This is a genomic window from Stenotrophomonas sp. YJH_SMC_94-11 (assembly GCF_059370435.1).
Map to the genome: position 1 here is coordinate 112,959 of NZ_JCAFTR010000004.1, position 57,320 is coordinate 170,278.

General features: G+C 66.4%; 45 protein-coding genes and 4 pseudogenes (2 of these 49 cut by a window edge). 32 read left to right on the top strand and 17 right to left on the bottom strand.

Annotated elements, in window-relative coordinates; translation table 11 throughout:
• Both AC5P74_RS09385 and AC5P74_RS09390 read right to left on the bottom strand, forming a co-directional pair.
• Window positions 1-547: the 5' portion of a DNA/RNA non-specific endonuclease gene (locus tag AC5P74_RS09385; RefSeq protein WP_053496552.1), read on the bottom strand. It extends 194 nt beyond the left edge of the window; the window shows 547 of its 741 coding nt (coding positions 1-547); it begins with the start codon at window positions 545-547; the stop codon falls past the left edge of the window.
• Window positions 548-858: 311 nt separating this feature from the next.
• Complete coding sequence (locus tag AC5P74_RS09390) at window positions 859-1,929, bottom strand: hypothetical protein (RefSeq protein WP_241744526.1); 1,071 nt, start codon at window positions 1,927-1,929, stop codon at window positions 859-861.
• 102 nt (window positions 1,930-2,031) lie between these two features.
• Between AC5P74_RS09390 and AC5P74_RS09395 the strand changes: the two genes are divergently transcribed.
• Window positions 2,032-3,606, top strand: a complete 1,575-nt coding sequence (locus AC5P74_RS09395; protein ID WP_346607257.1) for a S15 peptidase family protein — start codon at window positions 2,032-2,034, stop codon at window positions 3,604-3,606.
• A 4-nt stretch (window positions 3,607-3,610) separates the two neighbouring features.
• Here AC5P74_RS09395 and AC5P74_RS09400 read toward each other — a convergent pair whose 3' ends face one another.
• A complete protein-coding gene (locus tag AC5P74_RS09400; RefSeq protein WP_070489131.1) occupies window positions 3,611-4,540 on the bottom strand; it encodes a DUF6708 domain-containing protein in 930 nt (309 codons plus the stop codon).
• Between the two features lie 60 nt (window positions 4,541-4,600).
• Window positions 4,601-4,897, bottom strand: a pseudogene (locus tag AC5P74_RS09405) (PfkB family carbohydrate kinase); the annotation flags it as partial.
• Between the two features lie 185 nt (window positions 4,898-5,082).
• On the opposite strand from AC5P74_RS09405, the gene AC5P74_RS09410 reads away from it, so the two are divergent.
• Window positions 5,083-6,297, top strand: coding sequence for a chymotrypsin family serine protease (locus AC5P74_RS09410; RefSeq protein ID WP_495204885.1), 1,215 nt, complete (start codon window positions 5,083-5,085; stop codon window positions 6,295-6,297).
• A gap of 65 nt (window positions 6,298-6,362) precedes the next feature.
• Here AC5P74_RS09410 and AC5P74_RS09415 read toward each other — a convergent pair.
• Together AC5P74_RS09415 and AC5P74_RS09420 are read right to left on the bottom strand one after the other, a co-directional pair.
• Window positions 6,363-6,697: pseudogene (locus AC5P74_RS09415) on the bottom strand (LysR substrate-binding domain-containing protein); the annotation flags it as partial.
• Window positions 6,636-6,962 (bottom strand): annotated as a pseudogene (locus AC5P74_RS09420) (arsenic transporter); the annotation flags it as partial. The pseudogenes AC5P74_RS09420 and AC5P74_RS09415, both read right to left, overlap by 62 nt.
• 66 nt (window positions 6,963-7,028) lie before the next feature.
• Between AC5P74_RS09420 and AC5P74_RS09425 the strand changes: the two are divergent.
• Window positions 7,029-7,241: a hypothetical protein gene (locus AC5P74_RS09425; RefSeq protein ID WP_088497589.1), complete on the top strand. Its 213-nt coding sequence runs from the start codon at window positions 7,029-7,031 to the stop codon at window positions 7,239-7,241.
• Window positions 7,242-7,347: 106 nt separating this feature from the next.
• Entirely contained in the window at window positions 7,348-7,908 is a 561-nt protein-coding gene (locus tag AC5P74_RS09430; RefSeq protein ID WP_495204886.1) for a hypothetical protein, read from the top strand.
• On the opposite strand, the gene AC5P74_RS09435 is transcribed toward AC5P74_RS09430, so the two are convergent.
• Genes AC5P74_RS09435 through msuE form a run of 3 tightly spaced genes read right to left on the bottom strand, consistent with a single transcriptional unit; the run spans window position 7,865 to window position 10,565 of the window.
• Window positions 7,865-8,899 carry a methionine synthase gene (locus AC5P74_RS09435; protein WP_495204887.1) on the bottom strand — a complete coding sequence of 345 codons (1,035 nt, stop codon included), beginning with the start codon at window positions 8,897-8,899 and terminating at the stop codon, window positions 7,865-7,867. The genes AC5P74_RS09430 and AC5P74_RS09435 overlap by 44 nt on opposite strands.
• A 39-nt stretch (window positions 8,900-8,938) precedes the next feature.
• Window positions 8,939-9,916: a DUF1852 domain-containing protein gene (locus AC5P74_RS09440; RefSeq protein WP_138951290.1), complete on the bottom strand. Its 978-nt coding sequence runs from the start codon at window positions 9,914-9,916 to the stop codon at window positions 8,939-8,941.
• Window positions 9,917-9,971: 55 nt separating this feature from the next.
• Complete coding sequence (gene msuE / locus AC5P74_RS09445; RefSeq protein ID WP_346607252.1) at window positions 9,972-10,565, bottom strand: FMN reductase; 594 nt, start codon at window positions 10,563-10,565, stop codon at window positions 9,972-9,974.
• A 75-nt stretch (window positions 10,566-10,640) separates the two neighbouring features.
• Between msuE and AC5P74_RS09450 the strand changes: the two genes are divergently transcribed.
• Both AC5P74_RS09450 and AC5P74_RS09455 read left to right on the top strand, forming a co-directional pair.
• Window positions 10,641-11,555, top strand: a complete 915-nt coding sequence (locus AC5P74_RS09450; RefSeq protein WP_171957003.1) for a LysR family transcriptional regulator — start codon at window positions 10,641-10,643, stop codon at window positions 11,553-11,555.
• The gene (locus AC5P74_RS09455) at window positions 11,555-12,427 is read left to right on the top strand and encodes a methylenetetrahydrofolate reductase (RefSeq protein ID WP_346607251.1); all 873 of its coding nucleotides are present in this window, start codon (window positions 11,555-11,557) and stop codon (window positions 12,425-12,427) included. Before AC5P74_RS09450 ends, AC5P74_RS09455 begins: the two co-directional genes overlap by 1 nt.
• Window positions 12,428-12,433: 6 nt before the next feature.
• Here the strand turns inward: AC5P74_RS09455 and AC5P74_RS09460 are convergent, their stop codons facing one another.
• A complete protein-coding gene (locus AC5P74_RS09460; protein ID WP_346607250.1) occupies window positions 12,434-13,585 on the bottom strand; it encodes a serine hydrolase domain-containing protein in 1,152 nt (383 codons plus the stop codon).
• Window positions 13,586-13,808: 223 nt separating this feature from the next.
• Here AC5P74_RS09460 and AC5P74_RS09465 point away from each other — a divergent pair, with 223 nt between their 5' ends.
• The 4 genes and pseudogenes from AC5P74_RS09465 to AC5P74_RS09480 form a co-directional block, all read left to right on the top strand.
• Window positions 13,809-14,336, top strand: a complete 528-nt coding sequence (locus AC5P74_RS09465; protein WP_139727130.1) for a DUF6622 family protein — start codon at window positions 13,809-13,811, stop codon at window positions 14,334-14,336.
• 108 nt (window positions 14,337-14,444) lie between these two features.
• Window positions 14,445-14,822 carry a hypothetical protein gene (locus AC5P74_RS09470; protein WP_070489150.1) on the top strand — a complete coding sequence of 126 codons (378 nt, stop codon included), beginning with the start codon at window positions 14,445-14,447 and terminating at the stop codon, window positions 14,820-14,822.
• 113 nt (window positions 14,823-14,935) lie between these two features.
• The gene (locus AC5P74_RS09475; protein ID WP_053496566.1) at window positions 14,936-15,406 is read left to right on the top strand and encodes a hypothetical protein; all 471 of its coding nucleotides are present in this window, start codon (window positions 14,936-14,938) and stop codon (window positions 15,404-15,406) included.
• Between the two features lie 44 nt (window positions 15,407-15,450).
• Window positions 15,451-15,657 (top strand): annotated as a pseudogene (locus AC5P74_RS09480) (hypothetical protein); the annotation flags it as partial.
• 309 nt (window positions 15,658-15,966) lie between these two features.
• On the opposite strand, the gene AC5P74_RS09485 reads toward AC5P74_RS09480, so the two are convergent.
• Window positions 15,967-16,869: a LysR family transcriptional regulator gene (locus AC5P74_RS09485; protein WP_070489156.1), complete on the bottom strand. Its 903-nt coding sequence runs from the start codon at window positions 16,867-16,869 to the stop codon at window positions 15,967-15,969.
• Between the two features lie 109 nt (window positions 16,870-16,978).
• Between AC5P74_RS09485 and AC5P74_RS09490 the strand changes: the two genes are divergently transcribed.
• The 5 genes from AC5P74_RS09490 (at window position 16,979) to AC5P74_RS09510 (ending at window position 22,408) form a co-directional block, all read left to right on the top strand.
• Window positions 16,979-18,100: a 4-oxalomesaconate tautomerase gene (locus AC5P74_RS09490; protein ID WP_053496568.1), complete on the top strand. Its 1,122-nt coding sequence runs from the start codon at window positions 16,979-16,981 to the stop codon at window positions 18,098-18,100.
• 75 nt (window positions 18,101-18,175) lie between these two features.
• Entirely contained in the window at window positions 18,176-19,234 is a 1,059-nt protein-coding gene (locus tag AC5P74_RS09495) for an ABC transporter substrate-binding protein (RefSeq protein WP_070489222.1), read from the top strand.
• Between the two features lie 14 nt (window positions 19,235-19,248).
• A complete protein-coding gene (locus AC5P74_RS09500) occupies window positions 19,249-20,082 on the top strand; it encodes an ABC transporter ATP-binding protein (RefSeq protein WP_053496569.1) in 834 nt (277 codons plus the stop codon).
• The gene (locus AC5P74_RS09505) at window positions 20,066-20,842 is read left to right on the top strand and encodes an ABC transporter permease (protein ID WP_005409726.1); all 777 of its coding nucleotides are present in this window, start codon (window positions 20,066-20,068) and stop codon (window positions 20,840-20,842) included. Before AC5P74_RS09500 ends, AC5P74_RS09505 begins: the two co-directional genes overlap by 17 nt.
• A 132-nt stretch (window positions 20,843-20,974) precedes the next feature.
• A complete protein-coding gene (locus tag AC5P74_RS09510) occupies window positions 20,975-22,408 on the top strand; it encodes an OprO/OprP family phosphate-selective porin (protein WP_346607295.1) in 1,434 nt (477 codons plus the stop codon).
• Window positions 22,409-22,432: 24 nt separating this feature from the next.
• Here the strand turns inward: AC5P74_RS09510 and AC5P74_RS09515 are convergent, their stop codons facing one another.
• Entirely contained in the window at window positions 22,433-23,680 is a 1,248-nt protein-coding gene (locus AC5P74_RS09515) for an arsenic transporter (RefSeq protein ID WP_346607249.1), read from the bottom strand.
• Window positions 23,681-23,975: 295 nt separating this feature from the next.
• Between AC5P74_RS09515 and AC5P74_RS09520 the strand changes: the two genes are divergently transcribed.
• Entirely contained in the window at window positions 23,976-25,157 is a 1,182-nt protein-coding gene (locus AC5P74_RS09520) for a serine hydrolase domain-containing protein (RefSeq protein ID WP_329842246.1), read from the top strand.
• Between the two features lie 106 nt (window positions 25,158-25,263).
• The gene (locus AC5P74_RS09525; RefSeq protein ID WP_005416609.1) at window positions 25,264-25,476 is read left to right on the top strand and encodes a hypothetical protein; all 213 of its coding nucleotides are present in this window, start codon (window positions 25,264-25,266) and stop codon (window positions 25,474-25,476) included.
• A 96-nt stretch (window positions 25,477-25,572) separates the two neighbouring features.
• Here AC5P74_RS09525 and AC5P74_RS09530 read toward each other — a convergent pair whose 3' ends face one another.
• The gene (locus AC5P74_RS09530) at window positions 25,573-26,133 is read right to left on the bottom strand and encodes a fasciclin domain-containing protein (RefSeq protein WP_053496573.1); all 561 of its coding nucleotides are present in this window, start codon (window positions 26,131-26,133) and stop codon (window positions 25,573-25,575) included.
• A 422-nt stretch (window positions 26,134-26,555) separates the two neighbouring features.
• Between AC5P74_RS09530 and AC5P74_RS09535 the strand changes: the two genes are divergently transcribed.
• From AC5P74_RS09535 to AC5P74_RS09570, 8 genes are all read left to right on the top strand, one after another.
• Complete coding sequence (locus AC5P74_RS09535; RefSeq protein ID WP_346607248.1) at window positions 26,556-29,684, top strand: TonB-dependent receptor; 3,129 nt, start codon at window positions 26,556-26,558, stop codon at window positions 29,682-29,684.
• Between the two features lie 130 nt (window positions 29,685-29,814).
• A complete protein-coding gene (locus AC5P74_RS09540) occupies window positions 29,815-30,573 on the top strand; it encodes a SapC family protein (protein WP_346607247.1) in 759 nt (252 codons plus the stop codon).
• Window positions 30,574-30,576: 3 nt separating this feature from the next.
• Entirely contained in the window at window positions 30,577-31,599 is a 1,023-nt protein-coding gene (locus tag AC5P74_RS09545) for a cupin-like domain-containing protein (protein WP_346607246.1), read from the top strand.
• An 11-nt stretch (window positions 31,600-31,610) separates the two neighbouring features.
• On the top strand, window positions 31,611-33,143 hold the full coding sequence (locus tag AC5P74_RS09550) for a tryptophan halogenase family protein (RefSeq protein ID WP_171956991.1): 1,533 nt from the start codon (window positions 31,611-31,613) through the stop codon (window positions 33,141-33,143).
• Window positions 33,144-33,308: 165 nt separating this feature from the next.
• The gene (xylB, locus tag AC5P74_RS09555; RefSeq protein ID WP_346607245.1) at window positions 33,309-34,802 is read left to right on the top strand and encodes a xylulokinase; all 1,494 of its coding nucleotides are present in this window, start codon (window positions 33,309-33,311) and stop codon (window positions 34,800-34,802) included.
• A gap of 43 nt (window positions 34,803-34,845) precedes the next feature.
• Window positions 34,846-36,180 carry a xylose isomerase gene (gene xylA, locus AC5P74_RS09560; protein WP_053496576.1) on the top strand — a complete coding sequence of 445 codons (1,335 nt, stop codon included), beginning with the start codon at window positions 34,846-34,848 and terminating at the stop codon, window positions 36,178-36,180.
• A gap of 31 nt (window positions 36,181-36,211) precedes the next feature.
• Window positions 36,212-37,621: a sugar porter family MFS transporter gene (locus tag AC5P74_RS09565; protein WP_005416600.1), complete on the top strand. Its 1,410-nt coding sequence runs from the start codon at window positions 36,212-36,214 to the stop codon at window positions 37,619-37,621.
• On the top strand, window positions 37,618-40,176 hold the full coding sequence (locus AC5P74_RS09570; RefSeq protein WP_346607244.1) for a glycoside hydrolase family 3 protein: 2,559 nt from the start codon (window positions 37,618-37,620) through the stop codon (window positions 40,174-40,176). The genes AC5P74_RS09565 and AC5P74_RS09570 overlap by 4 nt, the downstream gene beginning before the upstream one ends.
• A gap of 8 nt (window positions 40,177-40,184) precedes the next feature.
• Here the strand turns inward: AC5P74_RS09570 and AC5P74_RS09575 are convergent, their stop codons facing one another.
• Window positions 40,185-41,243: a LacI family DNA-binding transcriptional regulator gene (locus tag AC5P74_RS09575; RefSeq protein WP_032954175.1), complete on the bottom strand. Its 1,059-nt coding sequence runs from the start codon at window positions 41,241-41,243 to the stop codon at window positions 40,185-40,187.
• Window positions 41,244-41,335: 92 nt separating this feature from the next.
• Between AC5P74_RS09575 and AC5P74_RS09580 the strand changes: the two genes are divergently transcribed.
• From AC5P74_RS09580 to AC5P74_RS09610, 7 genes are read left to right on the top strand one after another with little or no spacing between them, the layout of a single operon-like run.
• Window positions 41,336-43,510, top strand: coding sequence for an alpha-glucuronidase family glycosyl hydrolase (locus AC5P74_RS09580; protein WP_346607243.1), 2,175 nt, complete (start codon window positions 41,336-41,338; stop codon window positions 43,508-43,510).
• Window positions 43,507-45,495, top strand: coding sequence for a sialate O-acetylesterase (locus AC5P74_RS09585; RefSeq protein WP_428986907.1), 1,989 nt, complete (start codon window positions 43,507-43,509; stop codon window positions 45,493-45,495). The genes AC5P74_RS09580 and AC5P74_RS09585 overlap by 4 nt, the downstream gene beginning before the upstream one ends.
• 53 nt (window positions 45,496-45,548) lie before the next feature.
• Window positions 45,549-47,243 carry a glycoside hydrolase family 43 protein gene (locus AC5P74_RS09590; protein ID WP_346607242.1) on the top strand — a complete coding sequence of 565 codons (1,695 nt, stop codon included), beginning with the start codon at window positions 45,549-45,551 and terminating at the stop codon, window positions 47,241-47,243.
• Window positions 47,240-49,933, top strand: coding sequence for a glycoside hydrolase family 3 protein (locus tag AC5P74_RS09595; protein ID WP_346607241.1), 2,694 nt, complete (start codon window positions 47,240-47,242; stop codon window positions 49,931-49,933). Before AC5P74_RS09590 ends, AC5P74_RS09595 begins: the two co-directional genes overlap by 4 nt.
• A gap of 59 nt (window positions 49,934-49,992) precedes the next feature.
• Window positions 49,993-51,477 (top strand): MFS transporter, encoded by a 1,485-nt coding sequence (locus AC5P74_RS09600; RefSeq protein ID WP_065186401.1) that lies wholly within the window; start codon window positions 49,993-49,995, stop codon window positions 51,475-51,477.
• Window positions 51,478-51,493: 16 nt separating this feature from the next.
• A complete protein-coding gene (locus AC5P74_RS09605) occupies window positions 51,494-52,531 on the top strand; it encodes a glycoside hydrolase family 43 protein (protein ID WP_346607240.1) in 1,038 nt (345 codons plus the stop codon).
• Window positions 52,521-53,366 (top strand): aldose epimerase family protein, encoded by an 846-nt coding sequence (locus AC5P74_RS09610; RefSeq protein WP_346607239.1) that lies wholly within the window; start codon window positions 52,521-52,523, stop codon window positions 53,364-53,366. Before AC5P74_RS09605 ends, AC5P74_RS09610 begins: the two co-directional genes overlap by 11 nt.
• A gap of 89 nt (window positions 53,367-53,455) precedes the next feature.
• Here AC5P74_RS09610 and AC5P74_RS09615 read toward each other — a convergent pair whose 3' ends face one another.
• The 3 genes from AC5P74_RS09615 to AC5P74_RS09625 all read right to left on the bottom strand — a co-directional run.
• The gene (locus tag AC5P74_RS09615) at window positions 53,456-54,709 is read right to left on the bottom strand and encodes a carbohydrate porin (protein ID WP_346607238.1); all 1,254 of its coding nucleotides are present in this window, start codon (window positions 54,707-54,709) and stop codon (window positions 53,456-53,458) included.
• Window positions 54,710-54,723: 14 nt separating this feature from the next.
• The gene (locus AC5P74_RS09620) at window positions 54,724-56,430 is read right to left on the bottom strand and encodes a PTS fructose transporter subunit IIC (protein ID WP_346607237.1); all 1,707 of its coding nucleotides are present in this window, start codon (window positions 56,428-56,430) and stop codon (window positions 54,724-54,726) included.
• Window positions 56,431-56,516: 86 nt separating this feature from the next.
• Window positions 56,517-57,320 carry the 3' portion of a 1-phosphofructokinase family hexose kinase gene (locus AC5P74_RS09625; RefSeq protein WP_206620273.1) on the bottom strand. Its footprint extends 153 nt past the window's final position, so only the last 804 of its 957 coding nucleotides appear in the window; its start codon lies beyond the right edge, outside the window — the gene reads right to left on this strand; it ends in the stop codon at window positions 56,517-56,519.

Below are 57,320 nucleotides of genomic sequence, written 5' to 3' on the forward strand. Positions count from 1 at the left end.
CGGTGTTCGGGTCACGGGTGATGATCGTCTTCCAGAAGAACTCCGGGGTCGGGATGCCATGGCTGGCCAGGAAGTAATCGTTGGCGGCGTCGCCGTAGACCACACCACCGTAGACGTCCACCGGTGCGATGTCGCGGTAGCACTCGGCCACGTTTTCGGCCTTCACCCAGATGCCCTGGTTGAAGCTGGACACCTGCGGCACGATGTTGGTCATGTAGTTGGCGCGACGGATGTAGGTCGCGTCGTAGTCCATGTGGTTGGACGTGACCAGATGGCCACGGTCATAGCCGGATCTGATGCTGGCGTAGGACGCGGTGCTGGTCTGGCCCAGGCAGCCGGCCGGCAGGTCCGGGTCCTTGTAGAAGCTGGACGGCCGTGCGGCCGAACCGGTATCGGCGGTAAGCGTGTACTCGTAGCGGGTGGCGCTGTGGATGCTGCAGTCGTAGGTCAGCACGAAGCCGCCCTTGTTGAGGGTGACCACCTGGGCCTGTGCAGCACCGGCAAAAGCACTGAGTACGATGGCAAAGACAAAGCTTGCAAGGCGCATTTCGATTCTCCAGCAGAAGATTCAGGGCGCAGCCGCCCGTCACGACCTGGCCGGGGCGAGGACATGCGGAGGTGCTGCGGAGACGGATGCTGCGGATTGCGGTGGAGCCTGGCCGCGTTGTTGGGCCATCAGCCCTGCGGTGTCATAAGCGTCACAAGCTGGCGCCTTGTGGTCAATGACGAAAGGGCGAAGCTGTGATCATGCGCAAGCACTGGTGATATGTCAGATCACGCGGCGCGTGGATGACACGCGCGCGTGCTAGGCGCCTGGCAGGCCTGCCAGCTGCGCGCCTGGGCCTGCGGCGGCGGGCGCTACAGGAATGCTTCCTGTTCTTCGTCCGGCGCCAGGCATGCGGCCTTGCTTTGCTCGGTCGAGCTCGCAATGGCCGCCTCGTCGAAACCGCTGCGGCTCAACCACAAACGATTCCAGCGGACCAGTGCGTCGCTGTCGCGTGCCAGGCAGGCATAGCGGACGATCGATTCCAGGTTGTCGATGGTCGGGTACTGCTGGGCGATTTCGTCCAGTCCCTGGCGCATCAGCGGCCAATCGGGCTTCGCCGCGCGGAAGTGATCGGGCGAATACGCGGTGGCCGACCAGTACAGCCGTGCGTAGCGCATGGCCCGCTTCTTCTTTGGTGCGCTGGCCATCGAGTGCCGCGCGAAGGCTTCCATCTTCTGCGCGCTGCCGCCCCAGGCCGGCGTGAAGTACTCCATGGCAATGAGGTGCAGTGGTTCGTAGTCGGGGAAGGCCTTCGCTGCGCGATCAACGAGCGCCAGCATTTCGTCGTCATCCGCGCTTTCGCGCAGCGCGATCAGCACGTTCATCTCGTGCCAGAACGGGTCGCCGCCGGCAACATCCTCATGCGATTGCAGGTAGGCCCGCGAAACCGCGTTGTACTCATGGAACTGTGCCCAGTCGTCGGCGTTGACGGTGTTGGCGTAACCGTTGCCGCGGTAGCTCCAGGCCAGGTTGAGTGGAATCCGTGCGGTGATCAGGTGGGCCGCCGCAGACTTCGGCGCGTGCTGAACCCAGCGCGCCGCCCATGCAGACCAGTCGTTCCAGGCTTGAACCTCCTGCCGCGACGTGCCGATTGCACGCGACATGCAGATGTAGAAACGGCCGAGCCGGGATTGGCCGGCGGCGTTGAGCTCGCCCTTGCGGAAACGCGCGGCCATCGCATCAAGTGCCGCAAAGTCGTCGTTGGCCATCAGCCGCGCAATCTCCGCGCAATCGTTGGCCGGTTCGGGGGCATCTTCCGCCAACACTAAAGGGGCGAACAGACAGGCGACGCTGGAGAGCGTGCCTGCGACGAGCATCCTGTGCATCGGGGGCGTCCTTGCTTTGATGGGAGACTGCGGAGGGCCCGCAGTGCCTTGAAGCATAGCAAGGCGCGCTTTGCGGCATGTTGCGTCGCAAGGTGCCAGCCACCATTCGCACTGGTACGGTCCGATCCGTTGCACCACCACCGACGGGGAGAGACAACGATGCGCAAGGTTCTGCTGCTGTTGATCCTGCTGACCGGGCTGGCGCCCACGGCCCTGGCGGCCACGGTCAAGACCACCCATCGCACCATCCCCAGCTGGGATGGCACGCCCCTCGGGGCCTTCGTCATCGAACCCCAGGATGCCGGCAGTGGCCGCTATCCGCTGCTGGTGATGCCCAGCAGCTGGGCAGTGCCCAGCGTGGAGTACGTGGGCGCGGCACAGTCGCTGGCGCAGCGCGGCTATGTGGTCATCAGCTACAGCTCGCGCGGCTTCTGGGAGTCGGGCGGCAGCATCGACATCGCCGGGCCGGCCACGGTCGAGGACGTCAGTGCACTGATTGACTGGGCGCTGGACAACACCCGTGCCGACCCCTCACGAATCGGTGTATCGGGCATCTCCTATGGGGCCGGCACCAGCCTGCTGGCGGCGGCACGCGACCCGCGCATCAAGGCCGTTGCCGCGTTGAGCGGCTGGGCCGACCTGCAGGCGTCGCTCTACAGCCATGACACGCCCAGCGCGCAGGGTATTGCCCTGCTGGTGGCAGCCGGCCTGGCCACTGGCCGCCCCGGGGCGGAGCTGGCCACCATCAACGGCAATGTGCTGGTCGGCAACTACCAGGGGGCGGTGGACTCGCTGCTGCCGGTGGCGGCACAGCGCAGCCCGGCCAGCAGCCTTGATGAGATCAATGCCAACCAACCCGCGGTATTCCTCGCCAACGCCTTCAACGACAGCCTGTTTCCGCCGGGCCAGCTGGTCGACTTCTTCACCCGCCTGAAGGGACCCAAGCAGTTGCAGCTGCGCCATGGCGACCACGCCCTCAACGAAGCCTTCGGTGCGCTCGGCATTCCCAATGAGGTCTATGCCACGGTGGGCGACTGGTTCGACCACTACCTCAAGGGCGTGGCCAATGGCATCGATCGCCAGCCGGCGGTGCAGTTGAAGTCGCAGAAGGGCAGCTGGAGCCGTTATCCGGACTGGCAGGCCACCTCTACCGGCGCCGTAAGCTACGGGCTGACCGCGCCGACCGGGCTTCTGCTGCCCACCGGAGGGCTGGCCGAGAGCGGTGGCGGCACCGGTTGGAACTACCGGATCGGCAGCGGCCTGCTTACTGCCGCCAACTCCGGCGTGGTGATGGCGTCCGGCGCGCTGCAGATGTTCAACCTGCCGCCCGGTGCCTATGTACCATTCGTTGGCCGCAACGCCGCAGGCGTCTGGCAGGGCCCGATCTACTGGAGTGCACGCCGCCTGGATGGCGCACCGGAAGTGCGGTTGACGGTGACGCCCACTCGCGCCAACACCACGCTGTATGCCTACCTGTATGCCGAGGATATGCTGGGCAACGGCCAGCTGATCAGCCACAAGCCGTACACCCTGCGCGGTGCCACGCCCGGCCAGCCGAGAACCATCGATCTTCGCCTGGAAGCCAGCAGCTGGAACCTCCCGACCGGCAGCCGGCTGACCCTGGTGGTCGATACCGTGGACCTGCGCTATGCGGGCATCAGCCAGCTGGGCGGTGCGGTGACCTTCAGCTCGCCAGCCAACGCGCCTTCGGTGCTGAAGGTGCCTTTGCATTGATGGGTCAGCGCAGGTCCGGTGGATTCATCGAAGCGTCGCGGACACAGGGATCACCGGCGTCCGGTGTCAGGCACGCCTCGATGTCCGGTGGAAACCGCGGAATCCTGCTGGTCTGCATCACCACCCAGCGCATGATCGTGTGCAGGTAGTTGAGTGGCAGCATCGTGAGCCACATGAAACCCGGGAGCTGCGCGTCTTCGGCGAAGATGCGCTCCTTGCCGGACGCGAAGCTCTCGCGCTTGCCGTCCAGCGGCATGCAGTAGTGCACCGCGTCCACGACGGCTGCCGGTCCTTCTTCCATGTAGCGCCGCAGGAACTCCCAGTGGGCATGCGCGTTCTCGATGCGGGAGGTCGCGATGCAGAACGCGAACGTCTCCCGTACTGTCACGCCATCCGCGTCCAGGATCAGTCCGCGGACATCCCAGTTGTACCATCCGAAGGTTCCGGTTCCGCGGCCAAGCGTGAAATACACCCGGTCCCAGGGCGCGCTGAGGGTGGTGCCATCCAGCCGGAACACGTGTATCTGCCGATGCTTGCGATCAAGCGCGATCGGATAGTAGGTCCAACGGAACAGCTCGAGGCAAGCTACCCATATGCTCGCTGCAGTGAAGACGGCCAGCATCGCCATGCCTATGAATATCGCCTCCCACAGGCCGTTTTGGTTCGGTAGCCTGTTCACGACCAGCAACCAGAGCAGCATCAGCATGCCGCCCAGCCCGAAGGCAATGCCGATCGCGCCCAGCAGGGCTGCAAAGCCACGTGCGGCGAACCAGCGATCCACCGAAACCAGGCAGTTCGAATTCATCTTCACCACGCACAGCTGCGCCAGCGGCGCGACATCCAGTCGCTTCTTCCGCAGCAGGCGGTGCTCACGATCAAACGCATTCAGCGGGCGGTTGTTGGGAAATTTGCGCGTGTATCCGGTGTAATCCATGGGCGATCCCTGCGCGATTCCAGCGCCCGTTGGATTCTAGCGGGATTATCCTGGGGGAGATCAGCGACGAACGTCGAACTGGTCGCTCTCCATCAGCGCCCGGACTTCAGCTTCGCGGGCAGGGCTGAAGTCGCCGGGAATGGCGTGCTTCAACGCGCCCGCAGCCAGTCCGAAGCGCACGGTGCTTTCTGCGTCCAGCCCGGACAGCAATCGGTGCACGATGCCGGCGGCAAAGGCATCGCCACCGCCGATGCGATCAACGATGCCGGGCAGCGGCCTCGGAGGAGCCTGCGCGCGGGTTCCATCGCGTCCCAGCAGCAGCGCACCGAGCACGTGATGGTCGGCGCTGATTACCTGGCTGTTTCTGAAGAACTACCAGCGCTAAGCTTGATCTGGCGCGACGCACACCTGCGTTGAAGCGCGCAATGCATCACGAAACGGTGAATGGCCCTCCTGCCCCGCCGAGCGCAAAGAGGTTTCCTGCTACCTTCGGCCGTGGAGCCGGCACTGGCTCCTGAACTCATTCCATGGAGGAAACCTAGATGTCGCTAGCATCAGTTCTGCTTGTTCTCGCGTCAGCTCAGAGTCTCGCGGTCATGCCGGCAGGCCAGGCATTTTCGGAGAAGGAATCGGATATCGCTGCCAAGGCCTACATGAGTGCGAACGGCGTGTCACTCGACACCGCCAAGCGCAGGCTGGAAGTTGAATCCGAGCTACCTTCGGTCATCGCCGAACTGAAACGGCGATACAGTGATCGGCTCGCATTTGTTTCGATCGAAAACATGCCCGATCAACACCTCGTTGTTGGACTGAAGGGAAACATGATGGAGGCGGTCCGGCACTTCAGAGTGAGTGACTCATCCATCAGGGTCGAGTTCGAGGAGGGGTATCCGTACACGGAGAAGGAGTTCTCCGAAACCATGCATAGAGTCGTTCCACTTGTGGTCGAACTCATACCTGATGCAGTGAGTGTGGACGGCCGCCCCGAGCTGGGCATGATTGACGTTTCGGTTCGTGGAGCCGATGCAAAATCGTATGAAGCGGCCAAGCGCAAGATTGAAGAGGCTGCGAAGCTGAAGGTCAACATCATCCTTGGGAGGGATCCCTTCCGCAATTCGGCGTACACCGCCGGTGGGGCGATCCTGACTGCCAATGGCAGGATGTGCACAAGCGGCCTTGCGGTTCGGCACAAGCTGACCAAGGTAAAAGGGCTCCTTACGGCAGCGCACTGCGATGATCAGTTGCTTTACAGCAATTACGATCATGAGGTTGGTGGCCCGCAGGTCATGATGCCACTGACATTCCAGGACGCGCTCTTCGACGGTAGTCACGATGTTCAATGGCACTCGCTTCCTGCTGGAAATACACCGCTCCAGGAAGTGTTCGCAGAATTGAAGGGTGAGTACCAGACGAAGGCATTGATACTGATCCATGCGGACCTTCCACTGCATCGCCTCCTTTGCTTCCGAGGGGCTCGCACCGGCTTCAGTTGCGGAACCGTCACATCGGTGCAGCACGCCCCGTTGGGCGTATGTGGCGCTGCAGTCTGTGCACCCACTTGGGGAAGAGTGGAAGGCTCCGAACTTGCATGCGCGTCCGGTGACAGCGGCGCCGCCGTCTTCAACAAGAGCGGCTCAGGCTACGGGATCGTAAAATCCGCTGAGAATCCCAGTGATTCAATCGAGAAGGGAAGCTGCAAGGCGTTGACCGTCATGCCCTTCGGCAAGGTTGCCGATCTGAATCTCGACCCGGTATGAGGCACCGGGACCGAGGAAGCCTTCAGTAGGCGCCGCAGGGAATTGCTGCGGGCAGGAGAGGTGGCGCGCTCTGCCGTGGGCGAGAGCAGGGCACCACGGCGGCGGACTATGCCGATCGTGCGCGACACTACCGGGTTGCCGATCGCGCGTGTCACCAGGGTGGGGTGATCCCCGTCCGGCGTGGCCATCTTCGGCAGCGCTGACACGCCGATGCCGGCCTCGACCATGCCCAATGAGTCGACAGGTGGGCCACTTCGTAGTGCCAGCTGAGCTTGAGGCTCTCACGCGCCAACGCACCATTCAGCAGCGTGCGGTTGCCGCTTGCGCGGTGCACGGTGATCAACTGGCGCTTGGCCAGATCCGCCCATTCCACCTTGCGCTTGCGTGCCAGGGAATGATTGTGCCGGGTCGAACAGGCCTTCGCGCCGGGCCAGCCGGGCCAGCCCGGCCAGCATCATCATGCCGATCAGGAACAGATAGACATCGCGGCCCTCGGCCACCGCGTGCAAGGTCGTGCCGAACGGCACCGTTCCCAGCAGTGGAAGCAGAAGAGCAGCCCCCAGTGCCCACACGTACTCCGGAATGCGGAATGGCCGGAACAGCAGGCCGAGGGTCGCCACGGTCACGGCCGCCCAGATGAGGAAAGAGGAACAGGAAGCGAGCATCGGGCGGGGTGTCGCACCTCCCCGCATAAGGTGGGAGCCATTCAGGGCGTTGCGGTGGACTCAACGATGTTCGACTACCAGGGCTGGACCTTCAACGCCAATGGCCGAACCCGGGTGGCCCGGGTGGAACTGGATGGCGACGGCGACGGCACCATCAACCGTTACCGGTTGACCCTCGGGCCCGCCCAGTCCGGGCTGTGCATCAAGGTGGCCTCGCAGGAGGAAGCCGCCAAGAGGCTCGAAACCGAGGTGGAGAAACTGCTCGGCCCAGAGTGGTAAAGAGGGGAGTGGTAAAGAGGGCTTCACTGCGGCAGAAGCGTTGTGAGGTTGCCAGCGCCACTCCGCAATCTCAGTCCATGCGACGGCCGACCGTATTCTTACGGCCATGCATTCGCCCTCCAGCGCTCCCGATTTCATGATAGCCCGCCAGCCCTCGGGCTGGGTGCAGAGCGGCGAGCGCTGGGACCTGTGGTGGAACGGGCGTTCGGTGGCCAGTATCGTGCCGCATGCCGCGCTCGGGTTCCGTCTGTACCTGGACGCACGCAAGATGTCACAGGCCAAGGTCGTGTCCGCCACCAGCGCCCGTCAGGCCAAGCGCTACGCCGAGCGCTGGTGTGCTGCACGGCTCTGCCCGCAGTTGCCTCTGCGCGATGCGGTGGCGCGGTTGGTGGATGCCGCCGGTACTCCACCGCCTCCGGCGCTCACGCGGGAGCAGCGGCAGCAGGCCCGGCGCCTGGCCGAAGCCGGGGCAGGGGAGATGGGGCGGATCAAGGAAGCGCTGGCGCCACGGCCGCGCATGACGGCCGCCAGGCCCGAGGTGCAGGGGCGAGGTGGAGCCTGGTCTGTACCCGGCCAGGTTCCATCCTCCCCGCGCCGAAACGGGAACACATCCCCAGCCAGGGCTACGCCAAAAGCTCCTCACGTACGATCCTCGCCCCCGCGCTGAGTGCGCGCAGCTTGCCCCTGGCCACATCGCGCGCCAGCGGCGCCATGCCGCAGTTGGTGCTCGGGTAGAGCTTGTCGGCGTCCACGAACTGCAGCGCCCTGCGCAGCGTGTTGGCCACATCCTCCGCCGATTCCACCGTGTTGGAGGCCACGTCGATGGCACCGACCATCACCTTCTTGCCACGCACCAGCTCGATCAGGTCCATCGGCACGTGCGAGTTCTGGCATTCCAGCGAGATGATGTCGAGGTTGGAGGCCTTCAGCTTCGGGAACGACTCCTCGTACTGGCGCCATTCCGATCCCAGGGTCTGCTTCCAGTCGGTGTTGGCCTTGATGCCGTAGCCGTAGCAGATGTGTACCGCCGTCTCGCACTTCAGCCCTTCGATCGCGCGCTCCAGTGCGGCTACGCCCCAATCATTCACTTCGTCGAAGAACACATTGAAGGCCGGCTCATCGAACTGGATGATGTCAACGCCGGCGGCCTCCAGCTCCTTCGCTTCCTCGTTGAGGATCTTCGCGAACTCCCAGGCCAGCTTTTCGCGGCTCTTGTAGTGCGCGTCGTACAGCGTGTCGATCATCGTCATCGGGCCGGGCAGCGCCCACTTGATCGGCTGCGTGGTCTGGCGGCGCAGGAACTTCGCATCCTCGACGAATACCGGCCTGGGGCGGCTCACGGCGCCAACCACGGTCGGCACGCTGGCATCGTAGCGGTTGCGGATGCGCACGGTTTCGCGCTTCTCGAAGTCGACGCCGCTGAGATGCTCGATGAAGGTGGTGACGAAGTGCTGGCGGGTCTGCTCGCCGTCACTGACGATATCAATGCCGGCATGCTGCTGTTCCTGCAGGGACAGGCGCAGGGCGTCCTGCTTGCCCTCGATCAGGCCTTCGTCCTGCAGCTTCCAGGGTGACCAGAGCTTCTCGGGCTCTGCCAGCCAGGAGGGTTTGGGCAGGCTGCCTGCGGTGGAGGTGGGGAGCAGCGTCTTCGTCGGCATCGTGTGGTGTGTCCTGGGGGCGAATGGGAAATCGATGGATCAGCGGGCGGCCCACTGCTCAAGCACGGCGCGGTACGGCTTGATGAAGTGTTCTTCGGTGAACCGGCCCTGCTTGACCGCCAGCTGGCTGCGCTCTTCGCGGTCGTAGACGATGCGGGTGGAGGAGTAGTCCTGGTGCTTCAGGCTGGGCTGGTAGACCTTGCCGGCCACGGAATTGGCGTTGTAGATCTCCGGGCGGTAGATCTTCTGGAAGGCCTCCATCGTGCTGATGGTGCCGATCAGCTCCAGGTTCGAGTAATCGCCCAGCAGGTCGCCCTGGAAGTAGAACGCCAGCGGTGCGACGCTGCCCGGCGGCATGAAATAGCGTACCCGCAGGCCCATCTTGTCGAAGTACTGGTCAGTGGGGGAGAACTCACCCTGGCGGTATTCCACGCCCAGGATCGGGTGATGGTTCTCGGTGCGGTGGTAGGTCTTGCTGCTGGAAACACTGATGCAGATCACCGGCCCCTTGCTGAAGTTGGCGCGGTAGGCGTCCGAGCGCAGGAAGTGCTGGAACAGCTTGCCGTGCAGGTCGCCAAAGCCCTCCGGAAGGCCGAAGGTGGCCTTGCCCTCGTTGCTGGCCGGCAGCACGACGCTGAAGTCGTAGTCGCGCACGTAGGACGAGAAGTTGTTGCCAACGATGCCCTCGCTACGCACGCCGGTCTGCGTGTCGACGATGGTCGGCCGCAGCACTTCGATCAACGGGAACGGATCGCTGCCGTCGGCGCCGTCGATGTGCATCTCCACCGAGATGATGTCCAGCTCGACCGCGTAGCGATCGGCGCTTGGGTTGTCCCAATGCGCCAGATCATTGAAGCGGTTGTTGATCATGCGGATGGTGTTGCGCAGGTTTTCCTGCCGGGACGCACCGCGCGCCAGGTTGGCGAAGTTGGTGGTGATGCGCGTGCCTTCGGCCGGCTGGTAATCCTCGTTGAAGGGGATGCGCGTGATGCTGAAGGTGAAAGCGTCGTTCGTCATGGGCGGCGTTCCGTTTGCGGGGTGACATCCAGATGCAGGTCGGCGGCATCTGGCTTCAAAAGGCTTCGATGGCCTCGGCGGCGGCGACTCGCGCGCCGCGATGGGACAGCGCCAGCAGCGGCATTGCGCGCTGCACCGCCAGTCGTGCGCGCTGGATCAGCGCTTCGTTGTGCACGTGCCCCTCGGTGAAATCGCGGTCGGTGGCATACACGCCCAGGGGCAGGGTGCGGGCCTGGAAGAAGCTGAACAGCGGCCGCAGCTGGTGATCGATCACCAGTGCATGGCGGTCACTGCCGCCGGTCGCGGCCAGCAGGATGGGGGTATCGACCAGCGCGTCCTGGTCGATGAAGTCGAAGAAGTGCTTGAACAGCCCTGTGTAGGAGCCGCGATAGACCGGCGTGCTCACCACGAGGACATCGGCCCGTTCGACGGCCACCAGCTGGCGCTCGACAACCTCCGGGAGCTGCGACCGCCACAGCGCACCGGCCAGCTGCGGCGCCAGTTCGCCGAGTTCGATCAGCTGCTGATCGCTGCGCATGTTCTCGCCGATCAGGCCCAGCAGGTGCTCGGCGAGGGTGGCGGCCCGGGAGGGGCGCTGCAGTCCACCGGAAACGGCGACGATACGGAGGGGGCGTTGGGATGAAGGCATGACCCGATCCTAGTCATGCCTTTCCATGACGTAAAATGGTATTACTTCACCTATCCATGAGTGAGATTCATCTTAATGTTGGAGCGGATCCACCTCAGCATCGTGCAGCAGGTCGAGCAGCAGGGCTCGCTCACCGCTGCTGCCGGCGTGCTCAACCTGACCCAGTCGGCGCTCAGCCACAGCATGAAGAAGCTGGAGCAGCAGCTGGGTACCGATGTCTGGCTGCGCGAAGGCCGCAGCCTGCGGCTGACCCAGGCCGGGCAATATCTGCTGGCAGTCGCCAACCGGGTGCTGCCGCAGCTGGACCTGGCCGAGGAGCGCCTGCGCCAGTTTGCCCAGGGCGAGCGCGGCGCGCTGCGCATCGGCATGGAATGCCACCCCTGTTACCAGTGGCTGCTGAAGATCGTCTCGCCGTACCTGGCCGCGTGGCCGGACGTGGATGTGGACGTCAAGCAGAAGTTCCAGTTCGGCGGCATCGGCGCGCTGTTCGGCTACGAGATCGACCTGCTGGTCACGCCCGATCCACTGCTGAAGCCGGGCCTGAAGTTCATCCCTGTGTTCGACTACGAGCAGGTGCTGGTGGTGGCCAGCAACCACGCCCTGGCCAAGGTGGACCACGTAAAGCCGCGCCAGCTCAGCCAGGAAGTGCTGATCAGCTACCCGGTGCCGTTCGAGCGCCTGGACATCTACAACCAGTTCCTGCTGCCGGCCGGCATCACCCCGCGGCGCCACAAGGCCATTGAAACCACCGACATCATGATGCAGATGGTGGCCAGCGGCCGCGGCGTGGCTGCCATGCCGCGCTGGCTGGTGGAGGAGTACGCCACGCGCATGGAGGTGGTGCCCGTACGGCTGGGCGCCAAGGGCATCCCCAAGCAGATCTACCTGGGCGCGCGCGAGGCCGATACCGGTATCGACTACCTGCAGGCCTTCATCGAACTGGCCCGCAACAGCTCGCCGCTTGCCGGCAATGTGGGCGGAGCACGTTGATGCCGGCAGGCCTGTCACTGCGGGCGGACGCCTTCATCAGCGCTTTTTCACTGGAAGTCAGCGCGAAGGCCATGCCCGCGCTGTGCGCCGAGGCGGATCGGATCCCGCGCGGTACGGTCATCTCCATTCCCTACCTGGCCAGCGAGGATGACGACACCCGCCTGGCCGCCGCGCACACGGTGCGCGCGCTCGGATTCGAACCGATGCCGCATCTCTCTGCGCGGCGCGTCGGGTCACGCGCAGCGCTTGAACGCTTCCTGGAGCGTGCCGCCGGCGAAGCCGGGGTCGCGCGTTGCCTGCTGATCGCGGGCGACCTGGCCACACCTGCCGGACCGTTTGCCGACAGTGCTTCGATCATCCAGACCGGTGTTCTGGAGCAATGCGGCATCAAGGTCGTTGCTATCGGCGGGCACCCGGAAGGGCATCCGGCAATGCGCAGTGAAGAACGCTGGCAGGCGCTGGAGGGTAAATGCCAGGCCATCGAAGCACGTGGCATGGCCCCCTTGGTCGTCACCCAGTTCGCCTTCGATGCCGATACCGTGCTGGCCTGGCTGGATGCACTGCGCACGCGTGGCATCGCGGTTCCGGTGCTGGTCGGTGTGCCGGGTCCGGCCAGCATCACCCGGCTGCTGCGATACGCCGCGATGTGCGGCGTAGGCGCCAGTGCATCGATGCTGGCCAGGTATGGCATCTCGATCGGCCGGCTGCTCGGCACGGCGGGGCCGGAGGTGTTCGTCGATCGACTGGTGAACGGGCTGACGGACGCCCATGGCCAGGTCGGCCCGCATTTCTTCCCGTTCGGTGGTGTTGCGCCGTCGCTGGAGTGGATGGCGCAGTACCGGCGGCGCATTTCAATCAGCCAGAGTGGATGATCCGGATCACTGCAGGAATCGCGTTGTCCGGGCGCCGGCATGTTCCAGCGCGGGCGCAGGCCTGGAAAGCCTCCCATTGCAGTGACGCATGCCCAGGTCGAGGCGCTCTGCAATACCCTGCGGGTTGATGTCTCCGGCGCGATTGATCAGCACGACGAGTGTTCTTCGATCGGTGGGACGGTGCCGGAAATACCCGGTGAAGCCTGCGGTTCCGCCGCCATGGCCGACGACCTTTCCGCCATCGGAAACTTCCCAGCCGGCCCCCCAGCCCGCGTTGCTGCCATTGGAGAGCAGTGTGTCGCACCACATCCGTTTCAGGGACGCCTCGGGCAGCAGTCGATGCTGGTCCAGCGCCACAGCAAAGCGCGCCATGTCGTCGATGCTCGCGAGCAGGCCGCCGGCGGCCCATGCCGAGCCCGGAGCAGTGGGAGGCGGTGCGCGCCAGTGGCCATCCTGGAACAGATGCCCTTGGGCAATCCGGCGCCGCTCCTCTGCACGACGCGGCCCCGCATCACGCATGCCCAGCGGCGACAGGATCTCCTCCTGGAGGATGCGCCAGTAATCCATGCCGGTCGCATGCTCGATGGCCAGGCCGAGCAGGATGTAGTTCGTATTGGAGTAGGCGTGCCGCGCACCGGGCGCAAACTCCAGCGGCCGCTCGGCCACCTCTGCAAGCAGTTCACGGGGGCCTGGATTCGTCGGCATCAACCGCAGGAAGTTGTCTTCATTCAGATAGTTGGGAATGCCTGAGGTATGGCTCAGCAGCTGCAGCAGCGAAGTGGATGCCCAAGCGGAAGGCAACCCCTCCACGTACAGGCCGATGGGCGCGGTGACGTCGAGCAGCTGCCGCTGCTGGAGCCGGAATATCAGCAGGGCCGTGAACAGCTTGGTGATCGACCCCAGTTCGAACACGGTATGGCGATCAATCGGTGCAGTCCGGCTGTCACTGAGCCGCCCGGTCGTGGACAGCGCGGCAATGCGCCCGTGATCGACCAGAACCGCCGCCATGCCAGGCTGCCGTTCGGCCTGCAGCAATGCGGTCAGCGAACTGCATCCCGCTAACGTCGCCCGGCTCGCCAGCGCCGATGATGCGGACAGGCCCCAGCCGGTGGCCAGCAGCGCCGCACACAGACGGCGTCGGACAGGGTCGTGGTACATGCGCGTGGCTCGCAGCGGCGTCGTGGTGATGGTAGCGCGGGCCGAAGGCGGGCCGGCGCAGGACGTACCGGGCGTATCTACCCAACAGCTGCCGGAGGCCGGGCAGCACGCCAGCGGGTCATCCCCGATGGCTGACAGATGTCACTGGTTGCAACCCGGGCGGAAGCGAATAGTGAGCGCCAAGGCGAGGGCGCCTCGCCACCACTCACCAAGGGGACCGCTCATGAACATGCTCCAGCACCTCGCCTCGCAGACGCCAATCTGGGTCTGGCTGCTCCTGGCCTTCCTGATCACCCGTGGCATCGCCGCCATGAAGCCGGCCGAGACCTCGCTGCAGAAGCTGGCGATCGTACCCGCCTTGTTCGCCGTCTGGGGTGCGTGGTCGGTCAGCCATCGCTTCGGCGCTTCGCTGAGCGCCTGGAGCGAATGGCTGGCCGGCATCGCCACGGGCGCGACGCTTGCCTGGCTGCTGTTGAATCGATTGAAGCTGACGCTGGACCGCAGCACCGGCAAGCTCTGGCGCAGTGCGGACTTCAGCCTGCTGCCGCTGCTGCTGGCCACCTTCCTGGTGAAGTACGGCTTCGAAGTCGCATTTGCGGTGTCGCCGTCGCTGTCCGCCCATGCCGGCTTCAGTGCCGCCTACCTGCTGCTGACGGGCGGGTTCACTGGCATCTTCGTGGGCAAATACTGCCGGTACCTGGGCTCGCTGCGGATGGATGCGGCGGGCAAGGGGCTGGAAACCGCAGGCTGATTGTCCGAGGCGTGCCCGCCGCTGGCCCGCGTCCCCAGGCAGGGTTGTGCGGGGCTGGCGCAGGCGTCACGATGCCCGCCACTGGCCACCACCGGAAACGCTGACGTCATGAAGACCACATCCTGGTTCTGGATCAACGTGGTCAGTCACTTCAGCATTGTCGCCGCCCTGGCCTGGCTGCCCGCACGGTGGACGGGGCAACTTGTGGAGGCGCTGGCCGGGACGCAGCCGGCTATCGGTGATACCCGGTATTTGGCCTTCATCGGCGCCATGTTCGGCTTCTGCGTAACCGCGCTGATCGTGATGGGGGCGCTGACAGTCACTGGCGAACTGCTGGGTTTCTCCAGGCCCTATGCGCGGCGGCCGAAGTCCCGAAACGAAGCGCAGGTCGTCCACCGGAAGGTGTTGCTGGTTGCATTCGCCACGCTCTCGTGGGTGGCCGTGGGATCGCTCGCGGGTATTGCGTCGATCTTCGTGGCTTCGTGACGAGGGCGTTCTGTAGGCGCGGCAACGCACGGAAGCTGCTGTCCACCGGCTGGGGCGGAAGGTTGCGAATCCGCAAAGTCCAAGGTTCAGACAGGTCAAATGAAGGCTCCAAGATGAAGATTCTGATCTCTTCCCTCATGTTCCTGGGCCTGGTGGTTGCGGCAGGAATCGTTTGGATAACGTATCCAACCTCTCTCGAATCTGAGCTCAGAACATTCCGCCCACTTCCACCAGAAACATTCAAGATGCTTCGCGACGATGCGATCGCCTTCGCTCGGGCGAACGCATCGAAAGGCATTACCATCGAAGCTGGCCCCCCGCAATCGAGCGTGTTCGAACTTCGGTGCAGAGAGGTTCCATTACTCCTGGTCGAGAACGGGCATGACCTGCTCACCCTCGATATCTTTGGATACGCAGACCGACGTGCGCCAGGCATTGCCAAGCTTCAGGATCAGACGACATCGAGACTGATCCCGGAGGGTCAGCCCGGCAAGCCCGGCCCGATTTCTGGAGGGCCCTCGGGACTGGAGGCGCTCATCATGAAGCATCGAGACGGCATCGATGTCGCGCAGCAGTGCCATTGAATCCAGGGGCGATTGAAGTGCGCCAAACGCATTGATCTCCTGACTTCGAATCCGCCGCACCCTATGCACGCCGCCTGATCGACCAGCTGGGCGTGCCCGACGTCGATGCCACCGATGGGCCGCCACTGGCGGTGGCTCTGCAGCAACAGCGCGGTGCCAGCAATGCGCGATCATCGGTGGGCAGCGTGACCACGCTGTCCAGCCTGGTGCGCATGATGTACTCGCGCGCAGGCGCCTACCCGGCCAACCAGTTCCACCAACATGGCCACTTCACGCGAAAGCGGCTGTCGCCAGAGAGCGGGTATCGTGATCCTCTGCAGATCAAGCTTGGCCCTGAGCGCATAGTGCTTGCGGGTGACCGGCACGGTGCAGGTCAGGCGGGGACCCAGGTAGTCCTTGAACAGCGGTGGCCGCCAAGCACCCAGATGGAACAGCCGATCCTGTTTGACCGCCGCGGGCAACGGCACGTCGGACAGGTCGCTGTCCGACGCATCGGTGACCAGGCAGGGTGCATGGCGGAAGCCCCGCCTGCGCAGCAGCCCAGCCAGATGTCCGGCGCCTTAGACGGTCCCGCGCCACTGGCTCATCAGCATCTGCAGAAAGCGCTCCGCCGTGGGCGAGAGCAGGGCGCCCCGGCGACGGACGATCCCGATCGTGCGCGATACCACAGGATTGCCGATCGCGCGTGTCACCAGGGTGGGGTGGTCCCCGTCCGGCGTGGCCATCTTCGGTAGCACCGACACGCCGATACCGGCCTCGACCATGCCCAGTGACGTCGACAGGTGCGTCACCTCGTAGTGCCAGCTCAACTTGAGGTTCTCGCGCGCCAGCGCACCGTCCAGCAGCGTGCGGTTGCCGCTGGTGCGATGCACGGTGATCAGCTGGTGCGCGGCCAGATCAGCCCATTCCACCTTGCGCTTGCGGGCCAGCGGATGATCGCGTCGGCAGGCGAGGACGAAGGGGTCCTCAGCCAGTACGTCGAAGTCGAGATTGGGATCGTTGGCGCCCATGAAGTTGATGCCGAACTCGACTTCGCCACGTTCCACTGCCTGCAGACCCTCCGTCGCCGGGATATCCAGGATGCGGAAGCGCACGTTCGGGTGCGCTTCGTGGAAACGCGCCATCACGCTGGGCAGGAAGTAGAACGCCGCCGTCGGCAGGCACGCGATGGTCACGGTGGCGCCGCGGGTGTCCTCCCGGCCGCGCAGTGAGAACAGAGAGCCATCGAATTCTTCCAGCATGCGGCGTACCAGCGGCAGCAGGTTCTCGCCGACAGCGGTGGTACTGACGCTGCGCGTGGTGCGCTCCAGCAGTGGCGAACCCACGGCCTGCTCCAGCTTCTGGATCCGCCGGCTGAGTGCTGGCTGGGAGACGTGCAGGATTTCCGCGGCGCGATGGAAGCTGCGGGTCTCCGAAACCAGCAGGAACGCACGCAGATCCAGGATTTCGCAATTGATGCTCATTGGGTATCAATCATCCGAAAATCAGCAATTCACAGATCAATTGGGGTCATGCCAGTATCGAATCACAGAGGGGTCATTCATCCCCTATACGCATCAATCTAGCACACGTATGTCCAACGATCTGCTCAGCATTCCCTGCGTGCTCATGCGCGGCGGTACCTCCAAGGGCCCGTTCTTCCTGGCCAGCGACCTTCCGATGGACATCGCTGAACGCGATCGCCTGCTGCTGGAAGTGATGGGCTCGGGCCATCCGTTGCAGATCGACGGCATCGGCGGTGGCAACGCGCTGACCAGCAAGGTGGCGATCATCGACCGCTCCAGCCGTCCGGACGCCGATGTCGACTACCTGTTCGCCCAGGTACGGGTAGAGCAGCAGGTGGTGGATACCTCGCCGAACTGCGGCAACATGCTGGCGGCCGTAGGCCCGTATGCCATCGAGCGTGGGCTGGTGCAGGCGCAGGATCCGCAGACCGAGGTGCGCATCCACAACGTCAACACCGGCAAGCTGATCATCGCCACGGTGGAAACGCCGGGCGGCAATGTGGTCTACCGCGGTGATACGCGCATTGCCGGCGCGCCGGGCTCGGCCTCGCCGGTCAGGCTCTCCTTCCTTGATGCGGCAGGTGCCCGCACCGGCAAGCTGCTGCCCAGCGGGCACGCGCAGGAGACCATCGATGGCGTGCCGGTCAGCCTGGTGGACTGCGCGATGCCGATGATGCTGGTACGTGCCGAAGACCTGGGCGTGCGCGGCGATGCCCCGCCCGCCGAACTGAACGCGGACGCGGTATTCATGCGCCGGCTGGAAGCGCTGCGCATCGAGGCAGGCGCTCGCATGGGCATCGCCGACGCCGGCAACAAGGTCATTCCGAAGCCGGTGCTGCTGTCGGCGCCGCAACATGGGGGCGATCTGCAGGTGCGCTATTTCATGCCGCATCAATGCCACACCGCGCTGGCCATTACCGGCGCGGTTGGCCTGGCCACCGCCGCCGTTACGCCGGGCACGCTGGCCCACACTTTGGTCGGATGCCTGTCCGTTCCCGGCAGCATTACCCTCGAACATCCGAGCGGGGCCCTGGAGGTGGGCCTCAGTCGCAGCTCGCAGGATGCGCCGGTCGTTGCCAGCGTCGTGCGCACCGCACGCCGCCTGTTCGAGGGCCGCGTGTTTGCCACCACGCCAGCACTTGCCGTGGCCGGTTCCACCCAAGCCCGCCAATGGACGTCAGCGGCATGATCTGAACCCGGACGGGCCGGCGCAGGTGCGCATGCCCGCCATTACAACGTAGATGCTTCACTCCTGGGAGGGATGATGTACAAGCAGTTCTTGATGGCCGCGCTGTGCGCGGCTGGTCTGGCCGCGGCCGGATGCAGCAACAGCGGGCGCACCGAAGGCGCATCCGCCGGCGGTGGTGACAATGCACCGGTACGCATCAGCGTCGGCTCCTACAACCTCAACAACCTGCCGTTCTTCATCGCCGACGCCAAGGGGTACTTCAAGGACGTCGGCCTGCAGGTGAAGACCGAGAACTTCGCCCAGGGCGGCTCCAAGGTATTGCAGGCGCTGGTGGCCAATTCCACCGACGTGGCCGTCGGCTTCTACGACCACACCATCCAGATGCAGGCCAAGGGCAAGGACGTGGTGGCCTTCGTGCTGCTCTCGCGCAACTCCGGCCTGGTGATGGCCGGCCGCGAGGATGCCACCTTCGATCCGGCCCGCCCGGAGACCATCAAGGGCCAGAAGGTCGGCATTACCGCACCGGGCTCATCGTCGGATTTCTTCGTCCGTCACTTCCTCGCCCAGCACGATATTCCGGCTGACAGCATCTCGTTGATCGGCGTCGGCTCGGGCGCCGCAGCAGTGGCCGCGCTGGAGCAGGGCAAGATCGACCTGCTGGTCAACTACGATCCTGCCGCCACCCTGATCACCGAACGCAAGGTCGGCAGGATCCTCCTCGACGCGCGCAGCGACGACGGCGCCCGCCAGGTCTATGGCGGCCTCTATCCAACCTCGGTGATGTACGCCAACCAGAGCTTCCTGGACAAGCGCCCCGAAGCGGCCGAGAAGATCGCCCGCGCCGAGCAGATGGCGTTGAAGTTCATCGCCGACAACAGTGCTGAAGACATCGTTGCGGCGCTGCCGGACAACTACGTTTCTGGCGACCGCGCCACCTATGCGCGCGCGGTGGAGAACGCCCGCGCGATCTTCACCCGCGACGGTCATTTCACGCCGGCTGATCTGGAAACGCCGTTGAAGGTGCTGCGCGAGTTCAATACGGATGTGGCCAAGGCCAATATCGATCTGTCCCGCACCTACACCAATGCTTTCGTCGAGCGTGCCAACGCTGCGGCGCCGGCTGCCCAACCGTAAGCGGAGGTAACCCCATGGCCCTCAATGCCACCGTGCGCCACCTCAATGGCGCACCGCAGCTGGAGCCTGCACAGACCATGGTCGCGCTCAACAAGGTGACCATGTCCTTCGGCGAATTCACCGCCGTTCGTGATGTCGACATCCAGGTAGGTGATGGCGAGTTCCTTGCCATCGTTGGGCCAACCGGCTGCGGCAAGAGCACCATCCTCAATTCCGTGGCGGGCCTGCTGAAGCCGTCGTCCGGCCAGGTCAGCATCGACGGCCGTGCGGTCAGCGGCGTCCAGGAGTCGGTGGGCTACCTGTTCCAGCAGGACGCGCTGCTGCCGTGGAAGACCGCATACCAGAACGTTGAGCTCGGCCTGCGTTTCCGTGGCGTGCCCGAAGCCGAACGCAAGGCCAAGGCCAACGCGTGGCTGGCCAAGGTCGGCCTGGCCGGTTTCGAGCATCGCTACCCCCACCAGCTGTCCGGTGGCCAGCGCAAGCGCGTGCAGATGGCGCAGGCGTTGATCGTCGAGCCGAAGGTGATCCTGATGGATGAGCCGTTCTCGGCGCTGGACATCCACACCCGGCACCTGATGCAGAACGAGCTGCTGCGTCTGTGGCAGGAGGACCGGCGCTCGGTGATCCTGATCACCCACGATCTGGAAGAAGCGATCGCCCTGGGCGACCGCGTGGTGGTGCTGTCCTCCGGCCCGGCCAGCCGTGTCGTGCGCAGTTTCGACGTGGATCTGGAACGGCCGCGGAACGTGGCCGAGATCAAGCTGGATGACCGTTTCACCGACCTGTACCGCGACATCTGGGCCTGCCTGCGCGGCGAAGTGGAGAAGAGCTATGCACGCCAAGACTGACAAGTTCATCCAACTGGCCCTGGTTGTGGCCGTGTTCGGCGGCTGGGAGGGCGGCATCGCGCTGGGCGTGATCGATCCGTTCTTCTTCCCGTCGCCAACGGCGATCGTGCAGCAGGCCTGGACCTGGCTGTCCGATACCTCGTTCTACCAGCACGTCTACATCACGCTGACCGAAACCGCGCTGGGCTACATCATCGGCACCGGCCTCGGCGTGGCCGGCGGTGTCTGGCTGGGCCTGAGCCGCCGCTCGGCGCGCATCCTCGATCCCTTCATCAAAGGCTTCAACGCAATTCCGCGCGTGGTGCTGGCCCCGATTTTCGTGTTGTGGCTGGGGCTGGGCCTGTGGTCGAAGGTGGCGCTGGCGGTCACCCTGGTGTTCTTCACCACGTTCTTCAATGCCATGCAGGGCGTACGCGAGGTGAATCCGGTGGTGCTGGCCAATGCCCGCATCCTGGGCGCAAGCCGCAGCGACCTGCTACGCCATGTCTACTTCCCGGCAGCGGCCAGCTGGATCCTGTCCTCGCTGCGCACCTCGGTGGGCTTCGCCGTGGTCGGCGCGATCATCGGTGAGTACCTCGGCGCTTCGGCGGGCCTGGGCTACCTGATCGCGCAGGCAGAAGGCAACTTCAACGCCGTCGGTGTGTTCGCCGGCATCATCATCCTGGCCGCCTTCGTGCTGGTCATCGACGCGCTGCTGGACGTGGTCGAGAACAAGCTGATCACCTGGCGTCCCAACGCCCAGGCCCAGGCCACCAGCTGACCGGGCCGGGCTGAGCCCGCCTGCCGCGCCGCCGGGCCGATCCGGCGGCGCGCGCTTCCTCCCTCGATCTTCCCCCGCACCACCGCAACAGGCCAGCGCCGGGCCAGGGGGCCGGCTGGCCGGAGAGAGTCCATGAACCATTCCACCGTGCTGCCGCTGGCAGCGCTGTCGGTCGCGCTCGGCCTGCTGTTGGCCAGTGGCCATGCTGGCGCCCAGGCTGTTTCGTCCCCACCCGCACCATTGAGCCAGGCCGAACTCTCACGCCTGGTGCAGCAGCAGGCGCTGCAGATCCAGCAGTTGGAGGCGCGCCTGCGTGCCGTGGAGGGCGGGCACAGCACCGCCGGTGCGGCGGCCGCAACGCAGGGCCCCGCGCTGGACACCCGCGTCGCCGCACTGGAATCCAGCCAGGCCAAGGCGCCCAAGGTCACCTGGTCCAAGGGCGCACCGGAGTTCAGCAGTGCCGATGGCAGCGTGGCGTTCCGTCCGCGCGGACGCCTGTTCGTCGACGCGTCCAGCACAGACGGATCGTCAGTGAGTGACCGCAACATCTCCGGTACCGAGATCCGCTCGGTGCGGCTGGGCGCCGAAGGCCGCTACGGCATCCTCGGCTGGGCGGTGGAAGGTGACTTCGCCGACAACGCGGTGGCGTGGAAGTCGGTCTACGCCACCGTGGACCACCGCCTGTTCGGGCTGCCGGCCGACCTGACCGTGGGCAACCGCCTCAACGACCGGGGTATCGACGGCTCCAGCAGCACTTCCAACACGCCGTTCCAGGACCGCAACGTTGTCGGCACGCTGATGCTGCCGCAGCGCGGCCTGTTCGGTGTCGGCCTGGCCGAGCGCGTGTACGGCAAGGACTGGCATGCCAGCCTGTCGGTGGCCGGCAACGATCTCAACAACGCCGGCACCGACAACGACAGCCAGACCTGGGCCACGCGCGTGCATTGGAACCCGGTGGCCAACGATGCGGTCACGGTGCACCTGGGGGCCTGGGCCTTCCACGAGGAGATCGCCGCAGGCGCCAGCGGCGTCGTCCGCAGTTCGGCCATCGCCGGGCACTTCAACGACCTGGTCAAGATCGCGCCGGGCACACTGCTGGGCGCCGAGCGCAGCACGGCCTATGGCGCGGAACTGGCAGGCTTCTTCGGGCCGGCGTGGGCGACCGGCGAATGGGGTACGCGCAACCTGCGCGGGGCCGACGCCAGCGGGCGCTACGATCTGGACCACCAGGCCTGGGCGATTTCGGCTGGCTGGTTCCTGGCCGGTGCAAGGCCGGCCTATTCGGGCAAGGCCGGCACCTGGGGCCGGGTCAAGGTGGCCGATCCTGTCACCCGCGGCGGTGCCGGGGCATGGGAACTGAAGGGGCGCTTCGAGGACGTGGACTATGCCGAGCTGCCCAGTGGCGGTACCGGCCACGCGTGGACGCTGGGTGCGAACTGGTATCTCAACGATTTCAGCCGCGTGATGTTCGAGGCGATCCGTTGGCAGACCCGCAACCGCAGCGGCACCGGCCAGGGCAGGGATGAAGGCACCACCTTCAATACCCGCCTGCAGGTGGCCTTCTAGAAGCGCATGCCGCTCGCGCGCCGATCAGAGCAGCAGCAATGCTCCGATCAACGCCGGCGGCATCACCAGCGCGCCGACGCGCAGGAAGTCGAGCCCGCTGACATGCTCGCCCTCGCGACGCAGCGCCACCAGCCACAGCATCGTCGCCAGCGAACCGGTGACCGACAGGTTGGGTCCCAGATCCACGCCGACCAGCAATGCGGCACGGGTCTGCGCCGGCAGGTCGGCCATCTGCCCCAGCGAACCGGCGGCCAGGCCGACCGGCAGGTTGTTGGCTACGTTGCTCAGCAGCGCAGCCGCGCCACCGGCCAGCCAGCTGGCCTGGCGGGGAGATGCCTGCGCCAGGGCCTGCAGGGCGCTGGCCGCGGTCTGGATGACACCGGTCTGCGCCACCGCTTCCACCAGCACGAACAGTCCCGCCACCAGCGGCAGCACCCCCCAGGACACGTGGCGCAGCAGTGGCAGCGGGCTGCGCCGCTGGCGGATCGCCACCACCGCAACACTCAGCGTACCTGCGCAGAACGTGGTCAGGCCCAATGGCCCGTTCAAGGCCGACGTGACCAGCAACACGGTGCCGGTGAACAGCACGCCCAGTGCGCTCAGCCGGCCGCCGTCGGTCAACGGGCGATGCGGCGGCGCGGCCACCAGCGGCTGGGCGATCTCGCGCCGGTGCACCCAGCGCAGGACCAGGTAGGTGGCACCGATGGCCGCCGCCGACGGCAGCGCGAACTGCGCCAGCCACTGCAGCAGCGGCGGCAGGTGCTGGCCGTACACCACCAGGTTGGCCGGATTGGAAATGGGCAGCACGAAGCTGGCCGCATTGGCAATGAATGCACAGACGAACAGGTAGGGCAGGGGATTGGCGCGCGCCGCCTTGCAGGCAGCGTAGACCGCCGGCGTCAGCACTACGGCCGTTGCATCGTTGGACAGGAACACCGTCACCAGCGTGCCGACCAGGAACACCAGGTCGAACAGGCGTCGCCCGGATCCGCCCGCATGCCGCACCGCGTACAACGCGACCCAATCGAACAGGCCTTCGCGCCGCGCCAGTTCGGCCAGCATCATCATGCCGACCAGGAACAGGTAGACGTCGCGGCCTTCGGCCACCGCACCCCATGCGGTATGCAGCGACACCGCGCCCAGCAACGGCAACAGGGCGGCAGCGCCCAACGCCCACACATATTCGGGGATGCGCAAAGGACGGAACAGCAGACCGAGGGTGGCAACGGCGACCGCTGCCCAGATCACGAGGGGGGCTTGGGGGGCGAGCATGGAGTGGGGCTTCAGCGGCACCTGCAGCGACCCCGGCGCAGGTGGGCCTGGCGCGCGCGATCAGCGGATGGGCGGCCGCTGCAATCATCGCAGGTTCCGGGTCGCCGCATCATACCGTGCGGCGCGGCATGGCGACCGCTGCCCTGGACCACGTTGCAGGTGGGCCGGGGGCGGCGCCCAGCCCACGTTCAGCACTCAAGCGGGCCATGACTTCAGGCACTGCAGCTTGACTACACATGTAGTCAAGCTACGCACACACTCATTGGACGAGATTGCGATGCCAGGATCCTGCTGGTTGTCCTGCGCCCTGGCTCTGGTGTTCGGCATCGCCGGGCCCAGCCAAGCGGCGACGCGTGCCGATGCCCTTGCCGCGATCGAGCGCAATGCACGCGCCGCGCATTCCGATGCGGTCCTGGTGATGCATGAGCGGGAGACGCTGCTTGAGCTGAAGCCCGCCGCCGGGCAGGAATCCGTTCACCTGATGTCGGCCACCAAGTCGGTCGTCGCGCTGGCCATTGCATTGCTGCTGGACGAAGGAAAGCTGGCTTCGATCGATACGCCGGTCAGCCGGATCTATCCCGAATGGAAGCAGGGCAGGAAGAGCGCCATTACCGTGCGCATGCTGCTGGACCATACCTCGGGCCTGCAGAACGTGGCGAACGCGGGCGAAGAGCTGGAAGGGGCCCCGGACCTGGTCAAGCTGGCACTGGCTGCCGAGCTGAGCGATGACCCGGGCAACGTGTTCTCCTACAACAACAAGGCTACCAACCTGCTGCCCGGCATTGTGGAGCGCCTGGCAGGCGAGCCTGTGGACGCGTATCTGGACGCGCGGCTGTTCAAGCCCCTGGGCATTGCCCACTACACCTGGATGAAGGATGAGGCAGGCACCCCGCTGGGCATGGCCGGGCTGTCCCTGCGCGCGGCCGATCTTGCCGCCATCGGGCAACTGTTGCTGGACGGAGGCGTGGCACCGGATGGCAGACGTCTCCTGAGTGAGCAGTCGGTCGCGTTGATGACGACCGAAAGCGCCCGTGCGCCAGATGTTGGGCTGCTGTGGTGGCGGATACCGGCCTGGGAACGGTACCAGCTCAAGCCCCGGCTGCGGGATCTGCTGGTGAAAAGGGGCGTGGACGACGACGTACAGCGCGCACTGCAGGCCAGCGCAGGGCGAGTATTCGAAAGCCGCAGCGCACTGGTCGCCTTCCTCGCCAATCAGCTGGGCGCGGACGGGTCCCAGCGCTACGGCAGCCAGATCTCCGCGCGCGGCCTGAAGCTCGCCGATCTCTACGACATCTCACGGGGACCGGTCGTCGGCTTTGCCGCCAACGGCTACCTGGGCCAATACCTGATGATCGTCCCGGAACAGCGCGTGGTCGCCGTGCGTCTGGTTCACCGGCGCGAGACCCACAGCGCTCCACAGGACGACTATCCCTCCTTCTTCGCCGATGTCCTGCAGTTGGCGCGGACACTGCAATAGGCCCTGTCGTCATCATGTCCACGCGCTCTGAACATCCTCCTGGAGCGTTCTTCACTGTCGTGCCGCTAAAAGTGGGATGACATCTTGGCCGCACACCTACTGAAGCATGTTTGATTATCAGGACTGGACCTTCCACGCCAATGGCCGCACGGTAGTGGCGCGGGTAGCGCTGGACGGCGACGGTGGCGGTACCATCAACCGCTACCAGCTGGTGCCGGGGCCGGCGCAGTCGGGGCTGAGCATCAAGGTCGCCTCCCAGGATGAGGCCGCGCAGAAACTGGAGGCCGAAGTGACCAAGCTGCTCGGGCCGGAGTGGTAGCCACGACGCCATGCCGGGCAGGGATCCGCATGGTGACGTCGGGATGACCGGCCCAGGCAACGGGCATCGCGCCGGATGCCCGTTGCGTGAGGCCGCTTACTTGGGCATCAGCACGGTGTCGACCACGTGGATGACGCCGTTGGACTGGCCGACATCTGCAATGCTGATGCCTGCCTTTCCACCCTTTGCGTCGATGACCCAGAGCTTGCCATCGTGGAGCGCCACGGTGAGAGGCTCACCCTGCACGGTCTTCAGGGTGGCCTTGCCGCTGTGCTTGCGGGCATCGGCCAGAAGCTGGGCGGAACTGTAGTTGCCCGGGACGACGTGGTAGGTCAGGATCCGGGTCAGCTGTGCCTTGTTTTCAGGCTTCACCAGTGTCTCGACAGTGCCTGCAGGCAGCTTTTCGAAGGCCGCATTGGTGGGCGCGAAAACAGTGAAGGGCCCGGCGCCGTTGAGGGTGTCGACCAGGCCGGCTGCTTTGACCGCTGCAACCAGCGTGGTGTGATCCTTGGAATTGACGGCGTTCTCGACGATGGTCCTGGTGGGGTACATTTCTGCCCCGCCCACGATGACGGTGTTGGCGGCGAAAACCGAGGAGCCGGACGAAACGAGTACGGCGAAGCCGACTGCGGCGGCGATGCGCTGAAGAGCGTTCACGGTGCGTTCCTTTCTGGATGACCCGCAAGTGCGGGCATTTTTCCTACGTCGGGTGAGCGTGACCGGATGCAGCAACGGCCGAGTCATCAGCTGTTTGGCCCGCAGGCGGTTTTGCTGCGCTGCATGGTGACAACGGCGAACCGCGGTGATTACTCTCCGCTGCAACGCGATGGTAGCGCTACCAGTCGGACGGGGATCCAAGGTCCAGGGGCTGCCTTCTTTGCCGCGTGTTTGTCCTGGCAGGCTTGAAAAGCAAGTGTAAGTCGCGGCGTGCCTGAGCACCCGTGCTGTTCGGTTTGGAATGCGGGCCACGCCCGTGCGTGCCCCTGGGAGGGGGCGGTACATCCATTCGATCGTATGTCAGAGGGGACTTTCATGAGCACTTGCAGTTTCCGCGGCACCCTGGCCCCGAGGTCCGGTTCATGAGCCGCGCATTGGCGAAGTTCCGGTCCCGGGCCATGTTCACCTTCGTGGGTGGCGCCCTGGTCATCAATCCTGCCTTTGCGCAGGACGCAGCGCCGGCGACCGGGCAGCAGCCGCAGAGCCAGTCGCAGCCCACCCAGCTCGATGCAGTGCAGGTCACGGGCATACGCAACAGCCTGAGCCAGGCCATGGACATCAAGCGCGACTCGGCGGGCGTGGTCGACGCGATCAGCGCTGAAGACATCGGCAAGTTCCCCGATACCAATCTTGCCGAGTCGTTGCAGCGCATCACCGGCATCTCCATCGAGCGCCGTGACGGCGAGGGTGCGCAGGTGACCGCGCGTGGCTTCGGCCCCCAGTTCAACATGGTCACGCTCAACGGTCGGCAGATGCCGGGTGCCGATGCATTCGGTGCCTCTGGACAGGTCGCCATCGGCGGTGTCGACGGCGGCACCCGCGCCTTCAACTTCGCGCAGCTGGCCGCCGAGGCCATCAATGGTATCGAGGTCTACAAGACCAGCCAGGCACAGGTGCCCAGCGGTGGCATCGGTGCGACGATCAACATCCTGACCTCGCGCCCGCTCGATCACGCCGGCATCGTGGCCAACGCCGGGGCGAAGCTGGTGTCCGACCAGAGCCAGCCGTTCGACAATGACCTGACACCGGAGCTGTCGGGCATCTTCAGCTACAGCAATCCGGAAAAGACCTTTGGCGTCAGCCTCAGCGCGAGCCAGCAGAAGCGCAAGGGTGGCTCGGTGCAGGCCACGGAGAACTACTGGAACGTGCAGCCGTGGACAGGGTCGATGCCGGGCAATCCGACCGTGGTCAATGCCCCGGCCGTCGGCCAGCTTTACGCGCGGCCCAACGACCTGCGCTACGCGTTCTCCGAATTCGAGCGCGAACGCGTCAACGGCCAGGCCGTGCTGCAGTTCGCACCGACGGACAGCCTGACCCTGACCGTGGATTACACCTACTCGACTAACGAGATCACCGAGAATCGCGGCGAGCAGGGCATGTGGCTGCAGAACAGCAACTACACCAACGTCGAGTTCGACACCAGTGGCGCCGTCGCGACGCCGGTATACATCCGTGAAATCGCCGGCACCAAGGATTTCGGCCTGGAACAGCAGCGCAGCATGCAGGAATACAAGCTGGGTTCGCTGGGTTTCAATGCCGTCTGGAATGTCAGCGACCGCTTCAAGCTCAGCTTCGATGCGCACAACTCGAAGAACGAGAGCCGCCCGAATGACCCGCTCACCGGCGGTGGTTCGATCTTCATGAGCATCGCCGGCACCAACAACTGCACCCGTGGCCCGCATTGCGGTGGCTCCTGGGTGCAGGAGTTGAACTTCAACAATGGCCTGCCGGTTGGCACCCAGGTCTGGTATCCCAGCACCGCCGATGCGCTCGCCGGGACCAATGGCGTGGTCAATCCGGGCTTCCAGGAAGGCGAGGTCGGCACGCAGGTGCTGCGCGTCAACGCGCAGACCCAGATCAGCGAGATCAAGCAGGCGCGCGTCGATGGCGAATGGAACTTCGACCACGGGCGCTTCCAGTTCGGCGTGGACACCAACAAGTCCACCACCCACCGCATCCAGGCCGCCGAGGCCTACTCGACCCTGGGCGACTGGGGCGTGGCCAACGTGGACCGGGATACCGCCGCAGGCCTGATGGACCTGCTGCAGCCGGTCAGCATCGTCGGCCTGTTCGACGACTACAGTGCCAACAGCTGGCCCGCCTGGCGCGGCAATGCCGGGCAGCTCGCGCAATGGGCATCGCGCGAGTACGGCGTCGGCCTGGGTGTGAACCCGCAACGCGCGGCCGACAACTTCGTGGAAGAGAAGACCAAGGCGGCGTACTTCCAGGTGGAGCTGGACGGGGAGCTGGGTGGCATGCGCACCAACACCCGCCTGGGCGTGCGCTATGAAACCACTGACGTGGTGTCGACCTCGGTCATTGCCGTCCCCGAGTCCATCGAGTGGCAGGCCAACAACGATTTCCGCATCGTGCTGTCCGATGAGCAGCAGCCCTTCACGGAGAAGGCGCGCTACAGCTACATCCTGCCCAACCTTGATTTCAGCATCGACCTCACCGAGGAGCTGAAGGGCCGCGTTTCGTTCGGCAAAAGCATCGCCCGCGCGCCGTATGGCAATCTCTATGCGGGACCCGGGGCCCAGCAGCCGTTCGGCTCGGTGCTGATCGATCCCTCGTCGCGCGCCAGCGGCAATTCGCAGAACCCGAGCCTGAAGCCGTTGGAATCGGACAACCTCGACCTGGGGCTGGAGTGGTACTTCGCCGACGCCAGCTATGTGTCATTGACCTACTGGAACAAGTCGGTCAGCAACTTCATCGGCAACACCGTCGTGCAGGAAGGCCTGTACGGCCTCACCGACCCGACCTCCGGGCCGGATGCGCGGGCGGCGTTGGACTTCCTGACCAGTGGCGCCTGCGTCGCCCAGGTCGGGCCGGCCAATGCCGCTGCCTGCTCGGCCAACGACACCTCGCTGTTCACCGCACTGGCATTGCTGCGCAACAATCCTGCCGGCCTGGGCGCCTACAACGGCACTGATGCGCAGGTGCTGGCCACCGAAGCGGCCTACGATCTGTATGGGCAGCCCAACGACCCGCTGTACCAGTTCAACGTCAATCGCCCGATCAACCAGAACAAATCCAAGCTGCATGGCTGGGAGCTGGGCGGACAGTACTTCTTCGGCGACACCGGCTTCGGCGTGCTGGCCAACTACACCGTGGTCAAAGGCGATGTCGGCTACAACAATGGCGGTGACCCTGGCATCGACCAGTTCTCGCTCACCGGCCTGAGCGATACCGCCAACGCCATGCTGATGTACGAGAAGTACGGGTGGTCGGTGCGCCTGGCATGGAACTGGCGCGACCAGTACCTGATCCTGGCCAACCAGGGCTCCAGCCGCAATCCCTACTATGTGGAGCCGTACGAGCAGTGGGATCTCAGCGTCAACTACGCGCTGGATGACCACTGGTCCTTCAGCCTGGAGGCGATCAACCTGACCGGCGAGGATGTGCGGTGGCGCTCGCGCACGTCGCAGATGATCGTCAAGCTGGCAGACCAGAGCCCGCGCTACATGCTGGGCGTACGCTACAAGTTCTGAGCCTGGTTGCCGATGCGTCCGGCACGGCACCGCTGCCCGCCAGCGGTGCCGTGCCGGGACGGTGTCGCCGCACCTGTCGCGCCTGCGCTACGCTGCCGGCCAGCCACCCCGCACTGGACTGGATACCCTGATGGCCCGCTACGAAATGCTCAACAACATCGCGCATCGGGACCTGAGGGTCGCCACCGGATTCGGGCCGCAGTTCGGCGATGCCGTGGGCATGGTGCCGGCCTATCCCAGCGAGTTCGCTGAACTGCAGCGTGAGTATCCGATCTTCCTGCGCAGGGATACCGGGACGAAGGCGTGGCAGTCCGTGGCCCTGCTGGGTTTCGAACAACACGAGAACCTGTTCCTGCAGGACGGGCGCTGGAATGCTTCCTACCTGCCAGGCGCGGCGGCCAAAGGGCCGTTCCTGATCGGCTTCCAGGAGCACTACGTGGATGGCGTGCTCACCCAGGATGCGGTGATGCACGTGGACCTGGACCATCCGCGCGTCACCGCCGGCGCCGGTGAGCCGGTGTTCCTGCCGCAGGGCGGCAACACGCCCTACCTGGACCACATCGCCGGCGTGCTGCGCGGCATCCACGAGGGCAGTGCCTTCGCGGCCAGTATGTTCACGATGCTCGACGACTGCGGGCTCATCCAGCCGGTCACGCTCGATGTGCAGCTCGCGCCGCACCACCGGGTGAGCGTGAGCGGATTGCACGGCATCGACCGCGAGCGCCTGGCTGCGCTGGACAGTCCACGCCTGGCTGCGTTGAACCGCGCCGGTTACCTGGAGGGTGCGTACCTGATGCTTGCCTCGCTGCATAACATGCGCCGCCTGATCGCCGAGAAGCAGCGCCGTCTCCGCGTCCAGGACGGCACCGCGCAGGCGGCCAGGAACTGACCGGTGCAGGCCACCCTGCCGATGCGGATCCTGGAAGGCATCGATCCTGCCGCCTTGCCACTGGCTGACCTGGTGGAGGCCGGTGAGCCGGTCGTACTGCGTGGCATCGCCACCGATTGGCCACTGGTCCAGGCCGGGCTGGGCGGGGTGCAGGATGCAATGGCGTACCTGTGCAGCGTCGATGCGGGTGCACCCATCCAGTACTCTTTCGGCGGCGCCGAGATCGGGGGGCGCCCGTTCTACAGCGCGGACTTCACCCGGTTGAACTTCGAAGTGCGGCGCGGCGTGCTGGCCCAGGTGCTGGAAGAGATCGCCATGACGCTGCATGCACCGCAACCGCCCACTTACTACGTGGCCTCGCTGCCGATTGCGCGGGCACTGCTGCCGGCATTCGCGCAGGCCAACGACGCCGGTCTGGCCAAGCAGGGCATCGACGCCACCGCCAGCATCTGGATCGGCAACCGGGTGACGGCCTCGTGCCATTTCGACACACCCGACAACCTCGCCTGCTGCGCGGTGGGGCGGCGCGAGTTCACCCTGTTCCCGCCCGCCCAGATCGACAACCTCTATCCGGGCCCGCTCGATCCCACGCCGGGCGGACAGGTGGTCAGCGTGGTGGACTTCGAACAGCCTGACTTCGATCGGCATCCACGTTTCCGCGAGGCGCTGGCGCACGCGCGCAGTGCGGTGCTTGGGCCCGGCGATGCGATCTTCATTCCCAGCATGTGGTGGCACCATGTACGCAGCTTGGAACCGTTCAACGTGCTGGTGAACTACTGGTGGCGAAGCTCACCGGCCTGGCTGGGATCCGCGCTGGCGGCGCTGCACCACGCGATGTGGGCCGTGCGTGATCTGCCGGCGCGCGAAAAGCAGGCCTGGGAAGGGCTCTTCCGCTACTACGCATTCGGCCCTGGCGAGCGCGCGGGGCAGCACCTGCCTGACGCCGCGCGCGGGGATCTGGCACCGTTTGACGAGCAGCGCGCCCGCCGCATGCGCGCGATGCTGCTGGGCAGGCTCAACCGTTGAGAGAGGGCACCATGTTGGATACCCAGAGCACGCCTTCAGGGCGCATCCGCAAGGTGGTCATTGCCGGTGGCGGTACGGCGGGTTGGCTGGCCGGCTGCGCGCTTGCGCACCAGTTCCGTGACCAGCTGGAGATCACGCTGGTCGAGTCCGAGCAGATCGGCACGGTCGGTGTCGGTGAGTCCACTGTGCCGCCGATCCGCACCTTCCACCGCTTCCTGCAGATCGACGAGCAGGAGTTCCTGCGCGCGGTGGCCGGCACCTTCAAGCTGTCGATCTCGTTCGAGAACTGGCGCCTGCCGGGCGATCGCTTCTTCCATCCGTTCGGCACCATCGGCCATGGCACCTGGGCGGCCCCCTTCCATCACTTCTGGCTGGACAGCCTGCGCCGCGGCATGCCCTCGGACCTGGGCGACTTCTGCCTGGAGAGCATCGCCTCTCGTGGCGACCGCTTCTCGCTGCACACCCAGCCGCAGGCCAGCTATGCGTATCACTTCGATGCCGGGCTGTATGCGCGGTTCCTGCGCGGTAGGGCCGAGGCCCACGGCCTGCGCCGGATCGAAGGCCGGATCGCCCAGGTCAGGCAGCACGCGCACGACGGGTCGGTGCAGGCGCTGGTGCTGGACGACGGCCAGGTGATCGAGGGCGATCTGTTCATCGACTGCACCGGCTTCCGCGGCCTGCTGATCGAGCAGGCACTGGGCACCGGCTACGAGGACTGGCACGAATGGCTGCCGTGCGACCGGGCCGTGGCGGTGCAGACCGAAGCGGTGGCGCCGCCGGTGCCCTATACCCGGGCGATCGCCCACGAGGCGGGGTGGCGCTGGCACATCGCGCTGCAGCACCGCGTTGGCTGCGGGCTGGTGTATGACAGCCGCCATCTGTCCGATGACGAGGCCGCCGCGAAACTGCTGCGCGATGCCGGGGCTCCACCCTTGCGCGATCCATGGAAGGTGCCGTTCCGCAGTGGACGCCGGCTGAAGGCCTGGAACAGGAACGTGGTGTCGCTCGGGCTGGCCAGCGGCTTCATCGAACCGCTGGAGTCGACCAGCATCCATCTGACGATCAGCGCGGTAGTGCGCCTGATCCAGCTGTTCCCGTTCGACGGCATCAGTGCGTCGCTGGTGCAGCTGTACAACGATGTCAGCCGCCAGGAAATGGAGCACGTGCGCGACTTCATCATCCTGCACTACCACGCCACGCAGCGCAGCGAACCGATGTGGAAGGCCTGTCGCGAGATGCGCGTGCCCGAGTCCCTGCAGCAGCGGCTGCAGGCGTGGCGCGAGCGTGCGCATGCGTGGCAGGACCCCGGCGAGCTGTTCCGCGTCGAATCCTGGACCAGCGTGCTGCTCGGGCAGGGCATCGCGCCCGGTCCTGCGCACCCGCTGGCGCAGGCCGTGAGTGATGCCGATCTGCGCACCTTGTTGAAGGGCATGCAACGGCCTGTGCAGCAGGCCGCCGCGCAGATGCCGGCGCAGGCGGAGTTCATCGCGCAGTACTGCAGGTCCGGCGTGGACGTGTGGCGTTCGACGGCAGCAAGCGCGTAGCAGGCTTTTGCGTTGCAGCACGCTTTTTCCGCTGCAGCTGGTTACAGTGCGGCAACACCGCTGGCGATGACGCGCGCGGTGGCAACGAGGGGGTCGGACACCACGCCCCCTTTTTGAGTCCACGTAATGTTAGCGCTACCTTTTTGTTGATCGGAGGCGGTTTCGATGGGTCTGGTTGCAGGGATCGATGCAGGGACGCAGAGCCTGAAGGTGCTGGTCTATGACCCGCAGAAGCAGGCGGTGGTGGCCTCGGCCGGCGCGCCGCTCGCGCTGGACAGCGGTGCCGACGGCAGCCGCGAACAGGCGCCGGCCGACTGGGTGTCGGCCCTGCGCGACTGCTTTGCCCGGATCGATCCCTCGCTGCGCGCACGCATCGTTGCGCTGGCGGTATCGGGCCAGCAGCATGGATTCGTGCCAGTTGACGATGATGGCCAGGTACTGGCGCCGGCCAAGCTGTGGTGCGACACCAGCACCTCGGTCGAATGCATCCAGATCATGGAGGCCGTGGGCGGGTTCCAGCGGACCATCGCGCTGGCGGGCAATCCGATCCTGGCCGGCTACACGGCCTCCAAGCTGCCCTGGACCCGGACCCACCGTGCCGACGCCTATGCGCGGCTGGCGACCATCCTGCTGCCACACGACTACCTGAATTTCGTGTTGACCGGGCAGCGGTTCTGCGAGCTTGGCGATGCGTCCGGCACCGGCTGGCTGGACGTGCGCACACGCACATGGTCGCAGGAACTGCTGCGCGCAACCGATCCTGATCGTGATCTTGCTGCCTGCCTGCCGCCGATCGCTGCGCCCGATGCCCTGTTCGATATCGCGCCGAAGGCCGCGGCCGCGCTCGGGCTTGCAGCGGCGGTGAAGGTGGCCGTTGGCGGCGGCGACAACATGATGGCAGCGATTGGCACCGGCTGCGTCACGGAAGGGCGGCTGGCGATGAGCCTGGGAACCTCCGGAACGCTGTTTGCGTATTCCGGCTCGCCGGTGATCGATCCGGATGGCGCGTGGGCGGCGTTCTGCTCGTCCACGGGGGGCTGGCTGCCGCTGATCTGCACCATGAACTGCACCGTGGCCACCGAACGCGTGGCCAGCGCCTTCGGTTTCAGCAGCCGCGACGGCGACGCGCATCTTCGCGCAACGCCGCCGGGGGCAGGGGGCCTGGTGATGCTGCCGTTCCTCAATGGCGAACGTACCCCTGACCTGCCGCTCGGCAAGGGTGTGCTGGCTGGCCTGGATACCGCCAATTTCACCCCGGCGCATGTCTACCGCGCCGCCATGGAGGGCGCGACCTACAGCCTGAAGTACGGCTACGACGCCTTTGTCCGCGCAGGCATGCAGTTCGATCGCATCGTGCTCACCGGCGGTGGCAGCAACAGCGCTGCCTGGCGTCAGCTGGTGGCCGATGTGTTCGGCCTGCCGGTGGAGGTCCCGATGCAGGCCGAAGGCGCGGCGTTTGGTGCGGCGCTGCAGGCGCTGTGGGCGCTCGCCCGGGCGCAGGGAGAGGCCACGTCGATCAGCGACATCACCGCGCGCCACGTCACCGTCGATCCCGCGCGCTCCGCACGCCCGGATCCGGACCACAGCGATGCCTATGCACGGGCCTACGCACGCTTCCTCAGCCATCTTGATGCCATCACGCCACTGCAGCACGGCTGATGGCTCCTCCACGACATCCCGCACAACGACAGGAGCACGCACCATGAGCACGCAGCCCTTCATCGGCGCCAAGGAATACTTCCCCGGCGTCGGCCGCATTCCGTTCGAGGGCAAGGGCTCGGACAATCCGCTTGCCTTCAAGGTCTACGATGCCAGCCGGGTCATCGGTGGCAAGACCATGCAGGAGCATCTGCGCTTCGCCGTGTGCTACTGGCACACCTTCTGCAATGCCGGGCACGATCCGTTCGGCCCGGGCACCCGGCAGTTCCCGTGGGAGGCCGCCTCGCCACTGGCCACGGCAGAAGCAAAGGTGGACGCAGCGTTCGAGTTCTTCACCAAGCTGGGGGTGCCGTACTGGTGCTTCCACGATATCGACCTGGCGCCGGATGCCGACGACATCGCCCAGTACCAGAAAAACCTCTCGCATATGGTGGGCCTGGCCAAGGCGCGCCAGGAGGCCACCGGCGTCAAGCTGCTGTGGGGCACGGCCAACCTGTTCTCGCACCCGCGCTACATGAACGGCGCATCGACCAATCCCGACTTCGCGGTGGTCGCGCGTGCAGCCGTACAGGTCAAGGCCGCCCTGGAGGCCACGGTCGAACTCGGCGGCGAGCACTACGTGTTCTGGGGCGGGCGCGAAGGCTATGCGTCGCTGGCCAATACCCAGATGAAGCGGGAGATCGAGCATTTCGCGCGCTTCCTGACCATGGCACGCGACTATGGCCGCAGCATCGGGCTGAAGGGCAACTTCCTGATCGAGCCCAAGCCGATGGAGCCGATGAAGCACCAGTACGACTTCGACAGTGCCACGGTGGTGGGCTTCCTGAAGGAACACGGGCTGGACAAGGACTTCAAGCTCAACATCGAGGCCAACCACGCCACGTTGTCCGGCCATACCTTCGAGCACGACCTGCAGGTCGCGTCCGATCATGGCCTGCTCGGCAGCATCGATGCCAATCGCGGCAACGCACAGAACGGCTGGGACACTGACCAGTTCCCCAGCGATCTGTACGACACCGTGGGCGCAATGCTGGTCGTGCTGCGCCAGGGCGGGCTGGAGGGCGGGTTGAACTTCGATGCGAAGGTGCGCCGTGAGTCGACCGACCTGGAGGATCTGTTCATTGCCCATATCGGCGGCATGGATGCGTTCGCACGCGGGCTGGAGGTTGCCCATGCACTGCTGACCGAGTCGCCGTGGGAGCAATGGCGTGCGCAGCGCTACGCAAGCTTCGATTCCGGCGCCGGCCAGGATTTCGAGCGTGGCACGCTCAGCCTGCCGGACCTTGCGGCACTGGCCGCCCGCCTCGGCGAGCCGCGCCAGGCCAGCGGCAAGCAGGAGCGTTACGAAAACCTGCTCAACCAGTACCTGCTGCGCTGAGCGCGGCCACGGTGCACTCAAGGGGATGGGGATGAACCAGGCAGCGGGCAGCGGTGAGAACACGCGGCTGATCGTACTGATCAGCGTGGTGGCGACGATTGGCGGTTTTCTGTTCGGCTTCGACAGCGGCGTGATCAACGGTACCCAGGATGGCCTGCACCAGGCGTTCCGGTCCGGTGAATGGATGCAGGGGTTCGAGATCGCGTCGATGCTGCTGGGCTGTGCGGTGGGCGCGTTCAGTGCAGGCCGGCTGGCCGATCGCCTGGGCCGCCGCAACGTGCTGATCCTGTCGGCAGTGATGTTCCTGCTGTCGGCACTCGGTGCCGGGGCGGCGGTCTCGTCGGCCTGGTTCATTGCCGCGCGGGTGGTGGGTGGATTCGCGGTCGGCGCGGCCAGCGTGATCTCGCCGGCCTACATTGCGGAGGTCGCTCCGGCCCGTTACCGCGGACGCCTGGCTACCGTGCAGCAGATCGCGATCATCACCGGGCTCACCGCCGCGTTCCTGTCCAACTACCTGCTGGCGGCCGCAGCGGGCGCGTCGACCGAACCGCTGTGGGGCGGGCAGGCCGCCTGGCGCTGGATGTTCTGGATGCAGGCCGCGCCATCACTGGTGTTCCTGCTGCTGTTGCTGACCATTCCGGAGAGCCCACGCTACCTGGTGGTGAAACGACGCAAGGACGACGCGCTGCGGGTGCTGACCCGGCTGCTGGGCAGCGACAAGGCCAGGGCCACGCTCGAGGAGATCGATGCCTCGCTGTCCAACGACCATCATCGCCCGCGACTGTCGGACCTGAAGAGCACGCTGACCGGGCGGATCCGCCCGATCGTGTGGGTCGGCGTCGGGCTGGCCTGCTTCCAGCAGCTGGTCGGCATCAACGTGGTGTTCTATTACGGCGCCGTGCTGTGGCAGGCGGTCGGCTTTTCCGAGAACGATGCGCTGCTGATCAACGTGCTGTCCGGCGCACTGAGCATCGGCGCCTGCGTGGTCACCGTGCTGCTGATTGACCGGATCGGCCGCAAGCCCCTGCTGTGGTTCGGCTCGGCCGGGATGTCGCTGTCGCTTGCACTGGTGGTGGTGGCTTTTGCCAGCGGTTCGCTGGCCGACGGGCACCTGCAGCTGCCCGGCCGCATGGGCACGCTGGCGCTGGTGGCGGCCAATGCCTACGTCGTGTTCTTCAATCTGTCCTGGGGGCCGGTGATGTGGGTGATGCTGGGCGAGATGTTCCCGAACCAGATCCGGGGTTCGGCACTGGCGGTCGCCGGCGCGGCGCAGTGGACCTCCAACTTCGTGGTCACGGTGACGTTCCCGATGCTGCTGGCCGCGGCAGGGCTGGCAGCCACCTACGGCATCTACCTGGCCGCTGCCGTGATCTCGGTGATCTTCGTCGTCCGGCATGTGCACGAGACCAAGGGCAAGGAACTGGAGCAGATGGAAGGATGAGCGCCATGACATCGCAGACCTTCGTAATCCGCAGCGGCGCGCTGGTCGCCGCACTGATGCTGGGATCGCTCGGCTGCCGCGGCCAGGACCGGGCTGCCGCCGCCGCAGCCAACGACAACGATCCCTGGCCGGAGGTCACCTGGCCGCTGGCTGCGGACCCGGCACTGGAGAAGCGCATCACCGACCTGATGGCCGGCATGACGGTGGAGGACAAGGTCGGCCAGCTGGTGCAGGGTGACATCGCCAGCGTCACCCCCGATGATGTGCGCCGCTACCGGCTCGGCTCGATCCTGGCCGGTGGCAACTCCGATCCCGGTGGCCGCTATGACGCGTCGCCGGCCGAATGGCTGGCGCTGGCCGACGCCTTCTACGACGCCTCGATGGACACTTCGAAAGGCGGCAAGGCCATTCCGCTGCTGTTCGGCATCGATGCCGTGCACGGGCAGAGCAACATCATTGGTGCCACGTTGTTCCCGCACAACATCGGGCTGGGCGCCACGCGCAATCCGGAGCTGCTTCGGCAGATCGGTGGCATCACCGCGCTGGAGACCCGCGTCACCGGAATGGAATGGACGTTCGCGCCGACCGTTGCCGTACCCCAGGACGATCGCTGGGGACGCACCTACGAAGGCTACTCCGAGTCGCCGGACGTGGTTGCCAGCTATGCCGCCGCCATGGTGGAGGGATTGCAGGGCAGGGTGGGAACGCCGGAGTTCCTCGATGGCCGCCATGTGATCGCCTCGGTGAAGCACTTCCTGGGCGATGGCGGCACCACTGACGGCAAGGACCAGGGCGACACCCGCATCAGCGAGTCAGACCTGGTGCGCATCCACGCCGCCGGATATCCGCCGGCAATCGCCGCCGGCGCGCAGACCGCGATGGCGTCGTTCAACAGTGTCAACGGCGAAAAGATGCATGGGCACCGGCATTACCTCACCGATGTGCTCAAGGGCCGCATGAACTTCGGTGGCTTCGTGGTGGGTGACTGGAATGGTCATGGACAGGTCAAGGGCTGCACCACCACAGACTGCCCGGCTACGATCAACGCAGGCCTGGACATGGCGATGGCCTCGGACAGCTGGAAGGGGTTCTACGAGACGACGCTGGCTGCGGTGAAGGATGGGCGGATCACGCCGCAACGCCTGGACGATGCGGTGCGCCGGATCCTGCGGGTCAAGTTCCGCCTTGGGCTGTTCGAGGCCGGCAGGCCATCCACGCGGGCCGTCGGCGGGCAGTTCGCACTGATCGGCGCGCCGGCACATCGCGCGGTTGCCCGGCAGGCCGTGCGCGAATCGCTGGTCCTGCTGAAGAACCAGAACGGCCTCCTGCCGCTGTCGCCGAAGCAGCGGATCCTCGTGGCCGGCGACGGTGCCGACGATGTCGGCAAGCAGGCCGGCGGCTGGACGCTCAACTGGCAGGGCACGGGCACCACCCGCAAGGACTTCCCCAATGCGGACACGATCTACGAGGGCATCGCGCGCCAGGCCAGCGCGGCGGGTGGTGAAGCCGTGCTTTCCGTCGACGGTCGCTATGCAGTGAAGCCCGACGTGGCGGTGGTGGTGTTTGGCGAGGACCCCTATGCCGAATTCCAGGGAGACCGGCCGACGCTGGCCTACAAGCCCGGCAACGAAACGGACCTGGCGCTGCTCAAGCGGCTCAAGGCCGATGGCATACCGGTTGTCGCGGTCTTCCTGAGCGGGCGGCCACTTTGGGTGAACCGGGAAATCAATGCCGCCGATGCCTTCGTGGCTGCATGGCTGCCGGGTTCGGAAGGCGCCGGCATTGCCGATGTACTGCTGCGCGGAAGCGATGGCCGCGTGCAGCACGATTTCAAGGGCAAGCTCAGTTTCAGCTGGCCGCGCACCGCCACCCAGTACGCCAACAACGTGGGCCAGAAGGACTACGATCCGTTGTTTGCGTTCGGCTTCGGCCTGACCTACGCCGACAACGGCGACCTGGCCGCGCTGCCGGAAGCATCAGGCGTGAGCGGCAACGAGGGGGCGACCGGCGTGTTCTTCGCGCGTGGTGACGCAGGCCCTGGCATGGCACTGCGGCTCGAGGATGCCGCTGGCCAGGGCCTGACCGTGACCCGCGTACCGGACGCATTGCCCGATGACCGGCTGAAGATCACCGGCGTGGATCATCTGGCGCAGGAGGACGGGCGACGCCTGGCCTGGTCGGGCAATGGCGAAGCCGCCGCGGCACTGCAGTCGCACACGGCGTTGGACCTGCGGCGTGAATCGAACGGCGACCTGATGCTGCTGACCACGCTGCGGGTGGACGCAGCCCCGAAGGGTGAGGCGTGGCTGTCGGTCGGTTGCGGCGCGAGCTGCTCGGCACGCATCGCCATCGGGTCGTCGCTGGCGGCGCTTCCACAAGGCCAGTGGAAGCGTGTCGGCGTGCCGCTGAAGTGCCTGGCCAGGGCGGGTGCAAGGATGGACGCGATCGACCGACCGTGGTCGGTGGTGACGGGCGATGCGATGACGATCTCCGTGTCACGCGTCGCGCTGGGTGCGCTGAACGAAGCCGAGGTCACCCTCGGATGCGGAGCATGATGCCTGCGCTACCGCCGCCGGGGCGGCGCGGCGACCGAATCGCGTGCGATCAGCCGATGCGGCATCACATGATCGCGCAGCACCGTTGCGTCCGCCGCCGGACGGCGGATGGTGCGCAGCAGGATGTCGACGGCCGCGTTGGCCATCGAGGCGATGGGCTGGTGGATCGTGGTCAGTTCCGGCCACACGGTGGTGGCGGCCGAGGTGTCATCGAAACCCACGACCGACAGGTCGCGCGGCACTTCCAGCCCGCGCCGGTGCGCGACGGAGATGGCGGCAGCGCCCATGTCGTCGTTGCTGGCGAAAATCGCGGTCGGTGGGCGGCGTTGGGACAACAGCTTTTCGGCGGCAGCCAGGCCGGACCGGTAGGTGTAGTCACCGTGCTGGACCAGGCCAGGCTCCACCGCCAGCCCGGCCTCGCGCAGGGCGGTGACGAAGCCGTCGTAGCGGAGCGCACTTGCGCTCAGGTCATCGCGCCCACGGATGAAACCGATGCGGGTGTGTCCCTGCCGAAGCAGGTGATCGGTCATTTCCTTGCCGGCACTGAAATCGTCGATGCGGACGCAGGACAGGGCCTCGCTCAGGCGCCCCGATGCGATGGCCACGACCGGAATGCCTGCCTTGACCAGTTCGCTTACGGCGGCCTGCGATTCGCACAGGGGTGGCGGCAGGATCACCCCGTCGACGCGTCCGGCGAGCGCACGCGCCGCCTTGCGTTCGGATTCGGCATCCAGGTTGTCCCAGTAGTCGATGACCAGCTGGATGGCGGAACTGGAGGCGACGCGCAGCAGGCCCACCAGCAGTTCGCGCAGGTAGGCGCCGCTGGGGTTGGTGTAGATCAGCGCAATGCGCGTGTGCTGTGCGGCGGCCAGCGAACTGGCGGCAAGATTGGGTGTATAGCCGAGCTCACGCACGGCGCGCAGCACGCGTTCGCGGGTGACGTCGCGCACCTTGCCCTGGTTGATCACCCGCGACACGGTCATCGGCGAAACGCCGGCAAGGGCCGCAACCTCGTCGATCGTCACGCCTGCGGTTCTGCGGCGAACCGATTTCTTCGGCTTGTCCAATGCACGATCCCTTTGTTCTTGGTGGCGCTGCCGCGCGGGTGCGAAGGACGATGATGCGCTGCCCCGGGCCCGAACGTAGTTTACAAAGGCGCATGTTAACGCCGTTGTTGCGTGCTGTCGGCACGCGCCTGTGCGGCGTGCTCGCACTGCTGGCCTGTGCTGGCGGGGCACGGGCGGAGGATGGCTACAGGCTGTGGATGCGCTACCAGCCGGTTGCCACAACGGTCGCTGCCGTCTACCGGCGGCAGCTGGCCGAAGTGGTGGCCCCGGATGGCACGCCGATGCAGCGCGCCACCCGCGACGAGCTTGCGCGGAGCCTTTCTGGATTGCTGGGAACGGCCCCACCAATGCGAACGGCAATCACTACTGACCATGCCCTGGTGCTGGGTACGCCGCAGTCTTCGGCGCTGGTTGCCGCGTTCGGCAACGAGATCGCCACGTTGGGCGACGAGGGCTTCCTGATCCGGCAGGTCCGGACCGGGGGGCGCGATGTGCTGCTGGTGGCGGCACGCCGGGATGTCGGCGTGCTGTATGGCATGTTCCACCTGCTGCGCCTGTTGCAGCGTGGCATGCCGCTGCAGGGCCTGAACGTGCGGGAGTCGCCGCGGGTCGCACTGCGCGTGCTCGACCATTGGGACAACCTGGACCGCTACGTCGAGCGTGGCTATGCGGGCAGCTCGCTATGGGACTGGCAGACGTTGCCGCAATGGCGTGACCCGCGCTACACCGACTACGCCCGTGCCAACGCTTCGCTCGGCATCAACGGCACCGTCCTCAACAACGTCAACGCCAGTGCGCTGAGCCTGTCGCCGGCCTATCTGGCCAAGGCCGCCGCGCTGGCTGACCTGTTCCGCCCCTATGGCATCCGCGTCTACCTGAGCGCACGCTTCAGTGCGCCCATCGAGCTCGGCGGCCTGGCGACGGCTGACCCGTTGGATCCCGGCGTGCGGCGCTGGTGGCGCGACAAGGTCGATGAGATCCATGCGCGCATTCCGGATTTCGGCGGCTTCCTGGTCAAGGCGAACTCGGAGGGGCAACCCGGCCCGCAGGATTACGGTCGTTCTCATGCCGACGGCGCCAACCTGCTGGCCGACGCGCTGGCGCCCTACAACGGCGTGGTGATGTGGCGGGCCTTCGTGTATTCGCACGAGGTCCCCGAGGATCGCGCCAAGCAGGCGTACAGCGAGTTTGTCGGGCTGGACGGCGCCTTCCGGCCCAACGTGATCGTGCAGGTGAAGAACGGCCCCATCGACTTCCAGCCGCGCGAGCCGTTCCATCCGTTGTTCGGCGCGATGCCACGCACGCCGCTGATGATGGAGCTGCAGATCACCAAGGAATACCTGGGCTTTGCGACGCACCTGGCCTACCTGGGAACGCTCTACGAAGAAGTGCTGCAGGCCGACACCCATGCCCGTGGCGAAGGGTCCACGGTTGCCCGCGTGGTCGATGGTTCGCTGGAGGGCCACGCACTGACCGGTATCGCCGGCGTCGCCAACATCGGCATGGACCGTACCTGGAGTGGCTCGCACCTCGACCAGGCCAACTGGTACGCCTTCGGCCGACTGGCCTGGAACCCGCAGCAATCCGCGCGTGCGATTGCCGAAGACTGGGCAGCGCTTACGTTCTCGCCCGACCCGCAGGTGACCGGCCCGATCGTGCGGATGATGATGGACTCGCGCGAGGCGGTGGTGGATTACATGACGCCGCTGGGCCTGCATCACCTCATGGCACGCGGCCATCACTACGGCCCCGGCCCCTGGGTGGACGGCGGCCCGCGTGCAGACTGGACGTCGGTGTACTACCACCGCGCAGATAGCAAGGGCATCGGTTTTGATCGCAGCGCCGGCGGGAGCAACGCCGTGGCCCAGTACGCCCCGCAGGTCGCCGAGGTCTATGGCGACCCCGAGCGGGTGCCCGAGTCGCTGCTGCTGTGGTTCCATCATGTGCCGTGGGATCACCGCATGCGCTCGGGCAGGACGCTCTGGGACGAACTGGTCGGGCGCTATTCGCGCGGCGTGCGCCAGGTGCAGTCGATGCAGGCGACCTGGGCCGGCCTGCGCGACCGGATCGATCCGCAGCGGCATCGGCACGTCGCGGCGTTCCTGCAGATCCAGCACGACGAAGCGCAATGGTGGCGTGACGCCAGCGTGGCGTACTTCCAGTCGCTCAGTGGCCGCCCGCTGCCCGCGGGCGAACAACCACCGCCGCATCCGTTGTCGTACTACCAGGCCTTGCAGTTTCCGTCCGCACCGGGGGATGGCCGATGAGCAGGTTCGGAGCGGTCGGGTGTGCGCTGTTGATGATGGCTGCGGCAGTGGTGGCGATGCCGGCCGCGGCGCGGGAAACGACGGGATTGCTGCATCCGCTGTTCAGCGATCACGCCGTCCTGCAGCGTGACCAGCCCATTGTGGTCTGGGGGCACGCAGGCCCTCTGCAGCCGGTTTCCGTGACGTTTGCCGGGCAGGCGGTAGGCACCCGGGCGGACGCCGCAGGCGGCTGGCAGGCAACGCTGCCCCCGGTGGCCGCAGGCGGTCCGCACACGCTGGAAGTAAGCGCCGGGACACGTCGGGAGATGGCGCGCGACGTGCTGGTCGGCGACGTATGGCTGTGCTCGGGCCAGTCGAACATGGAGTTGCCGGTGTGGCGCTCGCTCAACGCAGCCAGCGAGATCGCCGCAGCCACGATGCCACGGATCCGGCTGTTCACCGTGCCGCAGCACGCCGCCGTGCAGGCACGGGAGAGCTTCAACGGCAGCACTGCCTGGACATCGGCAACGCCTGATACGGTGCGCGATTTCTCCGCCACCTGCTTCTACTTCGCGCGCGAACTGCAGCGCACCGTCGACGTGCCGATGGGGCTGATCGAGGCGGCGTGGGGGGGCTCGCGGATCGAGGCCTGGACCAGCGTGGGTGCACTGCGAGGGCAGGATAGCCTGGACGAGGCACTCGATATCCTCGCGCGGTCTGCGCGTGATCCGCTGGAGGCACGGGCAGCCTGGGGCCGCTACTGGCAGCACTGGTGGGCCATGCGTGAAGGCGCGCTGCCCGGCGACGCACCTTGGCGCGCAGACACCGATGACGGCGGCTGGTCACGCGCACCGGCCGCGCTGGGGGCGTGGGAGCGGTGGAACGTGCCCGCGCTTGCCGATTACAACGGTATGGTCTGGTATCGCACGCAGGTGGTGCTGAGCGCTGAACAGGCTGCACGCGGCGCGACCCTGGAGCTGGCATCGGCCGACGAGGCGGACGTGACCTGGGTGAACGGCGTCTGCGTGGGCAGCCAGTACGGCACCGGCGAGAGGCGCTACCCGTTGCCCAGCGGCCTGCTGAAGGCAGGGTCCAACAGCATTGCGGTCAACGTGCTCGACACCTACGGTGAAGGCGGCCTGGCTGGCCCCGCCACGGCATACGGCCTGCAGTTCGACAACGGTGAGCGGGTGGCACTGCAGGGTCCGTGGAAGTACCGGGTGGCGCCGGGCCAACAGGCGCCGCCATTTGCCCCCTGGCAGGCCGCCACCGGGTTGTCGACGCTGTACAACGGAATGATCGCACCGCTCGGCGGTTTCGGGTTGCGCGGCATGCTGTGGTACCAGGGTGAATCGAACACCGGTGATGGTGCGGCATACGCTGCGCGGTTGCGTGCGCTGCGCGAGGATTGGCGGCGTCAGTTCGGTGCGCGCACGCCACTGCTGCTCGTGCAGCTGGCCAGCTATGGCCAGCCACCGGTTGCGCCCGCCGACAGCGGTTGGGCGCAGGTGCGCGAGGCGCAGCGGCGCGTCGCAGCCGAGGATGCGCAGAGCGGGCTCGCCATCGCCATCGACATCGGCGATGCCTACGACATCCACCCGCCGAACAAGCAGGAGCTCGGGCGCCGCCTGGCGCGCATGGCCCGCCACGTGGTGTACGGCGAGCAGGATCTGGCACCGTCAGGTCCGCGGGCGGTCACGGCCGTGCGGACGCCCACGGCCGTGGCCATTGCGTTCGAGGATGTCGAAGGCGCGCTCACCGCAAGCGGTGCGCTGCGTCCGATCGGCTTTGAACTGTGCGAGGCCAAGGGCCATGCGCGCCACTGCGAGTACGCCGACGCCGAACTGGATGCGCGCCGGATCCTGCTGCGAGGCCCGCTGTCCACGCGCGCAACGCATGTCCGCTACTGCTGGGCCGATGGCCCGGTGTGCACGCTGCGCGATCGCAGCGGGGCGCCGGCCGGCCCGTTCGAACTTCCCATTGCCGAAGCCGAGGCCCGACGATGATGACGTTGTCTACGCAGTCCCCTGTGGCCCGCGACAGGGCCGGCCTGAGATCCATGGCGCGCCAGCTGCTGGCGGCAGTGTTCCTGCTGTCGGCCGCAGCCGCCCGGGCCAGCGCGCCGCCGGACGCTCCGCCGGTGTACTTCGACTGGTTCGAGTACCGCGGCAATGACCAGGCGTTTGAAGTGCCGCTGCCGGCCGGGCACTACCGCAATCCGGTACTGGCCGGCTTCCATGCCGATCCCAGCATCGTGCGCGCGAACGGCCGGTTCTATCTGGTCAATTCCAGCTTCACCTACTTCCCGGGCATTCCGGTGTTCGAGAGTGCTGACCTGGTGCACTGGAAGCAGATCGGCAATGTGATTGACCGCCCCACGCAGTTGGATTTCGACGGGCTGAGCGTCTCGCGCGGCATCTTTGCCCCCACAATCGAGTACCACGACGGGGTCTTCTACGTGGTGACCACGGCCACCGACAGCGGCGGCAACTTCATTGCCACTGCGCGCGACCCGGCCGGGCCGTGGTCCGATCCGCACTGGCTGCCCGGCATTGATGGCATCGATCCATCACTGTTTTTCGACGACGACGGCAAGGTGTACCTGATCAACAACGATGCACCGCCCGGTCCGCCGCGCTACGACGGGCACCGCGCCATCTGGATGCAGCAGATCGATCTGGCGGCATTCAAGCCGGTCGGGCCACGCCGGGTGCTGGTTGATGGAGGCGTGGAGCCAGCGAAGAATCCGATCTGGATCGAGGGACCGCACATCTACAAGCGGGAGGGCTGGTATTACCTGTCCGACGCTGAAGGGGGTACCGGGCCGCAGCATTCGCAGGTGGTGCTGCGCAGCCGCGCGGTGTGGGGACCCTACGTTGCCTATGCGGGCAATCCGATCCTGACCCAGCGCGAGCTGCCGGACGACCGTCCGCTTCCGATCACCAATGCCGGCCACGCCGACCTGGTCGAAGGCCCGGATGGCTCGTGGTGGGCGGTGTTCCTGGCCAGCCGCAACTATCAGAAGCGCCACTACAACACCGGGCGCGAGACCTACCTGTTGCCGGTGCGATGGCAGGATGGCTGGCCGCAGATCCTGCCGACCGACCAGGCCATTCCCTACGTGGCCGAGGCGCCGTCATGGATGCAGGGCGAGGCATCGCAGGCCCCGTCGACCGGCAATTTCGTGGCGCGCGACAATTTTGATGGCCCAGCGCTCGATCGCCAGTGGCTGCGCGTGCGCGTGCCCAGGCATGCCTGGGCTGACCTGCACAAGCGCCCCGGCATGCTGGCCGTGCACCCGCTTGCCGAGGATCTGGACACGTTGCGCAATCCGGCATTTCTCGGCCGGCGCCAGCAGCACCTGCGCTTCGAGGCGAGCACCGCGATGACCCCGCCAGCCCCCGGTGTCGCCGCCGGTCTGGCGGCGTTCCAGAGCGAGGCGTACTGGTACTTCCTCGGCGTTCGTGACCTTGGCGGGGGGCGCCTCTCGCTCTTTCTCGAAGCGCGTGACGGGGGGGGCAGCACGCGGACGCTGGCCAGCCATGACGTGCCGGCGTCTGCAGCGCTGCGCCTGAAGATTGCCGGCAACGAGGGCGACTACGCGTTCTCGTTCGACATCGGCGACGGGCAGGGCTGGCAACTGCTCGCAGGCGAGGTGGACGGCACCGTCCTGAGTACGGACCGGGCAGGCGGCTTCGTGGGCGCACTGCTGGGTCCTTTCGCGCGCGACGAGCGCACCGGGAGAAGCAAATGAGGCTGTCGATTTCGTCCAAGGCCCGCCGCCGTACCTGGCGCGGTGGGATCGCCCTGTTCGTACTGACCTGTGTGGCGGCCGCCGCGTCCGCGGCTGCGCCGCGGCCCTGGCTGGACGTTTCGGCCAGCTTCGAGCAACGGGCCGCGGCACTCGTCGCGCAGATGACGCTGGAAGAGAAGGCCGCGCAGATGCAGAACGCCGCGCCGGCGATCGAACGGCTGGGTGTGCCCGCCTACGACTGGTGGAATGAGGGGTTGCATGGCGTGGCACGGGCAGGGCAGGCCACGGTGTTTCCGCAGGCAATCGGCCTGGCCGCGACCTTCGATGTACCGTTGATGGGGCAGGTGGCCACGACCATCAGCGACGAGGCCCGCGCAAAGCACCACCAGTTCCTCCGCGAAAGCGCGCATGGCCGTTACCAGGGCCTGACCTTCTGGTCGCCGAACGTCAACATCTTCCGCGACCCGCGCTGGGGTCGCGGACAGGAGACCTACGGCGAGGATCCCTACCTCACCGCGCGCATGGGCGTGGCCTTCGTACGCGGCCTGCAGGGCGACGACCCCGTCTACCGCAAGCTGGACGCCACCGCCAAGCATCTGGCCGTGCACAGCGGACCGGAGGCCGACCGCCATCACTTCGATGCACGCCCCAGCCGGCGCGACCTCTACGACACCTACCTGCCGGCGTTCGAGGCGCTGGTGAAGGAAGGCGAAGTGGATGCGGTCATGGGCGCCTACAACCGCGTGTACGGCGAGTCCGCCAGCGCCAGCCGCTTCCTGCTGCGCGATCTGCTGCGACGCGACTGGGGCTTCAAGGGCTACGTGGTCTCGGACTGCTGGGCCATCGTCGACATCTGGAAGCACCACCGTATCGTCGCCACGCGCGAAGCCGCCGCGGCGCTGGCGGTCAGGAACGGCACGGAGCTGGAATGCGGCCAGGAGTACGCAACGCTGCCTGCGGCAGTGCGCCAGGGGCTGATCAGCGAAGCGGAGATCGACGATGCGGTAACCCGCCTGTTCACCGCACGGATGCGCCTGGGCATGTTCGATCCGCCGGAGCGGGTGCGCTGGGCGCGCATTCCGGCCTCGGTGAACCAGGCGCCGGCCCATGATGCGCTCGCGCTCAAGGCCGCGCAGGCATCGCTGGTGCTGCTGAAGAACGATGGCATCCTGCCGCTGTCGCGCGACACCAAGCGCATTGCCGTGGTTGGACCCACCGCCGACGACACCATGGCGCTGCTCGGCAACTACTTCGGCACACCGGCCGCGCCGGTCACGATCCTGCAGGGCATACGCGAGGCGGCCAAGGGCGCTGAGGTGCGGTATGCGCGTGGCGTGGACCTGGTAGAAGGGCGCGACGATCCCGGTGCAACGCCGTTGATCGAGCCGACCTTCCTGCGGCCCTCGGCGGACTCGCCCGAGCGCGGCCTGCGCGGCGAGTACTTCCGCACGCCCGACCTGTCTGGCACTCCGGCCCTGGTGCGGACCGACGCGCAGATCGGCTTCCGCTGGGACCGGGGCTCGCCGACCGACAACCTGCTGGCACGCGGCGAAGCGGCACCGGGGCAGGGGATTCCCAACGACCGCTTCAGCATCCGCTGGAGCGGCCAGCTGCTGCCCCCCGTGTCCGGTCGCTACCGGCTGGAGGTGGCCGGCGATGATGGCTACCGTCTGTACCTTGACGGGAAGCGTGTGATCGATCACTGGGTGAACACGGATCGCCTGCATGCCGAGGGTGTCGAACTCGACCTGCAGGCGGGGCGTGCCTATGACCTGAAACTGGAATACTACGACGACCAGCGCGATGCCGGCGTGCGCCTGGGGTGGCGCATGCCCGGTGCCAAGGCGCCGTTCGATGAAGCGCTCGATGCCGCACGCGAGGCCGATGTGGTGGTGTTCGTCGGTGGACTCACCGGCGATGTCGAAGGCGAGGAAATGACGGTCAACTATCCCGGCTTTGCCGGTGGCGACCGCACCGACCTGCGGTTGCCCGCGCCGCAGCGCACGCTGCTGGAGGCCCTGCACGCTACCGGCAAGCCGGTGGTAATGGTACTCACCGGCGGCTCGGCCATCGCCGTGGACTGGGCGCAGGCGCATCTGCCGGCGATCCTGATGAGCTGGTACCCCGGGCAGCGCGGCGGCACCGCCGTCGGCCAGGCGCTGTTCGGCGATGTCAATCCCGCCGGCCGTTTGCCGGTCACGTTCTACCAGGCCGGCGAAGCAATGCCGGCATTCGACGACTACGCCATGGAGGGCCGCACCTACCGCTACTTCCGCGGTACGCCGCTGTATCCGTTCGGTCACGGTCTGTCGTATACGCGATTCGACTATGGAACGCTTCGCCTCGATGCAGACAGCCTCCGCGCCGATGGCCGCCTGGGCGTGGCGGTGGATGTGGCCAACGCAGGCACGCGCAGCGGTGACGAAGTGGTACAGCTGTACGTGCGGCGCGAACACGCCGCTGGCGGTGATGCCGTGCAGGAACTGCGCGGCTTCCAGCGGGTCCATCTGGCTCCGGGCGAACGCCGCACGGTGACGTTCACCCTGCAAGCAGCGCAGGCCCTGCGCCACTATGACGAAGCGCGTGCGGCGTACGCGGTGCAGCCCGGTGCCTACGAGGTCAGGGTAGGGGCGTCCAGTGCCGATATACGTGCGCAGGGCAGGTTCACCGTGGTGCCCGCGCATGACTGATCGCCCTCGTTGGCATCGATTCCCCTTCGACCAGATCCCTTTTCCAGGACGTCCGCTGCATGGCAAGCACTGAACACGCGCTGTCGGTTCGCGAGAAGCTCGGCTACAGCCTGGGCGATCTCGCTGCCAACCTGATCTTCCAGACCCTGATCACCTACCTGGCATTCTTCTACACCGACGTCTACCGCCTGCCAGCTGCGACCGCGGCCACGATCATCTTTGTGGTCGGCCTGCTGGGTGCGTTCGTGTTCACGCCGTTGATCGGCATCGCGGCCGACCGAACGTCCACCCGCTGGGGCCGCTTCCGCCCGTGGATCCTGTGGACAGCCATCCCCTTTGGCGTACTGTCCCTGCTGGCGTTCAGCACCCCGGACCTGGGCGAGCGCGGAAAGGTGATCTATGCACTGGGCACCTACGCGCTGCTGGTCTGCGTTTACGCCGCGAACAACCTGCCGTACTCGGCGCTGAGCGGCGTGCTGACCGGCAGCATGGCGCAGCGCAACAGCCTTTCGGCTTACCGCTTCGTGGCCGTGATGATCGCGCAGTTCATCATCCAGGTGCTGCTGATGCCGCTGGTGCTGATTCTGGGTGACGGCGACCGGGTGCGCGGCTTCGAACAGGTCATGACCGCCTTCGCACTGATCGGAACAGTGTTCTTCCTGATCACCTTCGCCACCACCCGCGAACGCATCGTGCCGACGCGCGAGCAGACCGGCGGCATAGTGCAGGACCTGTCGGACCTGCTGCACAACCGCCCGTGGCAGGTGATGCTGGCGCTGACCGTGCTGGTGTTCATCAACCTGGCGTTGAAAGGCGGCACCTACATCTATTACTTCCAGTACTACATGAGCGAAGCGGCACTGGCCGGCTTCCTGGAAAACTCAGGCTTCAACGGCCTGATCCGTGCATTGAATGGCGCCCTCGCCAGCGCCGGCTTCGCGGCGTTCACCTGGCCGAAGGACGCGGCCACCTCGGCGTTCAGCCTGTTCAACGCGTGCGGCATCCTCTGCATGATCCTGGGTATTGGTGCATCGCGGCGGCTGGCGGATCGCTTCGGCAAGCGCGATGTCTTCGGTGGCGCCTTGTTTGTTTCGACCCTGTTCCTGCTGGCCTTCTACCTGTTCCCACCCACGGCGGTGGCGGTGGCGTTTGCAGCCTTCATGCTGCATGGCTTCTGCTATGGCATCACCATCCCGTTGCTGTGGGCGATGATCGCCGACGTCGCGGACTACTCAGAGTGGAAGAACCATCGAAGGGCAACGGCGATCATCTTCTCGGCGATGTTGTGCGGGCTGAAGATCGGCCTCAGTGTCGGCGGCGCGCTGGTCGCCGCGATCCTTGCCCACTACGGCTACCAGGCAGGCCTGGTGCAGCAGCCTGAGGCCGTGGTGCAGGGCATCCGCCTGACCGTAAGCGTCTATTGCTCCCTTCCGTTCCTGCTCGCCGTGGCGCTGCTGTTCTTCTACCGGATCGACAAGCGCGCGGAAACCCGCATCGAGCAGGATCTCCACCTGCGTCGCCGTTCCGCCGACGCCTCCGCGTAACTCCAAGATGACAACCATGATCGATCTCTCTGCCGGTGAAGACGGCCAGGCCAGCGAAGCCCGTCTCGCGCAGCTCAGCGCACACGCCATTTCGCAACCGCTGGTGACCCACATCTACACCGCCGACCCTTCGGCGCACGTGTTCGAGGGGCGCCTGTACATCTATCCGTCGCACGACATCGACGGTGGCCAGCCATTCGACGATGAAGGCGGCCACTTCGGCATGCAGGATTACCATGTGCTGAAGATGGATACGCCCGACGGCACCGCCGTCGATTGCGGCATGGCGTTGCACGTGCGCGACGTGCCGTGGGCGCGGAAACAGATGTGGGCTCCCGATGCCGCCTGTCGCGATGGCCGCTACTACCTGTACTTCCCGGCCAAGGACGCCGAGGGCCGGTTCCGCATCGGCGTGGCAATCGGTGCGCGACCGGAGGGCCCGTTCGTGCCTCAACCGGAGCCGATCAAGGGCGCGTACTCGATCGACCCGGCCGTGTTCGAAGACGAGGATGGCAGCCACTACCTGTACTTCGGCGGCATCTGGGGCGGGCAACTGCAGAAGTATCGTGACAACCAGTACGACGTGGCACACGAGGAACCCGAGGGCAGCACACCGGCCCTGGGGCCGCGCGTGGGCCGCCTGGATGCCGGCATGACCGAGCTGGCCGAGCCTACCCGCGAAGTGCAGATCCTGGATGAGCATGGCCAGCCGCTGCGTGCGGACGACCACGCGCGCCGCTTCTTCGAGGGTCCGTGGCTGCACAGGTACCAGGGTCGCTACTACCTGTCGTACTCCACTGGCAACACCCACCAGCTGTGCTACGCCGTGGGAGACAGCCCGTACGGGCCGTTCACCTATGCTGGCGTGATCCTCACCCCCGTGGTCGGTTGGACCACCCACCACTCCATCTGCCAGTTCCAGGGACAGTGGTACCTGTTCTATCACGATGCGCTGATGTCCGGCGGCATCACCCACCTGCGCTCGGCCAAGTGCACGCCGCTGCACATGGAGCCGGACGGAAGCATCCGCACGATCAATCCCTATGGGGCCTGAGCGCATGTTGCCGAGGGATGATGCGCTGGCCCCGCTGCCGGCCGGTGAGCTGCACTGGTTGAGGTGCGGCGAACTGGAGGTTGCGCTCGCCGCAGGGGCGGGCGGGCGCATCGCGCACCTGCGTTACCGGGGCGTGGAATGGCTGGTGGACGCGCAGGAGACCGGGGCGGCGGCGATCGCCTGGGGCTGCTACCCGATGGTGCCGTGGGCCGGGCGTATCCGCCGTGGACAGTTCCGTTTTGACGGCATGCCGCATCGGCTGCCGCTTAATTTCGGCGGGCATGCCATCCATGGCGTGGGCTTCACGCGGCCCTGGCAGGTCGAGCGCATGGAGATGGCTACGGCCACGGTCTCGCTGGCGCTGCCACGCGACAGGTACTGGCCCTTCGGTGGCGTCGCCCTCCAGGAAGTGAGCCTGCACCCTCATAGCCTGCAGCTGCGCCTCTCGGTCCAGGCCGGCGAGCAGGCGATGCCGGCGGTGCTGGGTTGGCACCCCTGGTTCCGGAAGCCGGACCGGTTGCTGTTCGATCCTCGCGCGATGTATCCGCGGGACAGGGAAGGTATTGCCACGCTGCCCCACGTGGAGCCCACCACCGGCCCCTGGGATGACTGCTTCATTGCCGACGGTGACATCACGCTGGTACGCGAAGGCCAGAGCCTGCGGCTGAGGTCGGACCACGACCACTGGGTGGTCTACGACGCTGCGCCGCACGCCACCTGTGTCGAACCGCAGAGCGGCCCGCCGGACGGCTTCACGCTGGCACCGCACCGGCTGGAGCCTGGCCAGCGCCTCGCGTTGACGTTCGAACTGGCGTGGGTGGCGGACAGCAGCTGAAGCCCGGCCAGAGTGTCGGTGCGCCGCCCGGACCGGTTGCGGACCCTGGTGCCTGACACGGGCAGCGCCTCACCACCACGTGCGATCTGCTACAGGTTCCAGTCAACCCGCATGCCCGCGATCAATGCATTCGGCAGGTCCCGCTGCCGCGCAGGTTCGTTGAACTGGTCCGGATGCACGATGTAGTGCAGGTTCGGTGCAATCCTGAGTTGCGGGGTGAGCTGGATGCCATAGCTCAGCTCCATCATCACCTGGCTTCCGTGCGGGGTGCCGCTGCCGCCGGCGGCAGCGCGGGCCAGGCGGAGGTTCTCCAGCGCGATGTCGCTGTACTTCTGCCGGGTGACGACGAAGCCGATGCTGTCCTGCGGCCGGCCGGCGAGCGTGCCTTTCTGCACAAGCCCGGCCTGCAGGAAGTGATCCTCGATCAGCTGGCCGGAGGTACCCTTGAGCGCCGCGCCGAAAAGGGTCAGGCCGCGGCCATTGCCATCGCCGGTAAGCTGCTGCTCGAAGCGCGCGAACGCACCGGAGCGACCGTGGCGTGCCGCGTACTCCTGGCCACTGAGCAGCGCGGGAATGCCGTTGGCATCGCGCAGCGGATCGCGATAGGTCGAGTTGTCCTGCCAGCCACCGAGTTCGTAGCGGGCTTTCAGTCGTGCCGAAGCAGGGCTGCGCCAGCCGATCGTGTAGGGCACGATCCAGCCGGTGGCCTGGTTCGTGTTCCACTTCAGGCCATGCTGGCCATCCTCGGCCTGGCCGGGATCGACCTGGTAGGCACCGATGCGGACATAGACATCGGGCGTCACCCAGGCCGTGGCGTCGGCCATCCAGCTCGATACGGGCCACCAGGTGAAGTTGCTGGTGCGGAAAACGTAGGTCGGGTTGCCGCACGCCGAGTTGCCCTGGAAGTACTGGCACAGCTCCGACCCGAGGTGGTGGATGTTGGCGACGCTGCGACCGGCCTCCAGTACCAGCCGGTCATCCAGCAGTTTCTGCTCCAGGGTCAGGTTGGCCAGGCGCGTGCCCTGGCCGCCGTAGATTTCCTGCACCGAGGTGCTGTTGCCGGTGCTGCTGTTGGCGAGGTTGGTGCCGTGGCGATTGATGCCATAGGCCTTGATCGTTGCCCCCCGCCAGCCGAACGCAGCGTCGAGGTCAACATCGGCGCCGAACATCAGCTGGCCGGCGTAAGCGGTGCCGCTGCGCTTGCCACCATCGAGCGTGGCGGCCGCCTCGCCGGTGTAAGCCAGTTTGGGAGTGAGGACATCACTCGCGTTGGCAGCTACGGCCAGTGAGGGCAGGGCCAGCAGGATCGCTACCGGCACCAGGCGGCAGGAAGGGCAGGTCATGGGCGGGGTTCCTTTTACAGGGTGGGGGCCGTGACCGGCTTCTTGAGGATGCGCAGTGCAATCGCGGTGACCGCCACGCCGGCCAACAGCGCCAGCAGGTAGACACCAAGATGGGTGACCGCGTTCGGGATCGGCAGCACGAACACACCGCCGTGCGGCACCTTCAACTCGACGCCTGCGGCCATCGAGATCGCACCGGCCACGGCCGAGCCGAGGATCAGCGCAGGAATGGTGCGCAGCGGATCGCGTGCCGCGTAGGGAATAGCCCCCTCGGTCACGAAACTCAGGCCGAGCACGCCAGCGGCACCGGCGGTGCCGCGCTCCTCGGCAGTGAAGCGGTTGCTGAACAACCACGTCGCCAGCGCGATGCCCAGGGGTGGCGTCATGCCGCCGATCATGGTCGCCGCCATCGGCGTGTACACCTGGCTGGAGATCAACGCGGTGGAGAAGGCGTAGGACGCCTTGTTGACCGGTCCACCCATGTCAACGGCCATCATGCCGCCCAGCAGCAAACCGAGCAGGATCGCGCTGCTGCCCTCCATGCCGCGCAGCCAGTCGGTCAGCCAGGCCAGCAGTGCGGCCACCGGCGTGCCGATCACGTACATCATCAGCAGGCCGACCAGCAGCGTGCCCAGCACCGGCAGGATCAGCACCGGCTTGAGGCCTTCCAGGCTGCGCGGCAGGCGCAGCGCACGGTTGATCCAGTGCACGCCATAGCCGGCGATGAAGCCCGCGAGGATGCCGCCGATGAAACCTGCGTCCATGTTGACCGCAACCAGCCCGCCGATCATGCCGGGCGCGATGCCGGGGCGGTCGGCGATGGAGTAGGCGATGTAGCCGGCCAGCGCCGGCACCATCAGCATGAAACCGGACTTGGCGCCGATCTGGAACAGCGACCAGGCCAGCGTCCCCTTGTGTGCGTCGTCGAAGGCATAGATGCCGCCGAGTGCGAACGCCAGGGCGATCAACAGGCCGCCGGCTGTCACGAAAGGCAGCATGAACGACACCCCGGTCATCAGGTGCTTGTAAGGGCCGGTGCTCATGTTCTTTTCTGCGGTACGGCCCGAAGCCGCTGTCCCCGCGTGCACGCCGGCCTCGGCCAGCGCCTTGCGGATCAGGTTCTGGCCATCGTTGATCGCCGGTTTGGTGCCGCTCTTGAACAGGCGCTTGCCGGCGAAGCGTGACAGATCGACTTCGCGGTCGGCGGCGATCAGCACCAGGTCGGCGGCGGCGATTTCTTCATCGCTCAACGCGTCCTGCGCGCCGACCGAGCCCTGCGTTTCCACCCGGATCGCATGGCCCAGCACCTTGGCAGCCTGTTGCAGGCCTTCCGCCGCCATGAAGGTGTGGGCGATGCCGGTGGGGCAGGAGGTGACGGCGACGATGCGCTTGCCCGCATCAGTGCCGTGGTCACTGGCCGGCGCGGAAGCGAGCGGTGCGAGCGCGGCCGCCGGATCGTCCAGCACCTCGCCCAGGCTGGCATGCACGATGCGGGCATTGCCGAAGCGTGCGATGTCTGCCTCGCCATCACCCACCAGCAGCAGCTGGTCGATCGCGGCGGCGTTCGCGGCGGGCAGTGCGCCGGTAACGCCCTGGTCGCTGCGGATTTCAATCATCAGCTCAAGCCCGCGCTGGCGGGCCGCGCGGCGCAGGGCCTCGGCGGCAAGTACCGCCTCGATGCTGCGTTCGCCAGCGGCGATGACTACGGTGGAAGCGTGCATGGGAACTCCTGGAATGCTTCGGGTTCGTCCTTGCCGGAGGCATCGCGGGTGGCCCGAAGCCAGCCGCCGCTCCTCCGGCAGGTGTTTCAATCCAACCGCTCGATCAGTACATCGCCGGCCCCGGCGCGCACCTGCGCCGGATCAAGCCGCCGCGCGTCTCCGCTATCCAGCCGGCTCATCGAGAACGCCGTGGCCAGTCGTGCACAGGCGGCCAGGTCGAGGGAGCGCTCCAACAGCGCGGCGGCGATGCCGGCGACCATGGCATCACCGGCGCCCACCGTGCTGCCCTGGGCCAGACGCGGCGGTCGCGCGACCAGTGCGCCGGCGCGATCAATGAACAGCGCGCCGTCGGTCCCCATGGAGATGGCGACGAGTGCGACACCGCGTTCGACCAAGGCCTGGCCTGCAGCGCGCAGTGCGCTGCGATCCGGCAGCGACGTGCCGGTCCAGGCCTCCAGTTCGTGGCGGTTGGGCTTGATGGCGTAGGGCAGCGCGCCCTGCGCGCCGTCCAGCGCAGCTGCAAGCGCATCGCCGCTGGTGTCCAGCAGCACGCGCGCACCGGCCGTTCCGGCCTGCGCCTGCAACCGCGCCCATGCATCGGCCGGTAGTCCGTGCGGCAGGCTGCCGGACAGCACGACCGGCAGGCCGGGCGAGAGCAGGGCGCCGAGCTGGCGCGACACCGCGTCCAGATCGGCAGCGTCCACGGCCAGGCCTGGCAGGTTGATGTCCGTCGTTTCGCCGTTGGCCTCTTCGACCAGCTTGATGTTGGTGCGGGTATGGCCCGGAACGCGCAGGCAGCCGTCAATGATGCCCCGCTCACGGAACAGCGTGCGGAACACGCCGTCGTTGCCGTCGCCCAGCACGCCCAGCGCGGTGATCGGCACGCCCCA

Excerpts from the sequence above, each read along its gene's own strand:
- AC5P74_RS09390 (WP_241744526.1), bottom strand. The coding sequence starts at position 1,929 with ATGCTTCAAGGCACTGCGGGCCCTCCGCAGTCTCCCATCAAAGCAAGG.
- AC5P74_RS09395 (WP_346607257.1), top strand. The coding sequence starts at position 2,032 with ATGCGCAAGGTTCTGCTGCTGTTGATCCTGCTGACCGGGCTGGCGCCC.
- AC5P74_RS09400 (WP_070489131.1), bottom strand. The coding sequence starts at position 4,540 with ATGGATTACACCGGATACACGCGCAAATTTCCCAACAACCGCCCGCTG.
- AC5P74_RS09410 (WP_495204885.1), top strand. The coding sequence starts at position 5,083 with ATGTCGCTAGCATCAGTTCTGCTTGTTCTCGCGTCAGCTCAGAGTCTC.
- AC5P74_RS09425 (WP_088497589.1), top strand. The coding sequence starts at position 7,029 with ATGTTCGACTACCAGGGCTGGACCTTCAACGCCAATGGCCGAACCCGG.
- AC5P74_RS09430 (WP_495204886.1), top strand. The coding sequence starts at position 7,348 with ATGCATTCGCCCTCCAGCGCTCCCGATTTCATGATAGCCCGCCAGCCC.
- AC5P74_RS09435 (WP_495204887.1), bottom strand. The coding sequence starts at position 8,899 with ATGCCGACGAAGACGCTGCTCCCCACCTCCACCGCAGGCAGCCTGCCC.
- AC5P74_RS09440 (WP_138951290.1), bottom strand. The coding sequence starts at position 9,916 with ATGACGAACGACGCTTTCACCTTCAGCATCACGCGCATCCCCTTCAAC.
- msuE (WP_346607252.1), bottom strand. The coding sequence starts at position 10,565 with ATGCCTTCATCCCAACGCCCCCTCCGTATCGTCGCCGTTTCCGGTGGA.
- AC5P74_RS09450 (WP_171957003.1), top strand. The coding sequence starts at position 10,641 with ATGTTGGAGCGGATCCACCTCAGCATCGTGCAGCAGGTCGAGCAGCAG.
- AC5P74_RS09455 (WP_346607251.1), top strand. The coding sequence starts at position 11,555 with ATGCCGGCAGGCCTGTCACTGCGGGCGGACGCCTTCATCAGCGCTTTT.
- AC5P74_RS09460 (WP_346607250.1), bottom strand. The coding sequence starts at position 13,585 with ATGTACCACGACCCTGTCCGACGCCGTCTGTGTGCGGCGCTGCTGGCC.
- AC5P74_RS09465 (WP_139727130.1), top strand. The coding sequence starts at position 13,809 with ATGAACATGCTCCAGCACCTCGCCTCGCAGACGCCAATCTGGGTCTGG.
- AC5P74_RS09470 (WP_070489150.1), top strand. The coding sequence starts at position 14,445 with ATGAAGACCACATCCTGGTTCTGGATCAACGTGGTCAGTCACTTCAGC.
- AC5P74_RS09475 (WP_053496566.1), top strand. The coding sequence starts at position 14,936 with ATGAAGATTCTGATCTCTTCCCTCATGTTCCTGGGCCTGGTGGTTGCG.
- AC5P74_RS09485 (WP_070489156.1), bottom strand. The coding sequence starts at position 16,869 with ATGAGCATCAATTGCGAAATCCTGGATCTGCGTGCGTTCCTGCTGGTT.
- AC5P74_RS09490 (WP_053496568.1), top strand. The coding sequence starts at position 16,979 with ATGTCCAACGATCTGCTCAGCATTCCCTGCGTGCTCATGCGCGGCGGT.
- AC5P74_RS09495 (WP_070489222.1), top strand. The coding sequence starts at position 18,176 with ATGTACAAGCAGTTCTTGATGGCCGCGCTGTGCGCGGCTGGTCTGGCC.
- AC5P74_RS09500 (WP_053496569.1), top strand. The coding sequence starts at position 19,249 with ATGGCCCTCAATGCCACCGTGCGCCACCTCAATGGCGCACCGCAGCTG.
- AC5P74_RS09505 (WP_005409726.1), top strand. The coding sequence starts at position 20,066 with ATGCACGCCAAGACTGACAAGTTCATCCAACTGGCCCTGGTTGTGGCC.
- AC5P74_RS09510 (WP_346607295.1), top strand. The coding sequence starts at position 20,975 with ATGAACCATTCCACCGTGCTGCCGCTGGCAGCGCTGTCGGTCGCGCTC.
- AC5P74_RS09515 (WP_346607249.1), bottom strand. The coding sequence starts at position 23,680 with ATGCTCGCCCCCCAAGCCCCCCTCGTGATCTGGGCAGCGGTCGCCGTT.
- AC5P74_RS09525 (WP_005416609.1), top strand. The coding sequence starts at position 25,264 with ATGTTTGATTATCAGGACTGGACCTTCCACGCCAATGGCCGCACGGTA.
- AC5P74_RS09535 (WP_346607248.1), top strand. The coding sequence starts at position 26,556 with ATGAGCCGCGCATTGGCGAAGTTCCGGTCCCGGGCCATGTTCACCTTC.
- AC5P74_RS09540 (WP_346607247.1), top strand. The coding sequence starts at position 29,815 with ATGGCCCGCTACGAAATGCTCAACAACATCGCGCATCGGGACCTGAGG.
- AC5P74_RS09550 (WP_171956991.1), top strand. The coding sequence starts at position 31,611 with ATGTTGGATACCCAGAGCACGCCTTCAGGGCGCATCCGCAAGGTGGTC.
- xylB (WP_346607245.1), top strand. The coding sequence starts at position 33,309 with ATGGGTCTGGTTGCAGGGATCGATGCAGGGACGCAGAGCCTGAAGGTG.
- xylA (WP_053496576.1), top strand. The coding sequence starts at position 34,846 with ATGAGCACGCAGCCCTTCATCGGCGCCAAGGAATACTTCCCCGGCGTC.
- AC5P74_RS09565 (WP_005416600.1), top strand. The coding sequence starts at position 36,212 with ATGAACCAGGCAGCGGGCAGCGGTGAGAACACGCGGCTGATCGTACTG.
- AC5P74_RS09570 (WP_346607244.1), top strand. The coding sequence starts at position 37,618 with ATGAGCGCCATGACATCGCAGACCTTCGTAATCCGCAGCGGCGCGCTG.
- AC5P74_RS09580 (WP_346607243.1), top strand. The coding sequence starts at position 41,336 with ATGTTAACGCCGTTGTTGCGTGCTGTCGGCACGCGCCTGTGCGGCGTG.
- AC5P74_RS09585 (WP_428986907.1), top strand. The coding sequence starts at position 43,507 with ATGAGCAGGTTCGGAGCGGTCGGGTGTGCGCTGTTGATGATGGCTGCG.
- AC5P74_RS09590 (WP_346607242.1), top strand. The coding sequence starts at position 45,549 with ATGGCGCGCCAGCTGCTGGCGGCAGTGTTCCTGCTGTCGGCCGCAGCC.
- AC5P74_RS09595 (WP_346607241.1), top strand. The coding sequence starts at position 47,240 with ATGAGGCTGTCGATTTCGTCCAAGGCCCGCCGCCGTACCTGGCGCGGT.
- AC5P74_RS09600 (WP_065186401.1), top strand. The coding sequence starts at position 49,993 with ATGGCAAGCACTGAACACGCGCTGTCGGTTCGCGAGAAGCTCGGCTAC.
- AC5P74_RS09605 (WP_346607240.1), top strand. The coding sequence starts at position 51,494 with ATGATCGATCTCTCTGCCGGTGAAGACGGCCAGGCCAGCGAAGCCCGT.
- AC5P74_RS09610 (WP_346607239.1), top strand. The coding sequence starts at position 52,521 with ATGGGGCCTGAGCGCATGTTGCCGAGGGATGATGCGCTGGCCCCGCTG.
- AC5P74_RS09615 (WP_346607238.1), bottom strand. The coding sequence starts at position 54,709 with ATGACCTGCCCTTCCTGCCGCCTGGTGCCGGTAGCGATCCTGCTGGCC.
- AC5P74_RS09620 (WP_346607237.1), bottom strand. The coding sequence starts at position 56,430 with ATGCACGCTTCCACCGTAGTCATCGCCGCTGGCGAACGCAGCATCGAG.